The following is a 57671-nucleotide window of genomic DNA, read 5'->3' on the forward strand; positions in this document are numbered from 1 at the left end:
CTGACCCCATGCCGAACTCAGCAGTGAAACACCGTAGCGCCGATGGTAGTGTGGGGCCTCCCCATGTGAGAGTAGGACACTGCCAGACAGTCAATCAGACAGAAAAGCCATCCGGTCACGGGTGGCTTTTTTGCATTGGGGATTTTTTGGAAATTGAATACTGAGATTAAGACAGGAATTAAAAATAGTATGAATTAATGCGCTTTTCCTTGTTCGATTCCGATCCCCGTCTGTGAACGAATAAACTGGCTGCGAAACATTACCCTCTCCTGTGCTCCTTGTTCCGAAGTATCCGTAATCGAAAATAACCAAGCACCAACAAATGCTATAAACATAGAAAACAGAGCTGGATATTCATAAGGATAAATTGGTTTATCATGACCAAGAATGCTAACCCAAATCGTAGGACCCAAAATCATTAACACAACTGCTGTCAGTAACCCTAACCATCCGCCAACCAACGCTCCACGTGTAGTCAGCTTGCTCCAGTACATTGACAATAAAATAATAGGGAAATTACAGCTTGCAGCAATGGAGAATGCCAAACCGACCATAAAAGCAATATTTTGCTTTTCGAACAATATCCCTAGGCCAATAGCAACTAACCCCAGAATAACGACGGTAATCTTGGAGACTTTTAGTTCATCTCGCTCATTAGCATGTCCCCTTTTGATTACATTAGCATAGAGGTCATGGGATACTGCTGAAGCGCCTGCCAATGTTAATCCTGCTACTACAGCTAAAATAGTGGCAAAAGCAACTGCCGAGATGAAGCCAAGGAAAAAATCACCGCCAACGGCGCTTGCTAGATGGATGGCTGCCATATTTGTACCACCAACTAATGCCCCAGTTGCATCTTTGAACGATGGGTTAGCACTGACCAATAAAATTGCACCGAATCCGATAATAAAAGTTAGGATATAAAAATAGCCGATAAACCCAGTTGCATAGAAAACACTTTTACGGGCTTCCTTAGCATCGCTGACGGTAAAAAACCGCATGATGATATGTGGCAATCCCGCAGTACCGAACATTAATGCTAATCCTAAAGAGAGTGCAGAAATAGGATCAGATACCAATCCTCCAGGACTCATGATGGCTGGCCCAAGAGAGTGCACCGCAATAGCCTCTTTAAATAAGGTATGAAAGTCAAAATTAACAGCTTTCATGACCATCAGAGCCATGAATGTTGCCCCTGCCAGCAACAGAATTGCTTTAATAATCTGAACCCATGTTGTTGCCAGCATTCCGCCAAACAATACATAAAGCACCATTAAAATACCGACCAAGACAACAGCGACGTAATAATTCAATCCGAATAGCAACTCGATGAGTTTTCCAGCCCCAACCATCTGAGCTATTAGGTATAACGCAACAACAACTAATGAACCGATTGCGGATAAAGTACGGATAGGACGTTGTTTCAGTCGATAAGAAGCGACATCGGCAAAGGTGTAACGCCCTAAGTTTCTTAATCTCTCGGCAATGAGAAATAGAATAATTGGCCATCCGACTAGAAAGCCAATGGAATAAATCAGCCCATCATAGCCAGAAGTATAAACTAGTGCTGAAATTCCTAAAAAAGAGGCTGCGGACATATAGTCACCAGCTATCGCCATACCATTCTGGAATCCAGTGATACGCCCACCTGCGGTATAATAATCTGAGCGTGAAATAGTCCTCTTTGAAGCCCAATAAGTAATGCCAAGAGTTAACCCGACGAATAACAGGAACATGACAATAGCCTGAATATTCAAGGGTTGTTTTTCTACATTACCTGAAATGGCATCTGCTTGAGCTATGATAGAAAAGAGGGAGGAAAATAGAGGTATTGATAACAATACGATTTTTTTCATTTTCTCACCTCATTGAGAATAGTTGAGGTCAGACGATCAAATTCACCATTTGCCCTCACTACATAAATTCCTGTCAATATGAAAGAAATAAAGATGATGCCGATCCCTACGGGGATCCCCCGCGTCATACTGGTGCTTTCATGGAGTTGTGTTCCAAGCCATTCAGGAGCAAAAGCAATAAGAAAAATAAAACCAACATAAAGCACTAACATAATGATGGATAATAGCCAAGCAAAACGTCCCCGCTTCTTAACTAATTCCTTAAAGCGAGGATTATTCTCAATCTCTTGATAAATGTCGTCACTCATTAGAGTATCTCCTTGTTGATTTGAAACGGTACACCTTAAGTACTGCACAAGATGCCAGATACCGGATAGCCGTATCCAAGGGAATTCATGACCATTCGCCACGTCCCTGCATAGCTTTGCGCTTTTGGTGACACGTTATTCAAGCCGCTTTGCAGCGGCCTATATGTTTTACGACATGGTTTACGACATAGTTTTACGAAAATAGTTTTACGACATATTGATAGATTGTTTTTCTTCCAGCAGTTTTTCAACGACTCCCGGATCGGCCAGAGTGGAGGTATCTCCTAAATTACTGGTATCACCAGAAGCTATTTTGCGCAAAATACGCCGCATGATTTTCCCGGAACGTGTTTTGGGCAGAGAGTCTGTCCAGTGAAGGATATCGGGTGTTGCAATCGGCCCGATTTCTTTACGAACCCAATTTCTGACTTCGGTATACAGTTCAGGAGAAGGCTCTTCACCATGAATTAGCGTGATATAAGCGTAAATAGCTTGCCCTTTGATATGATGCGGGATACCCACAACGGCAGCTTCAGCTATTTTAGGGAATGAAACCAGAGCTGATTCAATTTCTGCGGTTCCCAAACGATGGCCTGAAATATTCAGAACATCATCAACACGGCCTGTTATCCAGTAATAGCCATCTTCATCACGTCGAGCGCCATCACCACTGAAATACATTCCCTTGAAGGTAGAAAAATAGGTTTGTTCAAAACGTTCATGATCGCCATATAGAGTTCGTGCCTGCGCAGGCCAAGAGTCCGTCATGACAAGATTGCCTTCACACTCTCCCTCTAAAATTTCTCCTGAATTATCAACCAATGCCGGACTGATGCCAAAAAATGGCAGAGTAGCAGAGCCTGCTTTGAGATCAGTAGCACCCGGTAGTGGCGTAATCATAAATCCGCCAGTTTCGGTTTGCCACCATGTATCTACGATAGGACATTTACTATTACCTATTTTTTGGTAATACCACTCCCATGCTTCTGGATTAATTGGTTCACCAACAGAACCCATAATGCGCAATGATGTGCGTTTTGTGCCTTCTATTGCTTTATCACCTTCGGCCATTAATGCTCTGATAGCGGTTGGTGCAGTATAAAGGATATTAACTTTATGTTTGTCGACTACCTGACAGAGACGGTTAACATCAGGATAGTTGGGAACACCTTCAAACATTAAGGTTGTGGCACCGCAGGATAATGGCCCATACAGTAGATAACTATGTCCTGTTACCCATCCTATATCGGCTGTGCACCAATAAATTTCTCCAGAACGATAATCAAATGTGTATTTGAAAGTTAAAGACGCATAGACTAAATAGCCACCCGTCGTATGTAGAACACCTTTAGGTTTGCCGGTAGAGCCTGAGGTATAAAGGATGAATAGTGGATCTTCGGCATTCATCTCTTCAACGGGGCACTCAGTACTAACACTCTTTATCAGCTCCTGCCACCATAAGTCCCTGTCATTATTCCAGTTTTTGATATTTCCGGTACGTTTGAAAACAACCACATTTGTCACGCTAGTGACGTCTGGATTACTCAGGGCCTCATCGACATTTTTTTTCAATGGGATGGTTCGACCCGCCCGCAAGCCTTCATCTGCGGTAATAACGAGCTTGGCATTGGAATCGATAACTCTGCCAGAGATGGCATCAGGGGAGAAGCCACCAAAGATTACAGAATGGATCGCCCCAATACGGGCACAGGCCAACATTGCAACGGCAGCTTCTGGCACCATTGGCATATAGATGGCAACGACATCGCCTTTTTTTATCCCTATTTTTTTCAACACATTAGCGAATTGGCAGACGTCATGATGTAATTCCCGATACGTAACATGTCGGGATTCTGCGGGATTATCTCCCTCCCATATAATGGCAGTTTGATCGCCACGCTCTTGCAAATGGCGATCAAGACAATTGGCACTTAAGTTCAGAGTGCCATCTTCAAACCAGCGGATGCTGATATGCCCAGGATCGAAAGAAGTGTTTTTGATCTTGGTGTAGTGTCTAATCCAATCAACTATGTTACCTTTTTCCCCCCAGAATCCTTCAGGATCTTGTAATGACCATTGGTAGTCTTGTAGGTACTGTTGTTTGTTTATCAATGCCGTATCTGCAATATCAGCAGGAATAAGATGCTTGATTATTTGAGTCATATTTTTATCTCCTTGCAATTGTTAATACTATGTCAAAACAAGGTTAACTAAAGTGTAAGAAGAATTTTTGTTTCTTTTTTGCGCGGAAGATCACGCAATAAAGAGAATGAATTTCATGGCATTATCATTTAGTACAATGTATTTGGTTGAAATTAAATAAGGTTATTGGTTTTTATAACGGATAAATATTTCATCAAATCGATATTGATTGGATTTTAAGTTTAATGGGACAGTGAAACGTGGGCTCACAAAGGAAACCATAGTGAATTCATAGAATTGATAATCATTTTCATTATCGTGCAATTCACTATAATAGCAATTCACTATTAATAATAGTGTTGTTCAGGTATGAGCTTTATATATTCTAAACAACTGGAGATATGATATGAGCTATTCACTGCCTTCTTTACCTTACTCCTATAATGCGTTAGAGCCTCATTTCGACAAACAGACGATGGAAATTCATTATACTAAGCACCATCAGACGTATGTCACTAACGCGAATACCGCTCTGGAAGCGTTCCCAGAACTAAGTAAACTGGGTGTTGATGACCTAATCCAGCAACTTGATAAAATTCCAGCTGATAAACGCACTTTTATTCGCAACAATGCGGGTGGGCACTCAAACCATAGCCTGTTTTGGAAAGGATTAAAGTTGGGCACAGTATTGGATGGTGCTTTGAAAGCGGCTATTGAGCGTGATTTTGGAAGTATTGACAATTTCAAGGAAAAATTTGAACAAGCGGCAGCAACTCGTTTTGGCTCTGGCTGGGCGTGGTTGGTGCTGAAAGATGATGGCAAACTTGCTGTTGTTTCAACAGCTAATCAGGATAGCCCACTAATGGGCGAAGAGATAGCCGGTGCTTCCGGTTACCCTATAGTGGGTTTGGATGTGTGGGAACATGCTTATTACCTGAAATATCAGAATCGTCGTCCTGACTACATCAAAGCGTTTTGGTACGTCGTAAACTGGGACGAAGCGACAAGACGCTACGAAGAAAAAATTAAGTAATTCATTCTATTATTTTTCACAATAATGCTGGTCATGATCGTGATCGGCATTTTTATTGTGCATAATCTTGGCTATTATGCCTGAGTCTGAGTAATGCTTGTTCATTTTTACTAGCTCATTGAGAGGAAATAAAAATGTATTATCCACAAGTATATAGAGGCAAAATATTATCATCAGAAACATTGGGTTACAGTGCAATTAATAAACTAGTGGTAAATGGTAGTCTACAGCTAACCTCTCTTGGACTGGAAGGTGATGAACAAGCGGAAGTTCGTTTTCATGGTGGCTCTGATCGTGCTCTTTGTCATTATCCAAGAGAGCATTACCTATTTTGGAAAAGGCAATTTCCTGAATTGATGGAATTATTTGTATCCCCTTTGTTTGGTGAAAACATATCCACAGAAGGAATGACGGAAGATAATGTCTATATTGGCGATATTCTCCAGTGGGGTGAAACTCTGATTCAGGTTACTCAGCCACGTTCTCCATGTTTTAAACTCAATCTTATTACAAATATTAGAGATTTTGCTGCGATAATGCAAAATAATGGGCATTGTGGCTGGTTATACCGTGTTATCTCTTCCGGTTTGGTAAGTGCGGGCGAACCGATAAAACTGTTAAGCCGTAATAGTGATGTTTCTGTTAAGGAAGCCATCTCCATTGCTTTTCATTATCCATTTGATGAAGAACAATATCGTCGTTTAATGGGGGCTGCTGGATTATCTGCCAGTTGGAATCTGATGATGCAAAAACGCATATTGCATGGAAAAATTGAGGATTTTAATCGTCGTTTATTGGGTAATTAATGCAATCTATTCATGATGTAATCATATTCTTAACGTGATGTTAATCACAACATCATGAGTCAAAAAGATTAAAATAAATATCTCAAATAATATAATTTCTTGCATATTCTAAATATTAAAAATACTTTTATGATAAAGAAAATAAAACATTAAATTTGATAATAAATATTAATTCCAACCTGCTATCCATAATTAAATTTTTCCATGTGACTCTTGAAGTAACATTATTAATATAACCTGTCGTTTTTTTTAAAGATGAGGTAATGTGAAAATACCAAATAAAATACATTATTTTTGAACTTGGAATAATATATCAAAAATCTTTATAGGAAATATCATTATAATGAAAGCGGAAACTACTGGCTTTGAAATTAATTTATAGGTAAGTAGTAAGCTGTTGATTATAAATAAATTTATAACCATGACAAAAATTGTGGTGAGGTATTTGGGTGTGAATTTGATAAAATCAGAAGAAAAAAATCCACAGAAAATGAAGAAAATATAGGAGTAATAAAGCACAATGCTTTTTTATCAGGGAGATAGATGAAGCCTTTAAATCATTAACCAGAAATTTTCTTGTTTTAGAATCGATTTTTTATCGCAATATTAATGGATATTATCATAACTATACGCTGGCTAGTGATATAGCACGTCTTGTTATTTTATATGCAGAGGGGGATATTTATTTAGATTCTGATGTGAAATTAAAAAAAGCAATAACGCAGTGTTAAAAAAAGCTAAATTTGAAGATATTGATATAACATTAGGAATTGCTTTTGGTAATGTAAAAGGTGACGCATGGAAAAGTGTAATAATAATGCCAAAGGATGAATGAATACCCTTTGGCATTTATACCCTATTAATGGATAAGCTTATGGATGAGCTAGTAAGCCTACCGCTTCATAGACTTTATCCAAGGTTGCCTGAGCACGAGCTTGTGCTTTAGCGGCTCCTTCTGCCATGATTTGGTTAAGTAATGCTTCATCATTACGGAAATGATGGTAACGTTCTTGTAAGCCTGTCAGCATTTCACATACAGCATCTGCAACAGCCCCTTTCAAATGACCGTACATTTTGCCTTCAAATTCTGCTTCTAATTCAGCGATTGTTTTGCCTGTTACGCCAGCAAGAATATCCAGCAAATTGGAAACACCTGGTTTATTTTCCAAATCATAACGTACACGAGGTGGTTCTTCAGAATCGGTAACCGCGCGTTTTATTTTCTTGGCAGCAGACTTAGGATCTTCCAGCAGAGCAATCACGTTATTGCGGTTATCATCGGACTTTGACATCTTCTTGTCCGGATCTTGCAATGACATCACGCGAGCGCCGCCTTTGGGAATAAATGGCTCTGGAACAGTGAAAATATCGCCGTATAAAGCATTAAAACGCAGTGCCAAATCACGGCTCAATTCAAGGTGCTGCTTCTGATCACTGCCCACAGGGATCTGATTGGCTTGGTAAAGCAAAATATCAGCGGCCATTAGAACAGGATAATCAAACAGTCCGGCATTGATATTTTCTGAGTGACGGGCTGACTTATCCTTGAATTGAGTCATTCGGCTTAGTTCACCGAAATAGGAGTAGCAGTTCAATACCCAGCTTAGCTGAGAATGTTGTGGAACATGTGACTGAACGAAGATAGTGCTTTTCTTTGGATCAATACCACAGGCAAGGTAAAGAGCCAGCGTATCCAACGTGCGTTTTTTCAGTTCATTGGGATCTTGGCGCACGGTAATGGCATGCTGGTTAACGATGCAGTAGATGCAATCATAATCATCTTGCATTTTAGCCCACTGACGCAACGCCCCCATATAGTTACCGATGGTCAATTCACCGGAGGGTTGTGCGCCGCTGAATACAATAGGTTTTTGGGAGTTTGGTTTCATTACAGTGGGTTCATTCATTTTATTAAGCTTCCTGTCTTTTCAGTGTGGATAATAATTTCAAAGTGGATAGTCCAATAATTGGGAGTAAATCCGGAAAATGGTCCAATACATAATTTGGATGGCTTAATGCTATCGATTCTCCATAGTTATACCCATAGGTTAAGCCAACACAAGGGCAACCAGCGGCTTGTGCTGCCAAAATATCATTACGGGAATCGCCGACAAAAAGCAATTCTTCTTTATGTAAGCCAAACATCCCCATTGTTAAATATAGAGGTGAGGGATGAGGCTTTTTCTCCTTAACATCATCACCGCCCAGTACTAATGAAAAGTATTCACTGATACCCAATGATTCCAGCAATGGGGCGATAAAAGGGGTTGGTTTATTCGTGACAATCGCCATAGGCAAATTGTGTTTTGCAAATTCTGCCAAAGTCTCTTTTACATAAGGAAACAGTTGGCTGCCTGTGGTTACGCTAGCTTCATAAAATTTATCAAACAATTTGCGCATTTCGCTATGCAATGCGGGAGAAGGATCTGCACCTGCCCACTTCAATGCACGTTCAACCATGACATCAGCACCATTACCAATCCAGATAGCGACTCGTTCTTTACCTGCTGCGGGTAATCCTTTGGTAATCAAGGCTTGATCCAATGCATCAGCCAGACCGCTGGCACTGTCCACCAGGGTGCCATCCAAATCAAATGCAATGGCACGAATTCCTTTCACGACGTCATTTTTCATTATGCTACCTTCGATAATTCGCGGCGCATCTCATCAACAACCGCTTTATAATCTGGCTGACTGAAAATAGCAGAGCCAGCAACGAACATATCAGCGCCCGCCTGAGCTGCTTCGGCAATATTATTGGGCTTGATACCGCCATCAACTTCGAGACGGATATCATATCCGCTGTCATCAATGATTTTGCGCACCTGACGCAGTTTTTTCAGTGTTTCTGGGATGAAAGACTGACCACCAAAACCTGGATTGACGGACATCAACAGAATTACATCCAGTTTATCCAATACATAATCAAGATAGCTAAGGGGAGTCGCTGGATTGAAGACTAAACCCGCTTTACAGCCATGTTCTTTGATGAGTTGCAGTGTGCGATCGATATGCTCACTTGCTTCAGGATGGAAAGTGATATAGGTTGCACCAGCCTTGGCAAAATCAGGGATAATGCGATCAACAGGTTTTACCATTAGGTGAACATCAATCGGTGCTGTAATGCCATAATCGCGCAGAGCTTGACAGACCATTGGGCCAATAGTCAGATTTGGCACATAATGGTTATCCATGACATCAAAGTGTACAACATCAGTACCTGCTTCCAAAACCTTAGCGGTATCTTCACCTAATCGGGCAAAATCTGCGGATAGAATGGATGGGGCAATCAGAAAGTCTTTCTTCATTATCATCTTCTCCAATTCATTGTTTTATCCCCGAAATTTCAGGGGCTGGAAACCTCAATTACTTCTGGCAGTATAACGCCAAAAGTTCATCAACTTTACTTCGGGCAAGAATATTTCTACTTATTGTCCGGCGGGCTTTAACAATGTAGAGGAAAGCCTGGTGATACCATTCCCGTGTCATCGGCGTGTCATGATTAGATATGAGTACCGGAATGCCTTTTCTAGACGAGAGATGATAGGCGATCTTCGCCAAATTTTCCTGATCAAGGAGATTAAAACTATTTGTATGGTAGGCTGTAAAATTAGCCGTAGCTGAAAGTGGGGCATACGGAGGATCACAGTAAACCACTGAGCCTTTTGGGGTATTGTTCAATGCAATTTCGTAATGTTGGCTGATGAAAGTTGCCTTTTGGGACTTTTCTGCAAACCAGTAAAGCTCACCTTCAGGAAAATAGGGCTTTTTATAGCGCCCGAAAGGAACGTTAAATTCACCTCGAGAATTGTAGCGACAAAGACCGTTATAGCAGTGGCGGTTCAGGTAAAGAAACAACATACTGCGGCGAAAGGGATCTTTGCTTTTGTTGAACTCTTCTCTCAGGCGATAGAAGTTTTCGGAAGTGTTGAACTCCGATGAAAATAATGGACGGGCATGATTAATAAACTCATCCGCACGAGATTTTACGGTGTCGTACAGGTTGATCAGATCACTATTGATATCTGACAAAATGTAAGAATCATAATCGGTATTCAGAAATACCGAGCCTGCGCCAACAAATGGCTCAATCAAGCAATCGCCCTCTGGCAGATGACGTTTAATATCATCTACCAAGGGGTATTTTCCACCGGCCCATTTTAAGAAAGCGCGTTTTTTTTTCATGCCGTCAAATTAGCTATTCAATAATTTCAGAGCCGCAGATTGTACTCTGTTTAGGACAGCATATCAGCGCCTAATCAAAATAGTTTTATTTTTTCAGATCTTGCTGAACCTGTTGTAGTTTTCTGACCCAAGGTTTTTTGACCTGAATTTCCGCAGGGAGTGAGGAAATAGCTCTTTTAGCATCAGAAACAGAACTGTAATTACCGTGGATCAAGATAAACCATGTCTTGCCGTCGCGTTTAGTTTCATAAACTTTATAATTAATAAGGTTATTCTTTTTCGCGAAAGCGGTTAAGGTATCAGAACGGCTGGCACTACTCAATTGGACTGTGAATCGGTTTGCAGGTGCTTTCAGCAGATCCCTGCCATTGGTCTGATGGTTCGTTGTCACATGTTTATCGGTTGTTTTGGCGTGATGACCTTCTCTGACCTTATGTTCTTTTTTAGTTTTTTCCAGATCATGTGATGCAACCTTCTCCGATTTTTTCTGTTCAACAGGTGGGGTTACCGTTGGTTTGACCTGTGGTTGTGTCAGGTTGTTTTGAACTGAATTGTTAATGTTACTTTGTTGTTGGTTCAAAGCATCGGAAATATCGCCGGGTAACTCTATGCGTTGGTTATAACCACCCGTTGCAGTGCTATTACCCGAAGTACTATTATCCGAAGTACTATTAATAGGCGTACTATTAATTGGTGGCGGGCTGATTTCATGTACACCATTATTTACTGGCTCTGATAGTTTTTTCTGCTCGCTGCCATAAGAATTAGAAGAAAGTGAAGAAGAACCAGGCAGATTCATACTCTTTTCTGCTGCATTTGAAGATGGCTGTTTTTCAGACTCAGTAGGGGATTTTAATGCAGAACTGATGGCAATAATCAGAATCAAAAGTACCAGAATGCCAATACCTATCATCATTTGTTGACGGGATACTGCTAATTTTGGTTGATTGAATTGCTTTTTGGATCGCTGAGGGCTTCGATCAGAAGTGTCTGGCTTTAATTCATTTTCTGTTTTTTGTTTATTTTCTGATTTTAATTCGTCCATATGCCCCTCCTGACAGAGATAATACTGCCAATTGTTATTTAAGAGGTTTGGCAGCCTGATCTAACTAAAACCGATGGTGTTTTATTTGATAATGTAGCTATTTTGTAGCATAACAGCTAGAGAATAATTCATCATGCAGCTTTTATTCTCAGCGCAAATTCTGCCATATTCAGACATTATCTTCATCTTCTAACTCGCCGCTTTAGCAGTGAATCTCATTTAATGCCAAAGCAGTAAGTTGGAATTGTTTGGGAATCATCGTGCATCTAGCGGGGAGATGACTGACATAGACTAATAGCGCCCAATATAACATCCTTCCCAATATCAGAATGGAGTTTTGCTTCCCCGATGGCTGTTGGCAGTACCAGATGCAATTTCCCAGCAGAAACTTTTTTGTCACGCATCATATGAGGTAAATAAGCATCAGGAGACATTGCCTCAGGGCCATTGACAGGCAGTTTTGCTCGCTCCAACAAGTGGATGATACGTTGGGTATTTTGTTTTGAGAATGTGCCGACAAGTTCAGATGCCCTTGCGGCCATCACCATACCCGCAGCAACTGCTTGACCATGTAGCCAGACGCCATAACCCATTTCAGCCTCAATCGCATGCCCAAAGGTATGACCGAGATTTAACAATGCACGCATTCCACTGCGTTCTTGCTCATCAGCCGCCACAACCAACGCTTTGAGTTCGCAGCAACGACGGATGCAATAGGCCATTGCTTGGCTGTCGAGGGCCAGTAATTTCTCGATATTCTCTTCAAGCCAGCTAAAGAACTCACCATCCAGAATGATGCCGTATTTAATAACTTCGGCCAGACCTGAATATAACTCTTGAGCAGGCAATGTTTTCAGGCAATTGAGATCGACAATAACAGAAGCTGGTTGGTAGAAAGCGCCTATCATGTTTTTGCCAAAGGGATGGTTGACTCCTGTTTTTCCACCAACGGAAGAGTCAACCTGAGAGAGTAGCGTGGTGGGTACTTGGATGAAACGAACGCCGCGTTGATAACTAGCTGCGGCAAACCCCGTCATATCACCGATTACACCACCACCAAGAGCGATAAGGGTTGTGTCACGACCATGATTATTTTCCAATAAGGCGGAAAAAATGTCATTGAGCACAAAAAGTGATTTGTGCTGTTCACCATCAGGCAAGATAACTTCATTTACCCGAAGCTCCATTCTTTGCAATGTGGATTTCACCTGTTCAAGATACAGAGGTGCAAGCGTTTCATTGGTCACTATCATGACCTGTTGACCAGCTTGCAGGGGCTTGAATGCCTCATTGTCAGAAAATAGCTCTTCGGCTATGGTAATTGAGTAGCTTCTTTCACCTAACGTAACAGTCACTTGTTCCATATCAGCTTTTGCCTTAACGTTTGCCGCTATGCGGACTCGCTATAATCAGTTTTTTTCCAGTAATTCAATGATTTGGTTAGCAACGACTTTGGCGCTTTGCTCATCTGTGCGAATAGTCACGTCAGCAATTTCCTCATAAAGAGGATTACGCTCATCAGCCAAATTTTCTAAAACTTCTCGTGCTGGTGCATCAACTTGAAGTAAAGGGCGTTTTTTATCGCGCTGGGTACGAGCTAACTGTTTTTCGATGGTTGTTTCTAAATAGACGACCACACCACGGGCAGACAGGCGATTGCGGGTTTCTTTTGATTTAACTGAACCCCCCCCAGTAGCCAATACGATGCCTTGTTTTTCAGTCAGTTCGTTAATTATTTTTTCTTCGCGGTCGCGGAAGCCTTCTTCGCCTTCCACATCAAATACCCAGCCCACGTCAGCTCCGGTACGTCGCTCAATTTCTTGATCAGAGTCGTAAAACTCCATATTGAGTTGCTGAGCTAACTGACGACCAATAGTGCTTTTGCCGGCACCCATAGGCCCAACCAGAAAGATATTGCGTTTCTCTGCCATGTTTTTGGTATTACTAAGACTGTTTGTTAATGATAACCCGCCCCGCCAATCAGATATTAGCCGCGGGACCTAAACTGAAACCTCATGAGTGAGAATGTGAGATCAGATAGGAAAATTATCTCAGCACATCAGCCTGTATTGCAACTATATAAATCTGGCACAAACCTAAGCCATCTGGTTCATGCTTTCTGCTGGCTGATTGAGTGCCTACTGTATCTACCTTCCATCTTTCAAATTACTGCTTCGTTGGTTGCGTTAATTTACCTCTATTACGTAGTTATAAACAGTTACAAACGATATCAGTTATAAACGATATCAGCTATAAACTACATAGCCATAAACATAGAGTTATCTATGTTTATGGGGGTGTGCTCCCTGCTGCTGCGCTGCAATTCGAAATCTATTGGGTATAGACTCCTGCTTGTGATATTAGATCTGCTCACTCAATTAGTTAATCCTTGTATGCTAAATTACTCTCAGCGTCAAATCCATAAACAGGCCGGACCAAGAAAAATGGCGGGCTATTTGGCAGAAAAAACATAATAATATTTATTAATAGATTGATTTTTATGCTATATTTTTTTCTTTGGTTAAATATCGGTCAATTGAGGTGTAATAAAAATTACGAGTTCCCTTCGGCTATGTTGTTCTCCTTTTTGGTTAAATAATGCTCCCAATAGAGGAAGATCTGACAGATAAGGAACTTTTTGCAAACTTGTGGTTTTTTTCTGTTGAAAGATCCCTCCGAGAATCAGGGTTTCTCCATTTCGAATCGTAACTTGAGTTATGATCTCTTGTTTATCAATGGCCAGATTTTCATTTCCTCCCTGACTAATGGGGAAACCGGGAGCATTCTGACTGATTTTCAGCGCGAGCCGGATTTTTCCCTGCCTCAAAATATGGGGTGTTACTTCCATGCCCAATACCGCTTCTTTAAACTGAACGGTTGTTTTGTCCTTATCCTGAACGACATAAGGGATATCAGAACCTTGCTTGATACTGGCTGGTTGCTGATGTGAGGCTGTTAGCCGTGGGCTGGCAATAATCTCAAGTTGGCTTTCCTGTTCCAGTGCGCTGAGTTCCAGCTCTAGCAAGTTTGCATGAATGCGGGCGGTATTCAGTACCAGCCTATGACGCTGGTTACCCGCAGGCTGGTGTAGATTCAGGCGGTTCAGACCCACTGATTGGTTCTGTGGATCTGCGTTCATTCCCCAGTGAATACCCAATTCATGCAGGGCCTCTCTGCTGCTGGTTACAATATGGGCAGTAATTTGTACTTGTTGTTGTGGGGTATCGACTTCTTTCAGCCAATTTTTAATACGGGTAATCGCATCAAATTTATCTTCCAGAATCAGGCTGTTGGTTAAGGGATCGTGTTCAATTTTCCCCCATTTTGTCAGTAGTGCAGGCTGATTTCTCTGTAGTTGCCCTGCTATTTGTTCAGCATCGGCATATTGCAGGGCAATTACCTGATATTCGATCTCTTGTTCTTGCTCATTTTGTCCTGTTAAGGAAAAGTCAGTTTCGTTCTCTGTAGAGTATATAGGGGGTTGGAATGGATCTCTTACTGACATTTCGAAATCTGGTTCTTCTCCGGTATGGTTTTCTGCTATGAAGCTTTCTGTGGCTGCGGCAAAACCGAATATGGGTAGTAAGAGGCAGGTCAGGAGGATCAAAGAACCGTTATTCATGATTTCTCCTCATAAGTAGGATCAGGGAGTGCATCATTGGGTAGGATCACATCTGATACAGCCATATCTGGCAATGCAAGATCTGAAAACACCATGCGAACTGTCAGGCTGCCATCGGCTGGAGTAATCGTGAGGTGCTTAATCAGTAACGGTGGCTGCAATTTTTGAATTTCATTTAAGAAATGGAGAAATTGGTCATAATCTAGTGACAGCATGATATGCCAGAAAATTTTCTCGTTTTCTTTGTGGCTTTTCCACTCCATTAGCTGGCTGCCAGAGCGGATTAGCGGTATATGCAACCGTTTGAGTATGGTCGTATTTTGGGGGGAAATATTTTTGGGGGATATATGCCTTAGTGAAGGATAACTGTTTTGATCAAGGTTTGCCGCCATTCGCAGAATCTGCTGCTGGGTTTCAGGCAGAGATGGCAGTTCAGCAAGCCTTCGTTGAGATAGTACCGCATTGTGTTGCTGCTCCTTGATATTGCTTTGAAGAGCGTGAATTTCGAGCCGATTTTTCTGCCAGACCAAAAAATAGAACCCCAACAGCAGTGAAATGATAAGTAATTGCTGCAAGGCAAACTGCTGCCAGAAAGGTCGATAAAACCATTGCTTATAAGACCATTGTTTATAAAACCATGGCTGAGAAAACCCTTCAACGTAATTATTTCTCATCGGATTCTCCCATCGACCAATTTGCATCAATAGTGAAGTCTTTGAAATGATCTTCCGTTGTGGTCATTTTTTTTAGCTGTACATTGATAAGCGAAGTGTCGTCAGTCAGGTTATCCAATAAATCGGAGATATCTGTATAGTTTTGGCTGTGGGCAGTAAAAATTAATTGCCCACTGTCATCACTAAATGCAGTTAGCCAACTGTTTTCTGGTAACAAACGGGGAAGTTGACGAAATAGCTGTAAATAGCGTTGATTCTGTTCCATGAATATTCGTTTTTTCCGTAATAGCTGTGACAATTGATGATGATGATGCACTGCTTGGTCTGTTGTTTTGATTGATCGTTGTAATTCAGCCAATTGGTGGGTAATTTCCGTTAAATGTCCGCGATATTGTCGCATTTTGTTTATTTGCAGCGTAGAAATGAACATCAATACGGTTGCCCACAACGCAAGTTGTAAGCAAAGTAGTGCCCCCCATACTTGACATTGCCGTTTCAGTTTTTTCTGCCGCCAAGGTAAAAAATTGACTTGATACATTACTGATCACTCGGCCTGAGCGCCAAACCTGCGGCAATAATGAACGCATTCATTTTTTCTGGTAATGGAGGATGATAATGACGGAATGCCATCAAGAGTTGCCAAATATTGACTGACTTTATTGATGTTGTTGTCGGTGTTGATATTGTTGACGCCGCTTTTACTGATGTCGCTTGCTCTTCATCACTATAATAAATTGCATAACTTTCAGTCTCTTGAGTCATGGGAAGCTGATTGATGATCTGAATCAGATGGGAATTGGATGGGGAAGCCACTAATCCATAACTGAAAGGTTGGTTGGCAGGGGCAACCCATAGCCAGTCCATAATGTGTTTGTGAATCAACCAACTGTCATCAGGCACTCCTGCAAGTTTGGCTATATAGCGCAATGTGCAGGGTGCAATATCAATGGCATCAAGGGATAAATTGAGCTCTGCGAACAGATTCAGCCAGAGATTGAGATCTTTTTGACGGGTTGCGCTGATACAAATCTGCTGACCATGAACACGATAATCCAACGCCAGGTCACTGACAGGAAATTGTTTTTCGGCATTGGCATGTACAAACCAGCCGAGTTCCGGCTCCTGCAAGGCAGTATGGTTAGGCAAGGTTATCTGTCGCTGCAAAGTTTGCTGAACAGGGAGTGCTAATCTTAAGCTAGGATTTTTAGGTAATATTTTTCGCCATTGCATTAAAATATGACGTAATTTTTCAGGGTCTTGTAGCCGCCCACCTGAAATAATTTCGCTGGATAGGTGATATTGCCAGCAATGCCGAAGTTGCCAGCCGTCACGGCGTTTAATGGCGGCAAGGGCGCGGATGTAATGATCTTGGATATCCAGTCCGATATACCATTTAGGTGGATACATGTAGAGATCTCCTTATCTACTATTTACTAACTATTATTTACTAACTACTACTATCTACGAACCTAAGGCTAACAAAAACCTAATGAAAAGCCGCTATTTATGAAAGTGGTATTGATGAAAGGTCATATTCATAGCGTTGTATAGCCTTTATACTAATCTCTTTACACTAATTCCTTTACACTAAGCCTTTTATACTACGTACTGATCGTTTATAAACTGCCCGATTAACATGGCGTGAGAAATCTCAGGTGAAGTTCATAAAGTATTTTTTGATCCTTATAGTTGTTTGCATTTTTTTGGGAACCGCTTCGATTTTTGGTTTGTACAAATATATCGAGCCACAGCTTCCAGATGTTGCGACTTTAAAGGATGTCCGACTACAAACACCGATGCAGGTGTTCAGTGCTGATGGCGAATTAATAGCCCAATATGGTGAAAAACGTCGTTTGCCCCTTACCTTGTCAGAAATTCCTCCCTTAATGGTGAAAGCTTTTATTGCCACAGAAGATAGCCGTTTTTATGAACACCACGGTATTGATCCCATCGGGGTTATTCGTGCTGTTTCGGTGGTGATGACTTCTGGTCATGCTTCTCAGGGGGCGAGTACCATTACTCAGCAGCTTGCGAGAAACTTTTTTCTCAGTCGAGAGAAGACATTGATACGTAAAGGGAAAGAAGCATTTCTGGCGATTAAGATCGAACAATTGCTAACTAAGGATGAAATCCTTGAGTTATACCTCAACAAGATCTACCTCGGTTATCGGGCTTACGGCGTTGGTGCTGCGGCCCATGTCTATTTTGGCAAGAGTGTTAATCAGCTGACACTGAGTGAAATGGCGATGATTGCCGGGTTACCGAAAGCGCCTTCAACGTTTAACCCGCTTTATTCCTATGATCGAGCGGTCAGTCGCCGCAACATAGTTTTGGGGCGGATGCTGGAAGAGGGATATATCACTCGGCGTCAATATGATGAAGTCAGAGAAGAGAAATTGGTTGCCCGTTATCATGCTCCACAGATTGTTTTCTCTGCGCCTTATTTAACCGAAATGGCTCGTCAGGAAATGATTAACCGTTATGGTGAAAATGCTTATACCGATGGTTATAAGGTTTATACCACCATCACGCGCAAATCTCAGTTGGCGGCTGTTGATGCTGTTCGTACCAATGTAATTGACTATGATGTTCGTCATGGTTACCGCGGCCCTCAGGAAGTGTTATGGAAAGCCAATCAGCCGGAATGGAACCAAACCCAGATTATCGATAAGCTGAAAACCTTGCCCAAATATGGTCCCCTGTTGCCTGCCGTTGTGATGAAAACCAATGCCAGTCAGGCGCAGGCTATGCTGGTGGATGGCAGTAAAGTTGATTTGACGATGGCGGGTGTTCGCTGGGCGCGTTCATTCAAAACTGACAGTCTGCAAGGGGCTGTGCCACGTAGTGTCAATGAAGTCATTCGGGTCGGTGAACAAATTTGGGTCAGAAAAGTCAATGACGTTTGGTGGTTGGCTCAACTCCCAGAAGTTAACGCGGCTCTGGTTTCCATCAACCCGATGAATGGTGCGATAGAAGCGTTGGTGGGTGGATTTGATTTTGAACTGAGTAAATTTAACCGTGTGACACAATCGCTGCGTCAGGTAGGTTCCAATATCAAGCCATTCCTGTATACCGCGGCAATGGACAAAGGGCTGACGTTGGCCTCATTGTTGAATGATGCGCCTATCAGCCGTTGGGATGCCGGAGCCGGGACGGATTGGCGTCCGAAAAACTCACCACCGACTTACGATGGGCCAATTCGTTTGCGTCAGGGGTTGGGACAATCTAAAAACGTGGTGATGGTTCGTGCCATGCGTGCTATGGGAGTTGATTACGCTGCGGATTATTTGAAGCGTTTTGGTTTTCCGGGGGAAAATGTTGTACGTACAGAATCTTTGGCTCTGGGGTCTCCTTCCTTTACACCAATGCAGTTGGTACGTGGCTATGGAGTGATGGCGAACGGGGGGTATTTGGTTGATCCTTATTTCATCAGCAAAATTGAAAATGATGAAGGGAAAGTGCTGTTTGAAGCGAAACCTAAAATTGCTTGCCCACAATGTGAAAACATTCCGGTAATTTATGGTGAAACAGTACGTTCCATCGAATTGTCTGAAGATTCCATTGAGAACGTGGCTCACTCTGATATTTCGCAAAATTCAGTCTTGCCGCCTCAACCAGAATTAGAGAGCGTACTGGGAATTATTAATGCGGATGACCAACAGTATGCTCCACACGTTATCAGTACACCGTTGGCGTTTCTTATCCATGATGCCTTGAATACCAATGTTTTTGGTGAGCCGGGTTGGATGGGGACGGGCTGGCGTGCTGCCCGTGATTTAAAACGCCGTGACGTTGGTGGCAAAACAGGGACAACCAACAGTTCTAAAGATGCGTGGTTTTCTGGTTATGGTCCAGGTATGGTGGCGACGGCCTGGATTGGTTTCGATGAACATAGTCGAAGCCTAGGGCGGACTCCGGCCTTCAAAGGCGAAGGAGGCGCGAAGACGGCTCAACCTATTTGGGATGATTTTATGAAAGCCGCGCTGGAAGGTGTTCCAGAACAGAAGATCGAACCGCCTACTGGCATTGTTTCTGTCACGATTGATCGCACCACAGGTAAGTTATCTGACGGTAGCGGTAATACCCGCAAAGAGTATTTTATTGATGGCACGCAGCCGACGGAATATGCCGTACCAGATGTGGGAACAACAGTGACTGAGAATGGTGAAAGCCATGAGTTGTTCTGATTGATTTTCAGCTGATAATGCGGTTAATCAGATAAGATTACCTAATAAATCAAATAAAAAAGCCCCATCTAAAATTGACGGGGCTTTTTTGTTATCTTAAATTTCAATCGATTATTAACGATTGCTCTCTATTGAGTGGACATTTTGGCGCTATTTCTTCTTGATTTTATCTTTTACGGCCTTAGCAAATTGTTTGCCTCCATCGACCGCCGTATAGTGAATGTGAATCTTGATATCTTTTAACCGCCATATCGGGATAAATGCCGGGTAATAGAAGATGTTATCGATCACATGCTGATCAGGGAATTCCAGCGTCCAAGTTGAAATGGCTCCTGTTCCTTCGAAAGGTAAGTAACGGTTATCATCAAACATCAAGGTACATAACCAATTCTCTTTAGCCACACCACCATCATCATTTTCATCTAAGGAAGAGAGTGCGATTTGTTGTTGAGCACGCAAATTATTCACAACATTTTTGCTATTACCTGCTTTTCTTGTTGGATCATAGAGCCAGTTTACGCCGTCCATATCGGCATTGGTTAGCGTCGAGCTGCTGGTTTGCGTCAAGATAGCACTAATTTCCGATGACAAGACTGAATCGAGATTCAGTGAATCCAGTGATATCGAAACAGAAATCTGTTTAACCTGGCGCAGGTAGTGTCCAGGATAATTATTGTCAAACAGTTTGGAATCCAGATTAAAGCTAACTGCTTTTTTATTAACAATCTGATTCTTAAGTTCATTCCCTGACAGTAAATCACTGAGTGAGATCGTTTTCTTGATATTCAAATGGCGTTCATTGCGTTGCAGCCATGCACTTTCCATTTGTAGGAGATCTAACTGCAATGATTCCCCTGCCAACAGGCCTCGGTAAGAATCATTCCATGCTGTGGTTTTGATAAAACCCTGCCGTTGATAATCACCGACTTCATAACGCCAGCTTCTTTCCGCCGTCAGACACATGGAAAGTACGGCATCATAAGCCGGAGCATACAGGGCTGCGAGACGGCCCATCAGCCATTGGTAAGTTGGAACAATCAGGAACCCTGTTGTCATAAACTCATAAAGTTCACGAGCCGTGGCTTGCTGTGCCTGAGCTTCCCTCAATGCAGTTTGGGCACTTTTGATCAGCAATTCCTGCTCTTTCAATTGCATCTCAATAATATTGATCTCGCTTTGTGCCTGTTTGTATTCAATTTCCCACTCTTGGCGGCGGCGTTGGTAGTCTGCTCCATCCTGTAATCTTTCGGCAGCAATATCTAAGCTTTCAGCTGTGAGTTGAGCAATAATTGCGGCAGTGGTAACTGGAGAAGAGTATTTGGCTCCCCCCATGGCCATACCAAAAATATTGGGAATAACTTCCAGTGCCGCTCCTGTGACGTAGAATGGTGCGGCAGCCAATTTGGCAACTTCTGACGCAGTTTTCAGGCTGATGGAGGAGATCTCTAGAGAAGAAAGGTTTTCTTCATAGAGGTGATGATAATGCTCATATCTTTCTTGAGCCATCTCCTTGCTTTCCTCCAGAGTTGCTTTACCCATCTGGGCCATCTGAACCGCTTCTTGTTGCAACTCAATGGCAAACTCAGACAATCTAAGTACCTGTGATTGCTCCAATACTTCCTGTTCTGCATTGACCTCGCTTTCGATGGCTTGAAGTAATCGGTGCCCCATTTCTATTAACTGTTTCACCGCAGCATTGGCGCGTTTTAACATTATTGGGAAGCGATAAGGAGGAACTTGTTGCTGCATATTGCCTAGTATGCTGGTGACATAGCCGGCATTTCTTTGCATCAAACTGTCTGGATCTGTCGCACTAGCATAAAGTGGCAGGGGAAGTACTTTTCCATCCAAAGTCAATCCGTGACGCAAGTTATAGAGTCTATTTTCCAGCGTTTTTTGGAGCTCGATTAATTGGGTATTAAAGGGTGACATAAATAGGCTATCAACAGCTCGGGAATTGGCCTGAAAGTTGGTTTTGATCTTGTCGAGAGTCACGGGATGCCAGCGGGTTGCATCCAAACCTTCCGGTAATGTTCCGAGCAGTTGCAGTGCTTGTTGATAGCATAAACCCGCTTCGTTGAGGCTGTCTCTGGTCAGTTGTCGATAAAGATTATCTCCCTCCTGTATCCAAAGTTTGATCAGGAAATGGAACAGCGATTTCTGATAATAAATTGGCTGGCTGTAGGCGACGGTATCTGGATCAGCGTTTATGATTGATGGAGGCAAATTACTGCCACTTTCGATTATGGGGCGGGAATTCCACATCCGTATGCTCCCATAGGGATCAAACAGATAGTTTATAAACCAGCGACGGGAATCATAGAAGCGCTGCTCTTCACGGAGTCGAGCAGAAACCAAGAAAGGCAGATGGAAGAAGAGTTCCCAGAAATATTGCCCATTGGCACCGTTAAAATCGACTTTGGTCGGTGATGTTTTGTCATCTAATGCAGGTTCGGGCAGGGATTGGGTATCCCATGCCAGCACACGCTCAATGGATTGCGTTGCCCGTGAAACCAGTTGTTTGCCAAATAGCGTGTTCAATCTAATCGCAGTGGAGTTGAAATCAAGCGTTTTGATATCCAGATATTGCGCTTGTTGTTCATTTCTTTGCAGTGTAATGGATGAGATTTTATCGCCGTCTTCGAGATTAATTTCGTATATATTCTCAATAAACATCACAATAGAATCTTTTGGATTATCGGGATCCAGCATCAAAAAAGTAGCCAAATTAAAAAAGTACTTATTGATATTTGGCTTAAGAGGAAATTCGATTTCTCCCGTTGATGCTTGACCGTTTAACGATAATTCTTTGGTGAATAGCGCTTTTTCCTCTGGATATGTAGCAAGGATCAAGTGAGATTTAGCATATTTGACTTCACCCTGGGTTGCGTATTTTGCACTATCTATAGACGTATTATTTCCTTCGATTGATATGGACAGCTTTTTGTCATCCCCTATATCCCATTGAGTACTAAGCTGGAATGCATCTCCATTGACCCATGAGAGATCACAGCTTTTAGTGATTTTGTAATCTTTCCACTCATTGGGTAATAGCTGGAAGAGTTTTGTTTCATCATAGCTTATGGTGAATACATCTGTTGGAACGTCTCTCCCTTTCCATTCAAAATTAAACGTTTTCAGACCCGTATCACTGGCGGGTATTTGGGCTTCAATATGAATCTCATTGGTATTAATTGTCCACAGGAGGTCTTTGGTAGGGAGTTTGTTGGGATTAATCGGTTTTGTTCCGTTATTCACGATATTACGTTTGACCAACGTATTCTTGCCCGTTAACAGAAGCTTGGTTTTCGTTTCGTCCAGCCTGACGTCTAAAGTTAAGATAGGGGATTTAAATGGCGAAAGACTGAAAAATTTATGTCCGGTTTTTTTATCGGTTACTTTGGTGGTTACAAACTTATCTGTACCGGCATAATGATGTTGTAAGGTATCGGGATTGCTAAAGAGTTTATGCCACGTTGTAACGAGTTTTTTCTCATCTTCTTGATTAAGCGATTTTTTATCTACCAATAATAAATCACGCAATTCAAGATAATAATCTTTGTTTTTTACCCATGCGCTGCTGTCTTTTTTCTCGGTGTCATACAACAAGACACCCATCCAGGGATCACCTTTGCGTTGCACATCCACCATTGCGATCAGAGCGGGTTTATATTTTTCATCCTTCAAATAAGGGTTATCTTTATCGGGAACGCGTTTACCTTCTGTAGTTGGGTATTCACCGTTGGCATCCGTACCATCCAGACGGAATAACTCGTTAGGAGCGCTCCATTCACCATTGCTTTGTTTAAAGGTAAATTTCACGTTGATGGCACGATAATCGGTAGGTTTCTGATCCACCCCCATTAGCGGCGTTGCTTCACGCTCGACCCAGATTGCATATTGGCGACCAGAAATAACGATTGGCCGTATTGCCAGCAATGTTCCTGAGAGAGATAGCGTAATTTTTTCCCATTCACTCCATGCCAGTGGACTGATCACGTTATTGCTATCGCGTATATTAATATCGAGTGAACGCCAGTAATATTCCACCGGTTCGGCATTATTTTTACCAACAAAGTGGTAGTGATCATTTTTGGGATCAGTACCATCAATATAGCCGCTGATGATTTGCAGATTACTTATCCGCTCAAACTCGGTCAAATAACGCAGAATAGCCGTTTGGATCATATCGTTATTCAAACGGGATTGACCTAGATCGTTTTCCAGATCAGCAAAGGCGCGGGTTTTACGCAGATGGTGTGCTGGATCGATAAAGTTTTCCGGGAAGTTTCTTTGCATCTGCCAAACTTGCCAGTGGCTGTATTGGCTCAGATAGCGATTCCAGTATTCTATCCGTTCATCTGTGATGGGTTGGGCATCATAGCCTATTTCCAGATGAGAAAAGAGTCGGAAAAGATAGCGCTGTAAACTGGCAATACAGAAAGCCACCCGACTGGTATCAACTTCTGCGGCAACCTGTACATCGGTCAGAAAATAGTTTGAGAGATCTTCAATCGTTGTAATATCCGACAAAGAGTTATCAGAAGGTGCCCAACAGCGCAATAAATATTCTATCAGCGCATCACGCCAGATTTCATTGAGTGAACCTTCCAATTTGGCTTGTATTTTGGAGGATGTGACCGCAAATAAGGCGCTGCTGACTTGATTCCAATGATTATAGCTGGATTGTGTCGTCAGCTTGGCAACATCCAATAATGGTTGGGCAGAGATTTCACTTTTTTCTGCCAATGCCTTAAGGCGCATGATGGTACTGACACCAACGGCATTTTGTGCCACCTTCAGGTCAAAATAACTGGCTGCCCGTAGCACTTCCTTTTCTGTCCAGCCAATTAGTCCTGCCAAATTAGAGGCCGCTTGCTCGGCTGTCCAAGCGTTTGGAACGGGAGGATTTTGTCCAACCTGGTTGGCTTGATGCAGATAATAGATAACGTCATCTTCGGTTTTATTTTCTGGTAGTAAATTCAGCCAGTCACCGTAACGGCTTAGACGATGGAGGAAGGTCAAATCAAGGGCGCGAAGTTTTCCGTCTTTCTGATTCAACTTAAACCAGTCAGGATGGTCAATTACCGTCTGTATGCTTTTTTCTGTCAGTTTGAATAAATCGCAAATAGTGGCATAACGATTGAGGTCGTACCATGCGGTAATAGCAGCCGCCTTCTGCTGCTGATCATTAGAACGACGTGCCAGCGCAATGGTATTGCGTAGGAAATCAGCTTGACTGTTACCGGTCCATTTCAATAGTGGTACAGAAAGGGAACTATCAATATTAAAAGCATGACTGACAGCATTAATAATCAGGTCTTGTTGGGCAATAAATGCATTAATAAGCAAAGTCGTTAAGGTTTGTGTCCAAGTGTCGCCTTGTTGCTCCCAGGCTGCATCTTGAGCCAGTTCTTTGAGAATTTTACTTACTTCTTTTTCTGTTCCGCTATCGGTTGCAATCACATTGTTGAGAACAATGCCGAGTTTTTCGTCCACTAATTTAGCGAGCGCGGTCATCCAGATGATCGGCGTTTTTTTCGCCTGAAAACCTTGCATGGCGGAGGCTATTTTATCTTCGCTCAGTAGGGCACTACTGGCATCAGGTATCACTGATCTGATTTTTCTGATCCAATCGATATTTTCAATATCCGCTGCGATATTGCCGTTAGATTGATAAGGCGTCAGTAACAAGTTAAGCGATAAGGGTGAGAATTTATGGCGTTTGACCCACTGTGTGGCATTCATGACTGCAATCAGCACATCAAGGATATCAACGGCATTGGCATCTTTAGCCAATACAGGGATACCTGCCAGTTGTTGCAGGTAATTTTTATTATCACGGTTTAGCAATAAGAACAGCCCTAAGCCTTCTTTAACTGACAAGTGCAACAAACGTGGCAATGCAACCAAGCGATACAGTGCTGACACAACATTCAGTGAACGTTTGGGCTTTTGTAGCCCCTGAGCCTGTACGACAAAAGAAAGTAATATCTGGCAGGTTGCATCATCAATATTCAGCCCATTGCATAATTGGTTAAGGGTTAATGCATCAGGCCCTTCTGTAGCGTTGGGATCAAATTCCTGATTGTCCAGCACAAGCACGGAAGAAGACGCAGCTTGTTGTGACAATCCTGATGTATTAAACAATCGATCAAAGAAAGAGCGTTGTTCTTCAAGAGAATAGGGCGTGACATGACCGATAAACGCAGCAAACTGCTCTGCGGTGGTGTTGTATTCTTGCTGGAAATGCAGAAATACCCCTAAAACGCGCAGTGTTGCTTTCGTGATTAAAAATTCAGTCTGTTTTTCTGCCTGACACGCCGTTGTTAATAATAGATCGAGGTGTTCATAGCTGAGTTTCAGGGCTTTCTGAATATGCAGGAAACGCTGGATACGATCAAACCTATCATTGTTGACTCCCTTAATTTGAATGACATCTTTAGCGGTGTCTTTATCTTTGGTTTTTTCCTGATAAAGAGCCGGAGCCTTACCAGCATTGATATAGGAAGCGGCATAATTGGCGCCGGAAGGGAAATCTTTATCGGTATTTTCTGGTTTAGCAACATTGCTGGAATAAACGACAGTGCTGTGTGTCACCGTATTTTCTGAAATACCATTAACAGCAAATAGGCGTTCCACTTCTTTAGCATTCAGTCCCGTTTGTTGGGTGAATACTGTCAGGCGCGACAGGGAAACTGCTGCTTCACTTGCGTCACCTTTGAGACCGTAATATTTATCGAAGAAATCTTTTTGGTTGCTTTGTGATTCTGCTAATAGCAAGGCTTGCAGTTTTGGCGCCAGAGTGCTGCTGATCATCATGGCCGTTTGCAGTGAATCAACGCTCAGATTACCATCAATAAAATTGGGATATTGACTATCGGCTTGCTGTATTAGATCCAACAATGAAATTTCTTTTTCTGCCAATACTGCCGTAGTTTGCTTCAACGGAAAATGAAATGGCAGTGAAAGCGGATAGTGAATCTCAGCCAATGAGGAAGGCAAGGGCTGTTTTTTATTGATATGCGCTTGTACTTTTTCGGCGAGAGCCTCAATGACTATTGGAAGTAACTTGCTGGTTTTATTTAGATTAGTGCTATCAAGCAGCAATTTTTCAATATCTGGTCGCCGTTGGTTGAGAAATCGGGCGCTGTCTTTATCTGCGCTCTTCTCAAATATCCTTATTTGTTGATATAAATCGACTAAGTAGGCCAAAGGCCCATCATTGGCTTCGGGTAACCCCGGAAAGCAGTAGAGATCCTGATTATCGTTAAAGAGAGTTTTGTAACTAATCCGTGATTCTATCTTATTTGCCATAAATGATTACCTTTTGAATAGAAAAAATGGTCAGAGAAAAAAATATTCCTATTCCAAATCCATAACTATGGATTATGTTCAGTTTGCTTATAAGCATGGGTACACTATGGCCTGTCAGTGATGTTTATCTAGCCTAAAATATATTTAGGCTCTGATCGTTTTTAAAAAATGATTTTATTTCAATATGATTAACAGAAATATATTGCTGCTTAATAAGAGAGATATTTTAATAGAAGATATATGATTATGATGAAAATTAATATTAAAGATATAGTTAAGGTGTTTATTTATTATTTTTAATAAACAAAATTATTTTATCATGAGTGTCATTAAGATTACTTACATTCATCAAATTAGACATTACGTTAATTCAAATATTTATTTTTTATTTCTATGTTTTTGTCTAAAACGGGTACCAAATTGGTATTGGGATATCAATTTTACCTACCCGTTTTTAGAAATTTAATGGGTTAATATTTACCATTATTTTCTGCTTTCAAGTATCGCTGGGCAAAAAATAGAGCGCTGACATTTCTGGCTTCGTTGAAATCGGGATGTTCCAGCAATGACATCATGTCAGAGATTGGCCATCGAATCTGCACCAGTGGTTCAGGCTCATCTCCTTTCAGACATTCTGGATAAAGATCATGAGCAATCACGATATTCATTTTACTGGAGAAATAGGATGGTGCCATAGTCAATTTTGTTAACAGCTCCAATTTTTCCGCCCCGAAACCAATTTCTTCCTTCAATTCACGATTGGCAGCGTCAAAAATGCTCTCTCCAGCATCAATGGCACCCTTTGGGAAACCTAATTCGTATTGTTCAATGCCAACAGCATATTCATGAATAAGAATTAATTCATCGCCAATAACCGGAATAATTAGCACTGCTTCACGATTTGTTGGTTTCATTCGTTCATAAACTCGTTTTACACCATTGCTGAATTCAAGATCAACAGATTGAATATTGAATAAGTGTGAGTGGGCAATGTTATTTATATTCAGTATCTTAGGTTTTTTCAAATCAATCATGCTTGCCCCTGATGGTTGGTTATATACTGGATAATTGAAAATAATAATGTGCCCAATAACTTAAATATTAATGTTTGATTTAAGTGTTGTGATGAAATGGGACACGCATTCAAACTTTGCTTTAATATGGCTGATTATGTTAATAAATGATAGCGATTATCGCTTGAATGTATTTTTGTTGCTATTTTGCCCTTGCAAAAAGACCACATTTTATGAAAAGGTTTTAGAAAATTTATATAACCTTTTGTAACTAAAATTAAAATATAGAAGGCAAGAATAGGAATAGCCTGATTTTATGTGTCTTAAGAGATCATTATTCTTCTGATCTCTGTACTGCTGTTATCGGCATGGAGAAAAAATGAACTCATTGGTCATTATATTGGCTATTTTTATCATTAGTCTGATTATAATGGCTTCCTTTCTGACTTTCAGGTGGAGGCGCCTTGATAACGCGCGTTATTTACAGTTAATCGCTAAAACAACCAGTCGTAAGCTGAATACCGATGAATATCAAGCTATAGAATCTTATGCGCGAAGTGCCCGTCTCCGGATGAAGACGGGTAGCAGGGATAGGGCTGATTATCCGGTGCTGCCCATTAAATATAATAATGTTTATACCATCACTCATCCTGTTACCCGGTTTTCTGCTGCAACGGATGGAGTGCACCATTGGCGCTATTATATTGATGAAATGGAAATACATTTGCCTGTATGGCTTGAATCATTCATCAAGCAACAAAATACGATTGAGATTGTACAAACGACATCAATACCGCTTGTCATCGCTATTAATGATCACTCTCTGAAAGATTATCAGAAAGATATATCCATCACGCGGGCAGCGGCAAAAACCGAGCATGCTTCCATTCAAAAAAATGGCAATTCGAATGCTAATTTACTGTATGCCCGTAAAGAGACATTGGAAGAACATCGTTTGCGAAAACCAACAGGCACTCAAGAAAGCACTCTGGTGTGTGTTGGTTTGTCACTATGGTTTGTGGCTCTTTTCGTGCCTATCCCAATGCTTCCGTGGTTAATGTTGGCGGCGTTCCTGTTCATTCTGGGGGGCTTCTGGTCATATTTTCGATCACCCTCTGGCCGAAAACTGGCAGATGTTCATTGCTTCAGTGGCATTCCGAAGCGATGGGGGGTATTCAGCGAATTTGAGCAGAAGCAAAGAAAAAATATCTCTTTGGGCGGTATTGATCTGATATACCCCGAACATTGGGAGCCTTATATTTCCCATGATCTTGATCAGAATACAGATATCGACATGTATACCAACTGCCATGTTGTGCGGCAGGGGCATTATCTCTCTTTGCATGAAGAAGAGAAGCACCATCCTTATCAGCGTTACAGTAAGAACTTTATTCTGGTGTCTTTTTCTATCATTGCCATGCTTGTGCTTTACTTTTTCCAGCCAGTGAGTTTATCCATGCGGTTTAGTTTGGCTTGGTTATATGGCAGCAATACTAAGGTTATTAGCAATTTCAATGAGCTACAAAATATGCCGTTGAAGAAAGGGGATGTGTTGAAGGTCAAAGGAGTTGGGATGTGTTATTCTCCGCCCAGGGTTCTGCACCAGTTCGATATGACAATATTCGCGCCATTTGATTGTTCTGGTATTTATTTGAATAGTGAAATTCCACTACCGATAGTGGAATCCGAAGTTATTGAATATATCTCAGAACTGATAAAAGTGGTCGATGAGCAGTTGCATCCAAATGAACGTAACCGGAAAATTAACCCTGAACTGAGTCAATCCATTACTAAATCGGGCATGATCCTGCTCGACAATTTTTCACAAATCATCTCGAATACGCATAAAATGTGCGACTACTTTTCTCACGATCCTGATTGTGAGCGTTTGAAAAATGCGCTGACCAATTTGGGCAATGCCAAAAATTGGGATGAATTGTTGAAAGATGCTGAAACAGGAAAGTTGGATGGAACCAACGTATTGTTGCGTTCTATCAGTGCTGATGCGTTGGAAAAGCTGGTTAATGACACTACTAATTCATTTATCCTTCAGGAGATTAATAAGGTGGTTGCTCTTATAAACAGTCCATCTCCGGGAGGCGTTTTGCTGCGTAGTGATGAAAATAAATTATTCGTTGAATACCCGTCGCGGACAAATTATATATTCGACTTCTCAGCTTTAGATCAGTGGTACGAATTGAGTGATATCTTAGAGATGTTGATGAGAACACCATTTCAAACTGAGGGGATTGTGACAGGATTGTCAGTCGATCCTAATGGGACTCGTCATATCATGTTGCACGGTGAACCGGATTCTTCGTCTTTCATTCGTTATCTGGGAAGTTGTCTACTGCTGGTGACATTGTTTTCAATGTTGGTCATTAATACCATATTGATTATCAAGAAAAAGAAGAAGAACCAACGACGTATTCAGCATATCACTCAATACTATGATAACTGTTTCAACTTACCTCCGACGCCGATGGATTGGCGATGACACGGTGGGCTGTGTTACCCTCAGTTTGTTTTTTGCCAGCGCCGATTAAGCATGTGGATTAGATCATTGGGAGAAATATCCATGCAGAATTCAGATACCGATCAGGCTGTTCGCCTTGATAAATGGCTGTGGGCTGCCCGTTTTTATAAAACCCGTTCTATCGCGCGTGAAATGATTGAAGGGGGAAAAATTCATTATAATGGGCAGAGAAGTAAGCCGAGTAAACTGGTTGAGTTGAATGCAAAGATCAAATTGCGTCAGGGAAATGATGAAAAAACGGTGATCGTCTTGGCACTGAGCAGTCGCAGGCGTAGTGCCACCGAAGCCCAGCAACTTTATCAGGAAACGGTAGAAAGTATTACCAATCGGGAAAAAATGGCATTGGCTCGTAAAATGAACGTGCTCACGATGCCGCATCCTGATCGCCGTCCAGATAAAAAAGAACGGCGTACACTAATAAAATTCAAGAACACAAAATTAAATGGGTCGGAAGATACTCAATAAAGAGAAAGAGTATCACCGCCTCAGTGGAATGAGAGAGATTTATGACCAAGCATGACCAATTACACCGTTTCTTATTTGAAAGCCATTCTGTCAGGGGTGAACTCGTTTCCGTTAGTGAAACTTACCAACGGATGCTGGAGAATCATCATTTTCCTCAACCCGTACAGCAGCTATTGGGTGAATTGTTGGTCGCAACCAGTTTGTTGACAGCCACACTGAAATTTAATGGGGACATCACAGTACAAATTCAGGGTGATGGGCCGGTTAAACTGGCAGTGATTAATGGCAACAACCTGCAACAGATGCGTGGCACAGCTCGCATTGATGGTGAAGTTAATGCGGCAAGTAGCCTGCGCGATATGCTTGGCAATGGCTATATGGTCATCACTGTGACACCAACCGAAGGTGAGCGTTATCAGGGAGTTGTGGCACTGGAAGGTGATACGTTGGCGAAGTGTCTGGATACGTATTTCAAACAGTCAGAGCAGTTGCCAACCCGCCTGTTTATCCGTACTGGGATGCAGGATGGAAAAATGGCAGCGGGCGGTATGTTATTGCAGAGCCTGCCGGGGGAGCAAGAAAACAGTGAAGACATGCTTGACCACTTGGTGCAACTGACTGCAACCATTAAGGGAGAAGAGCTGTTTACGCTGGATGCGAAAGAGGTTTTGTATCGTCTTTATCATGAAGAAGATGTCATGCTATATGAACCTCAGCAGGTAGAATTCCGTTGCACCTGCTCCCGGCAACGTTGTGCTGATTCTTTGGTAACGTTACCAGAAGCCCATCTCCAGGAAATTTTGCATAAAGATGGCAAAATCGACATGGAATGTGAATTCTGTGGTACGCACTATATTTTCGAAGAGAACGATATTTTCGGAGAGAAAGATATCAGTGAAATAAAGGCTGCGAAGAGAGAGTAATTATATTGTGGTATTGGCACTGATTATATAATTAATGGATTTCTATGGGGCGTTAAGTACGCCCTTTTTATGTAAATTATTCTCCCAATTTCGTGTTCTGTGTCTCATATAAATTCAAAAAAAGTAATGTGATTTCAATTTTTTGATAACAATCGCGGTTAATTAGTCATAATTATTTATTATCCCCACAGAGATAAAGTATAACTGACCAGGAGCAACAAATGAGCGTTACAGGCATTACTGAGCAGGAACTTGCGGTTTATGGTATTTGTGGTGTTAGTGAAATTGTTTATAACCCAAGTTATGAGCTGTTATTCTCTGAAGAAACTCAATCCTCACTACAAGGGTATGAGCGTGGCACATTGACTAATCTCGGTGCTATCGCGGTGGATACAGGTATTTTCACTGGGCGTTCCCCGAAAGATAAATACATTGTCCGCGATGATATTACCCGTGATACCGTCTGGTGGGCTGATCAAGGTAAAGGAAAGAACGATAATAAGCCGCTCAGTCAGGAAACCTGGTCTCATCTTAAGGATTTGGTTACTCAGCAACTTTCAGGCAAACGTTTGTTTATTGTCGATGCTTTCTGCGGAGCCAATGCGGATACGCGTCTGAAAGTACGTTTTATCACTGAAGTGGCGTGGCAGGCACATTTTGTAAAAAATATGTTTATCCGTCCCTCAGACGAAAAGTTAGTTGGCTTCACACCTGATTTTATTGTGATGAATGGAGCGAAATGCACGAATCCACAGTGGAAAGAGCAGGGGCTGAACTCTGAAAATTTTGTTGCTTTTAACCTGACAGAACGTATGCAGTTGATCGGTGGTACTTGGTACGGTGGTGAAATGAAAAAAGGGATGTTCTCAATGATGAACTACCTGTTGCCACTGAAAGGTATTGCTTCCATGCACTGTTCTGCCAACGTGGGCGAGAAAGGTGATGTTGCTATTTTCTTCGGTCTTTCCGGGACGGGGAAAACCACTCTTTCCACTGATCCGAAACGTAAGTTGATCGGTGATGATGAACATGGCTGGGATGATGACGGCGTGTTTAACTTTGAAGGTGGCTGCTACGCAAAAACCATCAATCTGTCCAAAGAGGCTGAGCCGGACATCTATCACGCTATTTGCCGTGATGCCTTGCTGGAAAACGTCACTGTACTGGCAGATGGTACGGTTGATTTCAATGATGGTTCCAAAACAGAAAATACCCGTGTTTCTTATCCGATTTACCACATTGAAAACATCGTTAAACCTGTATCAAAAGCAGGGCACGCGACTAAAGTCATTTTCCTGACCGCAGATGCATTCGGAGTACTGCCTCCGGTTTCCCGCTTGACCCCAGAACAGACCCAATATCATTTCCTGTCTGGCTTTACGGCGAAATTGGCGGGAACTGAACGCGGAGTAACGGAACCCACACCAACTTTCTCAGCTTGTTTCGGTGCGGCATTCCTGTCACTGCATCCGACACAATATGCGGAAGTTCTGGTTAAGCGTATGCAGTCATCAGGTGCGAAAGCCTATCTGGTCAATACGGGTTGGAATGGCACGGGCAAACGAATTTCCATCAAAGATACCCGTGCGATTATTGATGCGATTCTCACTGGCGACATTGAAGATGCGGATACCATTCAACTGCCGATTTTTGATCTGGCCGTACCGATCACATTGCCGGATGTAGATACGGGCATTTTGGACCCACGCAATACCTATGCTGATAAATCCGAATGGGATGTGAAGGCAAAAGATCTGGCACAGCGCTTTATCGATAACTTTGATAAATATACCGATACTACTGCGGGTGCTGCATTGGTAAAAGCAGGCCCTAAACTGTAGTGCCTATTTAAAGTGCCTATCTGATTAAATTTAAGCCTTCCATAAAAGAACTCTACTCAGTGAGATAGAGTTCTTTTTTAATCTATATTTCGCAATACAGTGAAATCCAGTGAAATAAAACCCAGCATTAGTTGGATGGTAAGTCGAACAGTAGGATCTCACTTTCTTGGTTAGCAGTTAATTGAAGATGAGACTCATCCCAGATAGCAACACCATCGCTGGTGGTAGCCCGTATTCCATTGATCATGACTTCACCATAAACGACCTGAATCCAGATGATTCGTGTTTTTTCCATCTTATATTCATCATTTTCGCCATTTTTTAATGTCCAACGCCATAATGTCATATCCTGAAAAACTTTCAGGGAGCCAGTACGGGCATCAGGAGAGAGAACTAATTGGCGGCCTTCGGTGGTATCAAAGCGGTGTTGCTCATAGCGGGGAGTAAGTCCCATTTTTTCCGGCATGATCCAAATCTGGTAAAGGTGTAGTGGGCTATCATGCTGTGGGTTATATTCTGAGTGACGGATACCCGTTCCCGCACTCATAATCTGGAATTCTCCCGCAGACACTTGCCCTTTGTTCCCCATACTGTCCTGATGCTCTACTGTTCCAGACAGCACATAAGTCAATATTTCCATATCCTTATGAGGGTGCATACCGAATCCCTGACCAGCATCAATCACATCTTCATTAATGACCCTGAGAGCAGAAAATCCCATGAAGTTTGCATCATAGTAGTTGGCAAATGAAAAAGTATGCCAACTGTCCAGCCAGCCGTGATTGGCATGACCTCGTTCTGAAGATTGACGTAAATAGATCATTTTCAAAATCCCTCAATGTTTTTTCGTAGTCTAGTTGAAGGATTGAAATATAAAAGATTGTAAATTTAATCTTAAAATTCAAAATTTTTGAATGAAAAGGAGATGATATTAGGCAAAAAAAAGCCAACATGAAGTTGGCCTATAAAGTAAACACTGGAAGCAATGTGAGCAATGTCGTACTTTCACATGGACCCTGAAGGTGGTGCACTGAAAGTGTCAGGAATGATAATCGTTCTCAATATCATTTGTAAAGTGTTTTTTTAATCAAATTTGAAAGTACGGTTTAAAAGTGTGATTTAGTCACGTTAGCTGTATTGTTCACTATTCCCCAACTCCATTTGATAGAGATGTTGAGTACCCGTGTCGTGAAATTGATATGGCGTCAATTGGTAGCCTCGTAACCACAATAAAAACCATCCATCATGCGTGTCTGGGCAAAGCCCCGCAAATCGGAAACCACCTTTTTTGAGCAATGAACACAATCCCAGAGATTCTTCACACGCAGGCAGTTTCAAATAAATCAACTGTCCGGAGGGAAAATCGATGACCTCCGATAAAAAGTCAGAATGAATATCGTATAGAGTGATCTCCAAACGTCGCCCGGATTTTTTAATGGTAAAAGGCTCAGAAATCATGGAGTGCTGATACGCTGATTGTGCATTTAGTGATGATTCGCCAACATATTGACTGATCTGGGATACCCAGTTCTGCCAAGGCGGTGGCCAGTTCAGCTTAGGTAATGGCAATGATTTAAGCGGCAAAATGCCCTGAATGATACTTTCAGGTTCTGGCAAACCAAATGGCGAATCGACATAATCCAGCATCAGAGCCGTCGAATAGAAACCCAAATTTCGGGCGATGTACTGGCTTTTAGGGTGTGAACATACCTGCTTTATTGTCAATAAATTATAACCTTGCTCTTTCGCATAGCCGCATAAATAACTGCCCAGAGACTTCGCCACACCATAACCTTGAAAATCGGGATACACAGCAATGAGTGCCAGCTCTGCCTGATTTTGTTGCATGGTATCCTTAACCAGAGAAGCATGACCAATGAGCCGCCCTTGATGGAATGCTAAGGCCGAGTGCCATTGCCCTGTGGTTTGGTTGTCATTGATGAGTCTTGGCAGATAGATGTCAGGATAGACATACGAATCGCCGTAAACTTCACGGAATAATTGGCTGATTTTTTTATCATCGCCTGACTGATAGCTGCGAATCTGAATAGCGGAATGGAAGATAGTCATCGATTTCAACCTTTAGTTATAACTACGCAGATCCACAACTCGTTGCAATTTACCTGAACGTGGGTGTGTATACATACCATCAATATTGGTTTGCACGATCTCCAGCATATTTTGATGTGTGCAAATTTCGTCCAGATTTGGAAAGGCAGTCATTACCCTATGGCGTATTGTGTCAATATCTACCGCTTGCAGGCTTGCCACCAACAATCGGATTTGATCTTGCCCCGCCTTCTGGCTTAGCTCCAATTGCCAGGCCAAAAGCTCTGTTTGTTGTGATAGCTCTGCCGCTAAATCGTCAGGGAATAATGACAGCGTGCCAAATCGTATGCGGTAGCCCTGATTTGCCCGTCCTTGCAAGGCGAATTTACGGCCTGCCTGCTCTGACTCGCACCAGCAAGCCATATCACCAGTAGGATAGCGGATTACAGGCATGAGTCGTCGTTGCAGGTTAGTGACAACTAATAGGCCACGTTTACCCGGTTCAGTAATCGGTTGATGATTTATTTCATCTACGATTTCAATAATGGTGTCGTTACCAAATACTCGGTGTTCCCCCTGTTTGCATTCTGGATCAGCATAGCCGATTAAGCCGGCATCGACACTGGCACAACCGATTGAACCTAAACGAGCTTGAGGGAAAACTTGCCGTATGATTGCGATCTGTGAATCAAACAAACTTTCCCCACCGTAAAGGATGGTCTCCACCATCGGCAGTGTTTGGCCAGTATCTTTCAGGTAGTGAGCCAGATGGATTAGCTGAACCGGTACACCTGCCAGTACGTTAATGTTGTGAAGGTGGATATTGTTAACCAGCAATTCATCCTCGACCTTACAGGTGAAAGGAAATTCCAATATGGGGAGTGGTGCATTTGATAATGCACCATGGATAAATATAAAGCTGGTATAAAGGTCACCAGCAAAAAACAGATTAGCCACCCGATCCCCAGTTTTTAATTGGCGGGCAATGCCTTGACCAAAGGAGTCAATAAACGCTGTCCATTCTTGTTGACTGAAAACTGACAAGCGTCCATCGCTGGTTGATCCCCCCGTTTTAAACACATGGCCGCCTTCCAGCGGCGCAGTCAATACAGGCCATTTTTGTAAGTCGTTTGAATGTGCCCAGTAATCACTGGGCTGTACGAGTGGCAAATCTTCCAGAGTCCAATTTTCGGGAACAGACTTATATAGCTCTCGGTAATAAGCCGAATGCTCGCGCGCATGGTGGAGCAAATCAATCAATATCGTTCTGGTCATCATCTTAATTTTACTCAATTAATATTTACGCAAGTCGATGAACAATGGTGTTTTCCCACTATGTTCATTGCGGTGAAATTCAGCAATTGAAGTGGAAATAACGTCTAAACTCAGAAGTTTTCCGTCAACAACTTCGGTAATTTGGGGATCTTCCAATAAGCTCTGGAGCACTTTGGCAGGCTCGGCATGATCAACCAATAGCTGAATGCCATCAGTACCATCACTGTTATGATCGATTATCCATTGCACTGGCAATGCCAGTTGTTCAGATAAATCAGCAAGATTGAAAAAAATACTTCCTACCCGCAGCAGGGAGCCACTGCGCCCTTTAAGCCGGAATCGTGGGGAAGTCAGTCCACAAGAACAAGGTTGATTAATCCAGCAGCCGAGATCGCCTAAATCGTAGCGTTGGATGGGCTGCGCCTCTCGGTGGAGGGAAGTAAATACCAGACGTCCGGTTTCACCATCTGCCACAGGTTGATCATTCTCTATATTGAGAATTTCCAGCCACTGGGTATCAGCCATTAAATGGAATACTCCATACTCGCTGGCTGCGCACGCATGACCCACTGGGCCGGCATCGACTGAACCGTAAATTGTTGAGCATATCAGGGTAACGCCAAAACTGGTCAGGAAGTTCCGTTGGCTCATATTGAGGTGTTCACCGCCCAAAAAGAGCTTACGAATGCCGCCATACTGACGCAATTTGGTGGCTTCATTCAGAAATAACCGATGCAATGTGCTTGGCATTCCTACTAGAGTATTAATACGCTGACTCACGATAAAATCAGCGATTTCACTAAAGTCATTATCAGCAGGGCCGCCCATTGGATATTGCGCCACATCCAATTTATCCAGAATGGTGAAAAAGCTCATCATGCCGCCGTACAATTTCCCGCCATACAACAGGTTCATGACGCGATCGGTTGCGGGTTCAAGCCCTGAGGCGAATACGCCATCGGCGGCTGCCTGCATTTGCCTGTGGTAATCATGGTAGCTGTAAGCGGCGAGTTTAGGTGCACCACTGCTGCCACCACTGCGGAAAAACAGGCGGGCTTTATCATTGGGAACCAACGCTTGAAAATCGGCCTTATTCATGACGGGAAGATTTTCTAACCCGCGTGGACGAGGCGGAGGAACATCAAGATGAGCGCAACCCACCATTAACTCAGGTGCAATGCTGACAGATACTCGTTTGGTAAGGCGTGATAGTGCGTAGACACCATCATGTGGTTCCCCGCTATAGCCGCCATGCATCTGACCTGCCGGAGTAATGCGACTGATGCCCGCAGCAAACAAAGTATGGCTCATTTCGGTGATATGTTCTTGACGGGTAATCAAAGCACAGCTTTGCAGATGGTTACGCCAAGGCTGCAAAATAGAACACAGACGCTGACGCGGAGCTGGACGTATTTGCAACGTACGGAACAGAGGAGAAGCCGCCAATTCCTCTTCATGTCGCCATATCACCCGCCATCCGTCGGTGCGCCAGATTTCACCATGTACTGGTGTAAACGCGAAATCAAGTTGTTGGAAAGCCGTTTGAGTCGTAATTTCAGCGGATTCCTGGATATCCTGTTTCATGGCTGGATGCAATCCAGCACGACGTTGTAGAGCGGCAGCCATGCGCTGTCCGATATGTTTTAAAACTTCAGGTTCATCACTATCGACCAGCAAACATTGCGGGCTGGAACAAGCTTGTTGGTCATAACAACAGACATCATCAGCCAAGGCATCCAATTGAGCATCATCGACGGCTTCAGGACTCAACCAAGCAATACTGATGCGATGTCCCCAATCTATCCAGCGGCAACCAGCGGGCAGTTGAGCACGAATGGATGCCAGAGATGAGTCACTGCCCCAAGCAGAAACAGCATCGGCCTGATTGAACAGTTCTGCCAGTTGTGTCACTGGCAACGGCAATACTGCTACCCGATTAGCTAAATCACCTGAAATATCGTGGGCTAAAAATTCTGCCAGAAGTTGTGCACTAAACCCGTTGTCGCTGCTGCTTGGGCGTAACCAGTTAATATTACCCACCAGCAAACTCTCTATCACAGCCATAAAGGGCAGAAGTTCAGCATTGGAAGGCGTAATATGGACGACCAATCCCAATGGCTTCCAAGCCTCATATCGATTCTGGTTATAATCGAATCGACGCAGCGAAAAAGCATTTTGTCCGAGTTCTCGCGCCAGTTTGGCTTCCAGCGCCTCGCGTTGGCAAAAAGCGATAAGCGCTTCCCGAGTCTGGGCATCAAACAGGGGATGTTCACTCAGATTGGAAAGATATTCAGCAAAGCGTTGTGCGCAATCAAGTACCTGCTCAGAAGTATGGGGGCGTGCCAGCAGCTCAGGTAAATGCTCACGTAATTTCGAGATTTTTTGTCCGACCAACTGTTCTTGTTCTGCTAAAGACTTTGAAGAAACCGGGTTATTCATTATTTTTGTAGAAACGGTATTTGTAGAAACGATATTTACGGAAGACATATCAAGATCTCTCAATCAATTCTGAAGCGGCAATGGCACAACTACGGCTTTTGCTGGTACCTGCTCGGCCAAGCAGTTCAAACCAATCTGTTTCAAGTTCACATCCACAACTTTTACCGGAATGCAGCACAGCCAGGTCACTGGTGACAATGCTGTGGGCAGGGCAGGAAGTGATATAAGGAGATGTAAAATGCAGAAAGCCCGGTTCTCCATAAGGTTGGCACGTCAAATTAGCGGTATGGCGTATATAGGCGCGGGCATAGACTGGGACATGAAAATTATGGTGAGAGCATTCAACATAAGGTACTGGATGTTCAACTGAACCATAACCATCACGACAGCGAATATCAGGAATACCTAGTTGTTCGGTCAACCGTTGATACAATTCTTTTTTAGGAATGGATTTATCGGCATGTGTTTTCCAGCCTCCGCCGAGGAAAACCAGCGATTCCGGATGTAATTTCAGTGCAGGCAGTCCCATTTGCTCCATTCTTTGCAGGGTAAACCACAAAAAGGCCGGGAAACCAAAGATACGCACAGGCAATCCTTCCTGAGCAAACTGCTGGAGTGCGGTAATTGTACCGAAGGGATCGAATTCATTACCTTGCCCATTATGGCGCAGAGCATAGTAGGCTCGATTTACGGGAGCATATTTGCATAGGAACTGATCAGTGTAGGCCGTGCCCAGAGTGATGGCACCCGCGGGTTCGTAGCTAAGCAATAGATAGTTACATGGTTGATCAGGGGTATTCCAGCCATAATAGTCAAAAATACAGTCCACCATATGCTGGGCGGCCGCAATACTTTCAGAATCATAGCGCATGCGGCTTTTCTGTCCGGTGGTGCCGGAAGAGGTCAGTTCCAGCGCATCTCGTGCACTATCACTGAGTATCAGATTACGCTTGAAATAATTGGCAAATAGCAAGGGCAGAGTTGACCAGTCATCCCGCGTCATTATCGCTTGTTTATCCAGACCATGTTCTGCCAGCCACTGCTCATAACCAGAGGTATGTTCACAGTGGTATAGCGTCAATTCACGCATAGCGTTAGTAAATAATGCGTCATATTCGGCACAAGCACGGTAAGGATGTGTGATAGCACACAGTGCTTTGACGTGAGGTAAGTTTTGCATATTAACACTCATTCTTCAGTAATCGCTACAAAGGATTATCAATTAAAAATATTAATTAAATTATTTATTCTTCTATTGAATGCAATAATTTTTGATAGGCTTTAATTATTATTTAATCTAATTAATAATAGTGCCTATTTTAATTAAATATTTAGGCTTTGTTGGAGAGTGATGCGTTAGTTTCTGACAGTAATTAAGTCTATTTTATGGAAAAATAGCGATATTATGGATAATAATAGGTGTTTTTTGCCATTTTTATAGTTAATGTCAGCCCTGCGTTTGCGGGGCGCATTATTCCAAACCAAATGGCAATAATCAAATTATTTCTCTAATGTTTTAGGTTGTTTTTGTATTTAACGAAATTATTATTTAATACACTTAATCAGTTATTTATTCTTATATTATGATTGGTTTGAATTTCTTTTGGCACGCAAATGACATTTTATACGCACTGAAAATATGGTTATAACAGGATGCGGTGTCTAAATTTGAACTAGAGTAAGGTATAGATCAGTAGGTTATTAAAGCTGGAAGACTTCGGGTAACCTTCCAGCTTTTTTCGGCGGTATAGAGTTGACACCTAGATAACCGTTAATGGTCAGATTATCCGGTTACCTCAATATCACTAAAACGATTGGTATTGAGTATCCAATTTATCTCACTATGGACAAACATTATTGCCGTTGCACAGCCACCAACGCTTGTGCACAAGCCCACGCCGAGCTCCACGCCCATTGGAAGTTATACCCGCCAAGCCAGCCGGTCACATCAACTACTTCTCCAATAAAGTACAACCCCTTCACTTTATGAGATTCCATCGTTTTTGATGACAACTCATTAGTATCCACTCCGCCAAGAGTGACTTCCGCCGTGCGATAGCCTTCCGTACCATTCGGTTGTACCTGCCAGCATTGCAGGGTGGTGATCAGCGCTTTTTTCTGTGCAGGATTAAGTTGTTTTAGAGAAAGCTCCGGCAATTGCCCGAGAGACTGCAAACATTCGACCAAACGTTTAGGCAGTAATTTAGACAGGGTATTTTTCAAACTCTGATTGGGATGAGACTCCCGCTCTTTATCCAGAAAATTTTCTAAATCCGTGCCAGGAAGTAAGTTAACACTCACATACTCACCAGGCTGCCAATAGCTGGAAATTTGCAAAATAGCGGGGCCGGAAAGACCACGATGGGTGAACAAAATATTTTCCCTGAATACTGTGCCATCTTTTGCAGTTACAACGGAAGGAACTGCGACACCGGAGAGAGTTTGAAGTTGATCCAGTAGTGGTTTATGTAGGGTAAAGGGAACTAATGCTGCACACGTAGGTAGGATTTTGAGTTCAAATTGCTCCGCGATGCGGTAACCCAGAGGAGAGGCTCCCAATCCGGGCATGGACAATCCCCCGGATGCCACAACAAGTGAGTGTGCGCTTACTTCTTTTCCTGCCGCTGTAATAACAAAGCTCTGCTCTTTCTTCTCGATATAAGTGACTTCACTGCGCAATTGAATAGTGACTTGCCCTGTTTCACATTCTTTTAACAATAGGTCTATAATTTGTTGAGCTGAATCATCACAGAAAAGCTGCCCCAATGTTTTTTCGTGATAAGGGATACCATGACGTTGTACCAGATCAATAAAATCCCATTGGGTATAGCGAGCAAGTGCTGACTTACAAAAATGGGGATTGGCAGAAAGGTATGCCGCCGGCTCGGTATACATGTTGGTAAAATTGCAGCGTCCCCCACCGGACATCAAAATCTTGCGGCCTGCTTTTTTGCCGTTATCCAGTACCAGAACGTTTAATCCAGCTTGTCCTGCCTGCGCAGCACAGAATAAGCCAGCAGCGCCAGCACCAATAACAACTACATCAAATTTTTCCATTCGTCTGTCTCTTTTGGCCGAGTTATTTGTAGGAAATTACTGCATTGTGGGGGCTATTTTCACGAACCATAGAGAAAAATATGCATTTGGTTTAACTTTTTACGGTAAAAAATCATTTTTCATCAAAAAAATATTAAAATATTAAAATTAAGTAACTGTTTGATATATTTGATAAATACAAAGGTTTCTATGCCGATTGAGCGTTATTAAATCAAAAAAAGGTCATATTTCTCTTTTCCCGCTAACGTTTGTCACTGATAATGCGCGCGTTCATGTCCTACTAACTGGCTTAACGTTTATGCTACATCTGTTTACTGGCTTGGAATTTTATACCGGCCTTATGTTAGTGCTTGCTCTGTTGTTTGTGCTTTTCTATGAAGCCATCAATGGGTTTCATGATACCGCAAACGCAGTAGCAACTGTTATTTATACCCGTGCGATGCGTTCGCAGCTTGCCGTTGTTATGGCTGGGGTTTTTAACTTTTTGGGTGTTCTCCTTGGTGGATTAAGTGTCGCTTATGCGATTGTGCATCTGCTGCCTACGGATCTTCTGTTAAATGTCAGTTCAGCTCACGGTTTGGCTATGGTTTTTTCCATGCTGCTGGCGGCGATTATCTGGAATTTGGGTACGTGGTATTTCGGTATTCCAGCATCTAGCTCTCATACGTTGATTGGCTCTATCATCGGCATTGGTTTGACCAATGCGATAGTGACCAGTTCGTCGGTGATGGATGCGTTGAATATTCCGAAGATGATACAGATTTTCATGTCCTTGATCTTGTCACCTTTGATTGGTTTGGTGATTGCCGGAGCAATAGTGTTTTTGTTGCGTCGCTATTGGAGTGGTACGAAAAAACGTCGCCGTATCCACATGACGCCTGCCGAACGTGAAAAACAGGATGGTAAACGTAAACCTCCATTCTGGACACGTACCGCCTTGATTCTTTCTGCTGTTGGTGTGAGTTTTTCCCACGGTGCGAACGATGGTCAGAAAGGTATTGGTTTGATCATGCTGGTTCTGATTGGCGTTGCGCCTGCGGGTTTTGTCCTCAATATGAATTCACCCACCTATGACATCACTCGTACTCGTGATGCTATCGGCAACTTGCGGACGTATTATAAGCAGAATGCTCCAGCGTTTGCGCATGCAATTGAGCCGACCTCAGTCGCTTCTTCTGTTGGAGATCAGCAGGATATGACATTCCATTGCGATAATTCACGTGCATTGGAGGTACTTGACACCGCTGAAAAAATGCTGGTGAATGTCCAGAGTTTCAGCGAATTGGCGCCAGAGCAGCGTAGCAAAATGCGCCGTATGTTGATGTGCATTGCTGATACAGCAAGCGATGTGGCCAAGCAGCCAGAAACCGAACCTAAAGGCGCAGGTCTCCTGAACGGCTATCGCAAAGATATACTGAAGACTGTGGAATATGCGCCGATGTGGATCATTGTTGCAGTAGCTCTTGCCTTGTCTTTGGGCACAATGGTTGGTTGGAAACGTGTTGCTGTGACTATCGGTGAGAAGATTGGCAAAAAAGGCATGACTTATGCCCAAGGTGTTTCTGCTCAGGTTACTGCTGCGGTTTCTATTGGTGTTGCCAGTTATACTGGTATGCCAGTATCCACAACGCAAGTGCTCTCTTCTGCGGTGGCGGGGACGATGTTGGTTGATGGTGGTGGTGTGCAAAGCAAAACTATCAAAAACATCATGTTGGCGTGGGTTTTAACGCTGCCGATTTCGATTGGATTGTCAGGATCACTGTATTGGATCGCCCTGAAACTGATCTAATCATATCTTAGAAAAAAGGGTTGGCTGTTCGTTATTGCAAGCCGACCCTTTTTTATTATCTCTTGTTTTTTGTTCACATTCATATCTCAAATTTACGTTAAAGCATAATTGCTATAAGACATAGCAGAACAACGCCACACAGGATTCCCGTCAATATAAATTGCTTCCTCATCCTTTCGCACAATAAGACGATGTCAGAGTTGTGATGGTTGATATAACCTTGTGAATTGATATAACGCACTAGCCGAAACTGTTTGTTGAACTGACCACTAGTTTTAAAAAAACCATTTCCATCAACGGATTGATACAGCATTGGGTCTGATTCGCGCAAAATTGACAGAAGTACACGGAGCGAAGAAAAATAGCGAATTATGTTAATAATGCAGATAAGGCAAACTGCCCAAAATAGCGCGGTGGTACTGAACATATTTCCCCTCCTGATCGCGGCAACAAAAGTTGCCAGTAAAGAAAAAACCAATAGGAAAAGTTTTAATCTGAATAATAACTATGTTAAATATTATACCCAATGGATTTCAAGTTGCTGCTTTGTTGGCTACACAGCAACTGAAAATCTATTGGATCTATACTCAGCTATTATGGGTAATTTGCCAGTAATGTTGTTTTTTCTGGGACGGATTCTATGTTTTCAGTTAGTAAAGAAGGTAAAAACAACAAGTTGTGATCAAAACAACACTCAAAAGACACATTGAACAGTTATAGTATAAATATCGAATTGTGGCGCTTAACACTGCCAATCCGTTTAATCAACGTTATGGAAGGAGTTCTTATGGCTTACAAACATATTCTTGTTGCGGTTGATTTATCTCCAGAAAGTCAGATTTTGGTGGAGAAAGCCGTATCAATGGCGAAACCGTACAATGCCAAAGTTTCCCTGATCCATGTTGATGTTAACTACTCCGATCTTTATACCGGCCTGATTGACGTAAACCTTGGCGATATGCAGGAGCGTATCGCGGATGAAACTCGTAATTCTCTGAAAGAATTATCTACCAGTGCAGGCTACCCCGTTCATGAAACATTGAGTGGTAGTGGTGATTTAGGGCAAGTTCTTGTTGATGCTATCAAACAATACGATATGGATCTGGTTGTATGTGGTCACCATCAGGATTTTTGGAGCAAGTTGATGTCTTCAGCTCGCCAGCTTATTAACACTGTTCATGTTGATATGTTAATTGTACCTTTGCGTGACGAAGAATAATCTTCGGTTGATATTTTATTCTGTAAAATCGCCTGCTTATGCAGGCGATTTTTTTGTCGCCAAAAAAGATGATGAAACTGATTTAGAAATTGTCAAAGATATTTTTAGGAAGACTTACAAAAAATAGTTGTTGAAATTTAAGCATAAAACAGTGCTATATTCAGAAAGCAAACCGTACTTACCTCGCATTTTCGACAAAAAAATAATATGGAAAATGGCTGGGAGTCATCACTTCTGCATGACAATATCTGCATGGTAATAAAGGAAGCTCTACATGAATGTTTCATCATCTTTAGTCTCATTTCTTGATTCGATTCAGTACCACAATCCACATCAACCAGAATATTTACAGGCAGTACGAGAAGTGTTGACCTCTCTCTGGCCTTTTCTTGAACAAAACCCGAAGTATCGTGAGCAAGGATTATTGGAGCGTCTGGTAGAGCCGGAAAGAGTCATTCAATTCCGCGTTTGCTGGGTGGATGATCAGGGCAAAGTGCAGGTAAATCGTGCGTGGCGAGTACAGTTCAATTCTGCCATTGGGCCATTCAAAGGTGGGATGCGTTTTCATCCTTCGGTTGACCTTTCTATTCTGAAATTTCTGGGCTTTGAACAGACATTGAAGAATGCATTGACGACGCTGCCAATGGGAGGCGGAAAAGGGGGCTCTGATTTCGATCCCAAAGAGAAAAGTCACGGTGAAATCATGCGATTTTGTCAGGCATTGATGACTGAACTTTACCGCCATTTAGGGCCTGATACCGATGTGCCTGCCGGAGATATTGGTGTGGGTAGCCGTGAAGTTGGTTTTATGGCGGGTATGATGAAAAAACTGTCCAACAATACGGCGTGCGTTTTTACGGGCAAAGGGCTTTCTTTTGGTGGCAGCCTGATCCGCCCTGAAGCTACCGGCTATGGGCTGGCTTATTTCACCGATGAAATGCTTAAACGTCATGGCATGGGGATTGAAGGCATGCGGGTGTCTGTGTCTGGAGCGGGGAATGTCGCCCAATATTCCATTGAAAAATGTATGGAATTAGGGGCGAAAGTCGTTACTGCATCGGATTCCGGCGGTACGGTCTTGGATGAAGAAGGTTTTACGCCGGAAAAACTCGCCCATCTTGAAGAAATTAAAAATCAGCGTTACGGTCGTGTGGAAGAGTATGCCAAAGAGCGCGGGCTGACTTTCTTTAAGGGGCAAGATCCGTGGTCCATTCCTGTGGATATAGCCCTGCCTTGTGCGACTCAGAACGAACTGGATTTGGAAGCGGCGAAGACGTTGATTAAAAATGGCGTGAAAGCGGTTGCGGAAGGCGCCAACATGCCAGCAACGATTGCGGCTACTGATGCTTTCCGTGAAGCAGGTGTTTTGTTTGCACCGGGTAAGGCTGCCAATGCAGGCGGAGTGGCAACTTCGGGGCTGGAGATGGCACAGAACGCAGCGCGCTTGAGTTGGAAGGCAGAGAAAGTAGATATTCGCTTACATCACATCATGCTCGATATTCATCACGCTTGCGTCGAATATGGCGGAGAAGGGAAACAGATTAACTATGTACAGGGCGCTAATATCGCTGGCTTTGTCAAAGTGGCAGATGCGATGTTGGCACAGGGCATTGTGTAGATTGGTTACGTAAAGGTAATTTCCTCGACAATAGAATACTATGATGAAAAATTAAGTTAAACGGCCTGAGCCCGGTACAATATCGGGTTCAGACCATATAACTGCCATATAACGTGTCCAATATAAGGAATTCACTTCACAAGGCGGGCTTTCCTGAAATGTGATCAGCAAGGATAAATATCGAAACGGTGGTTTTTGGTGGTAATTGCAGCGGATGCTTTAACCCTTGCCAACGGCTCTGCATAATCAGGCCGTTTCACTACAACCCGACGTTTCGCCAACGCTAGAGCGGGTTCAAGCAAATTGTCCGCATCCTCATCAGCCCCAACCAACGATTGGAAAACCCGCATCTCTTTTTTGACCAGCGCGCTTTTTTGCTTGTGTGGATACATTGGATCGAGATAAACCACATCCGGTGGCGGTGTGATATCTGTCAATGCCGTAATGCTTGAGGCGTGGATCAGCGTCATACGATCTTTCAGCCAGCCACCAATCTCTTCATCCTGATAGCCACGTTGTAGGCCATCATCCAACAATGCAGCTACCACAGGATGGCGTTCCAACATCCTGACGTGACAACCGATAGAAGCCAGTACAAAAGCATCACGCCCCAATCCTGCGGTGGCATCCACGACATTGGGTAAATAATCTTTTTTAATACCGATGGCTTTAGCGACGGCTTCGCCACGGCCTCCACCAAAGCGGCGACGGTGTGCCATTGTCCCGCCAACAAAATCGACATAAATCCCGCCCAGCTTTGGTTCATCGCGCTTGCGCAATTCCAGCCGTTCGGGAGTTAATACCAGCGCCATGACTGATTCTTCATCATAGATCAGGTTCCAGCGTTCAGCCAACAGCGATAAGGCGCTGCGATCAGCGCCTTCTTCACAAATCAAACAAATCTTCACAGGTTATTATCCGCCGATGCCATAGCTTTTCAGCATTGCATCCAGTTTTGGTTCACGACCACGGAAACGGACAAACAGTGTCATTGGATCTTCTGAACCGCCGCGGGACAAAATATTGTCAAGGAATGACTGACCCGTGGTGCGATTGAAAATTCCCTCTTCCGAGAAGCGAGAATAGGCATCTGCTGCCAGAACATCCGCCCACAGGTAACTGTAATAACCCGCAGCATAGCCACCATTGAAGATATGGCTAAAAGAGTTCGGGAAGCGTCCCCAATCTGGTGATGGCACAACAGAAACCTGTTTTTTCACTGATTGCAGAGTTTCTAGGATTTGTGCCCCTTTGGCTGGATCATATTCCGCATGCAGACGGAAATCGAACAAACCAAATTCAAGCTGGCGCAGAATTCTCATCGCGGCCTGATAATTTTTGGCTGCCAGCATATTATCCAGCATCTCTTGCGGCAGTGGTTCATTCGTTTGGTAGTGACCGGAGATAAACGCCAGAGCTTCAGGCTCCCAGCACCAGTTTTCCAGAAACTGGCTTGGGCACTCTACCGCATCCCAAGGCACACCTTCAATGCCGGCGACATCCAAGGCTTCAATCTGAGTCAGCATATGGTGCAGACCATGCCCAAACTCATGGAACAGCGTTGTGACTTCACTGTGCGTGAACAGGGCTGGCTGATCACCGACTGGCTTGTTGAAGTTACAAGTCAGATAAGCGACAGGATTTTGCAATTCGCCTGACGAGCGACGCATTCTGCCGACATAACTGTTCATCCATGCTCCACCACGTTTATGCTCACGTGCGTAGAGATCCAAATAGAAACTGCCGCGCAATACTTGTTTGTCATCATACAGATCAAAGAAACGTACATCAGGATGCCATGTATCCACATCATATCGCTCTTTGGCGGTGATACCATAAATGCGGTGAACCACTTCAAACAAGCCTTCCAGTGCGCGTTGTTCAGGGAAGTAAGGACGAAGCTGCTCATCATCAATGGAAAAGTCATGCTGTTTTTGCTTCTCGCTATAATAGGCCAGATCCCATGCTTCCAGCTCATCAACACAGTAGTGAGATTCGGCGAAATCGGCGAGAGCTTCCAACTCCTCCTTACCTTGTTGGCGGGCGCGTTTGGCTAAGTCGTTCAGAAAATTAAGAACTTGCTGAGGAGTCTTCGCCATTTTGGTTGCGAGGGAATTTTCAGCATAGTTCTTGAACCCCAGCAATTGGGCAAGTTCATGACGCAACGCGAGTATTTCTGCCATGACTTCACTGTTATCCCATTTTCCGGCATCAGGTCCTTGCTCCGAAGCCCGGGTGAGATAGGCGTAATACATCTCCTCGCGCAGTTCGCTATTATCGGCATAGGTCATGACGGGCAGATAACTTGGCATATTCAGCGTCAGCAACCATCCTTCCTGACCTTTGGCTTCGGCAGCGGCCTTAGCTGCGGCTTTGGCACTTTCAGGCATACCATCCAGATCGCACTCATCGGTAATCAGCTTGATCCATCCCATTGTGGCATCCAGCAAATTATTGCCGAACTTCGCACCCAGCTCAGATAAACGGGCAGTAATTTCACCGTAACGTTTCTGTTTCTCTTCTGGCAAGCTAATGCCGGTCAATTCAAAATCACGCAAAGTATCTTCAACAACCTTGCGCTGTGGCTGGGAAAGCGCTTTGAAAGCATCACTTTCTTTCAGAGACTTATATGCCTGATATAACCCTTTGTGTTGTCCCAACCAAGTAGAGAACTCGGAGAGCAAGGGCAGACTTTGCTCATAGGCTTCGCGAAGCTCTGGACTATTTTTGACAGCATTCAGGTGGTTAACAGGAGACCACACGCGGGAAAGTTTATCTTTCTCTTCTGAAATGGGTTGGCACAGATTATCCCAAGTAAAGGCGGAGTTTCCGGATAAAATTTTCTCAATTACTTGACGGTAGTTGGCTAACACCTCTCTCACAGCAGGCACGACATATTTTGGTTCAATTGCAGAGAACTTAGGCAATGCAGACGATGTCAGTAACGGATTAGTCATAATGAGCGCCTTATATGTGTAGTTGAGTATATAGGTCGAAATCTGCCCTATATCCCAATGGGTTGTTGACGATAGATGGGGATAAGATATCGTGAGTTCAATGCTAATGCCGCACTTTTCTGCGAGTAAATAGGCTCTATTTCTATCAGAGATCTGAGAAGTCATAGAGAAGTTTAGATATGACTAGAGACGCGCTATAATCCTCCGCTCATCAATTTATTTAATGGAAGATCATCGTCCCCGGTGGGGCGGCTGGACTTCAAATCCAGATGGGGCCGCCAGCGACCCTCGGCAGGTTCGACTCCTGTGATCTTCCGCCATAAGTTGTCCAGTGACATCTTTTTTCTTCAATAAAATCCTATTGTTTCAATTCATTGCTTAGGTTGTTAACCTTGTGTGGTCTAACTTAATCTATTGAAATCTTAGGGTGCATATGGGATGTAAAAAAGTCTATAAGCGACGAAAGGAGACGATAGAGCGCAGTTTTTCGAATGCGAAACAGCATGATGATTGGAAATTGCGAAAAACCCCGATGTCCCCACCGAGGTTATATGTATTGAACGTCAGTCCGCATTCAAACAAAAATGCTCCACCAGCTGTGAAAGCAGTTTCCTTGTGGGTTCAATAAACGCCATATCTAAAAATTCATCGGGTTGATGCGCCTGTTCAATCGCTCCCGGCCCCAAGACCAATGTTGGGCACAATTTCTGAATAAAAGGTGCTTCCGTACAGTAATTGACGGTATCCGCTTTCGTTCCCAACAGTTTTTCAATTACGCCAACCAGTTTGTGATCTGTTGGGCATTCATAACCCGGAATGGGGGGATGAAGTTCTGTCACATTCAGTCGCCCAGGCCAGCGTTGTTTTACGGGTTCCAGTGCGTCATTCAACAATCCATTCAAATCCTGTAAGGTCAATCCGGGAAGCGGGCGGATATCCATATGCAATTCGCAGCAGGCGCAAATGCGGTTTGCGGCATCGCCGCCGTGAATATGACCGAAATTCATGGTTGGGTAAGGAATGACGAAAGCCGGATTGTGATAGCGCTCTTGTAAGGTGTTGCGCAGTTCTATCAGCTGGATTATGGATTCGTGCATCAGATCAATGGCATTGACGCCTCGAGCTGGATCGCTGGAATGCCCAGATTTCCCTTCAATGCGGATCGCTTGAGCTATATGCCCTTTATGGGCGCGGATTGGCTGTAATGATGTGGGTTCGCCAATGATCGCAAAATCAGGCCGGATATTGGCATTGGCAGCAAAGTAACGTGCCCCTGCCATTGATGTTTCTTCGTCAGCGGTAGCCAGAATATAAAGGGGATGAGAGAGTTTACTGACATCAATATCCCGCAGCGCATCAACAATAAAGGCAAAAAAGCCTTTCATGTCAGCAGTCCCAAGCCCATATAACTTGCCATCGCGTTCAGTCAGTGTGAATGGATCTTGTGTCCAGCGCCTCGCATCAAAAGGAACGGTATCTGTATGACCGCATAGTAATAAACCGCCCGAACCACTGCCCAATGTTGCCAGCAGATTGAATTTACCTCGGGTTTCGGGGACGGGTTGAATTTCAATGGAAAATCCAATCTCTTTTAGCCATTCAGCCAGCAGATTGATGACAACTTCATTACTTTGATCTAACTCAGCATCGGTTGCGCTGATAGAAGGAGCGGCAATGAGCTGGTGATATAATTTAATAAAAGACGGTAATTTAATATTCACTGTTGACAGCCCTTACTCATAATAGTATCAATATTAATGCAAATTAATTGCATATAAATTCAATGAACTGGTTAAATTAATACGATTGGATTAATACTATAAGGTGAATAAATCCCATGTTGAATACGCTGATAGTTGGTGCCAGTGGTTATACCGGAGCTGAGTTAGCAGCATATCTGCAACGTCATCCCTATGTCCATCTCTCCGGCTTGATGGTTTCTTCTCAAAGTTTAGATACAGGGAAGTGTTTTTCAGAACTTCATCCACAATATAGGGATATTCTTGATTTGCCCTTACAGCCGCTGAACGATGTGGCTGAGGCAGCGAAGGGGATTGATGTGGTCTTCCTCGCCACTGCTCATGAAGTCAGCCATGACATTGCGCCAGTATTTCTGGAAGCAGGTTGTATTGTGCTTGATTTATCTGGTGCCTATCGCGTACAAAATACACAATTTTATGAAAAATACTATGGGATTAAACATAAAAATGCTGAGTGGCTGGAGCAAGCGGTGTATGGACTGGCAGAATGGCAAGCAGAGAAAATCAAGCAAGCACAATTGATTGCAGTGCCCGGCTGTTACCCTACCGTTTCCCAACTTTCTTTGAAACCGTTGCTTGAACAAAATTTATTAGATACAGAACATTGGCCGGTTATCAATGCTGTCAGTGGTGTCAGTGGTGCTGGACGGAAAGCATCGATCACAAATAGTTTTTGTGAAGTCAGTTTGCAGCCTTATGGGATTTTTAACCATCGTCATCAACCTGAAATCGCTACACATTTAGGGACTGAGGTGATTTTTACCCCTCATTTGGGCAATTTCTCACGCGGTATTCTTGCCACAATTACCTGTAAATTGAAATCAGGTGTGACAGAAGTACAAATTAGAGAGGCTTATCAGCAGGCATATCATGACAAGCCATTGGTACGTTTATACAGTGATGGGGTTCCTGCGCTGAAAGCGGTTGTTGGTTTGCCATTCTGCGATATTGGCTTTGCTGTTCAGGGGCAGCACCTGATCATTGTAGGTGCTGAGGATAATTTGTTGAAAGGTGCCGCGGCTCAAGCAGTACAGTGCATGAACATTCGTTTTGGCTATGAAGAAGTTCAGGCATTGCTTTAATTTCTGATGGCTGAATTTCTAATGACTAAATTCCGCAACATTAAGATTCCTACAGATTTTAATATCGATAGAGGATAAATCCGATGGAGCCATTAGTTATCAAATTGGGTGGTGTGTTGTTAGATAGTGAAGACGCGCTGGAACGGTTGTTTACCACATTACAGTTATACCGAAAAACACATAAACGTCCGCTGGTTATTGTGCACGGCGGTGGTTACTTGGTTGATGAATTAATGCAGCAATTGCAGATGCCGATTGTGAAGAAACAGGGTCTGCGGGTCACGCCTGAAAATCAAATCGGCATCATTACTGGGATGCTAGCTGGAACAGCCAATAAAAAATTGCTGGCATGGGCAACAAAGTATCGTTTGCCTGCTATCGGGTTATGTCTGGGGGATGGAGGGACAGTCAAGGTTTCTCAACTTGATAAAGAATTAGGGCACACAGGGAAGGCTCAATCAGGGAAGCCCGATCTCCTGAAAATCTTGCTGGATGTGGGTTATATGCCGATTATCAGTTCAATTGGTATTACTGAACAGGGGGAGTTGATGAACGTGAATGCAGATCAAGCTGCTACTGCTATTGCACAAGTGCTGAATGCGGATTTGATCTTGTTGTCCGATGTCAGCGGTATTCTGGATGGGAAAGGGCAAAAAATCCCAGAGGTCACGGCAGAGAAGATCGAGCAGCTTATCGATCAAGGCATTATCACCGATGGCATGATTGTTAAAGTGAAAGCAGCGCTGGAAGCGGCAAAAACACTTGGACAACCAGTGGATATCGCGTGTTGGCGGCATACGGATCAATTGATTGCGTTATTTAATGGCATACCCATTGGCACACGAATTTTGGGTTGATTGATTTTGAATTGATTGAGAGCACGGCCTCTTGTGAGATAAATAAAATTAAAAAGGTTATCCCTATGACTTCCATAACTACAAATACTTCTATAACTACAAACATTAAAAAAATCGTTCTGGCATATTCAGGTGGTTTGGATACATCCGCCATTATTCCGTGGTTGAAAGAACATTATGGTAACTGTGACGTGATTGCGTTTGTAGCTGATGTCGGCCAAAGTCGTGAAGATTTGGAGGGTGTGGAACAGAAGGCATTGAGTTCTGGTGCTTCCGAATGTCATGTCGTCGATCTGCGTGAAGAATTTATCAAAGAATATGTTTATCCCGTACTGAAAACTGGCGCTCTATATGAAGGAAGTTATCTGCTTGGTACGTCAATGGCTCGTCCAATCATTGCCAAGGCACAGGTTGAACTGGCACTGAAAGTAGGGGCGGATGCCGTCGCTCACGGCGCAACAGGTAAAGGTAATGATCAGGTTCGGTTCGAAAGTACTTATACCGCGTTGGCACCACATCTGAAGGTCGTTGCTCCATGGCGGGAATGGGATCTGCGCTCCCGTGAAGCGCTGCTGGATTATTTGAAAGTTCGTGATATTCCGACAACCGCAACGCTGGAAAAAATCTATAGCCGTGATGAAAACGCATGGCACATTTCAACCGAAGGTGGGGTTTTGGAAAGCACGTGGAATGCTGCCAATAAAGATTGTTGGGCATGGACTATTGATCCAGAAGAAGCACCTAATGAAGCGGAATTTATTACGGTGACGGTTGAAAGTGGTGAGGTGGTTGGCGTGAATGGTCAGACGCTTTCACCGTATCAATGCCTTAATGAGTTAAACGGTTTGGGAGCCAAGCATGGCATTGGTCGGATCGATATCGTGGAAAACCGTCTGGTAGGCATGAAATCCCGTGGTTGTTATGAAACTCCGGGGGGAACCATCATGATGGAAGCGTTGCGTGGCATTGAGCAATTGGTTTTGGATCGCGATAGCTTCAAGTGGCGCCAACAATTGGGGCTGGAAATGTCTTATGTTGTTTATGATGGCCGTTGGTTTACACCATTACGTCAATCAATTCAATCGGCTGCAGAAGTTTTAGCGGCAGGCGTCAGCGGGGAAGTTGTCCTGAAACTTTATAGAGGCCAAGTCACTGCGGTGCAGAAAAAATCGGCCAATAGCCTCTATTCTGAAGAGTTTGCCACTTTTGGCGAGGATGAAGTTTACGATCATAGCCATGCAGAAGGGTTTATTCGCCTCTATTCGCTTTCTTCACGCATTCGGGCACTGAACAGCAAAAAATAATTTTTTGGTAATCAATTTAATTTATTGGCAATAAATATATTGCCAATAAATAGATAAAGAACAGGAACGATATTATGGCACTTTGGGGCGGGCGTTTCAGTCAGGAAGCCGATCAGCGGTTCAAGCTATTTAATGATTCACTGCGTTTTGATTATCGCTTGGCGGAGCAGGATATTGTTGGCTCGGTTGCGTGGTCAAAAGCATTGGTTACAGTAGGAGTATTAACTTCCGAAGAGCAGCAAAAGCTGAAGCTGGCTTTAAATGAGCTACTGGATGAAGTGCGCGCCAACCCCAAAGCTATCCTGCAAAGCGATGCGGAAGATATTCACAGCTGGGTAGAAGCGCAACTTATCACGAAAGTGGGGGATTTGGGTAAGAAACTCCATACGGGACGCAGCCGAAACGATCAGGTTGCGACTGACCTGAAATTATGGTGCAAAGATCAGATCTCCGACATTCTGCAAGCATTGGTCGAGTTGCAACAAGCGTTAGTGTTCACTGCTGAAAATAATCAGGATGCGGTAATGCCGGGTTATACCCATTTGCAGCGGGCGCAACCTGTCACTTTTGCCCATTGGTGCTTGGCCTATGTGGAAATGCTTAGTCGTGATGAAAGCCGTTTGCAAGATGCGCTAAGACGGTTGGATGTCAGCCCGTTGGGATGTGGGGCGCTGGCAGGAGCGGCTTATGATATTGATCGTGAGCAGTTGGCTTCATGGCTAGGTTTTTCTTCCGCGACACGCAATAGTCTGGATAGTGTTTCTGATCGTGACCATGTTCTGGAGCTGCTGTCAGATGCAAGCATCAGTATGATCCATCTTTCGCGTTTTGCTGAAGATCTGATTTTCTTTAATAGCGGAGAGGCCGGATTTGTTGAGTTGTCGGATCGGGTAACGTCTGGCTCTTCCTTAATGCCACAAAAGAAAAACCCTGATGCATTGGAACTTATCCGCGGCAAATGTGGGCGAGTTCAGGGAGCATTAACAGGGATGATGATGATTTTGAAAGGGCTGCCTCTCGCTTACAATAAAGATATGCAGGAAGATAAGGAAGGCTTGTTTGATGCACTGGATACTTGGTTGGATTGTCTGCATATGGCGATATTGGTGCTGGATGGCATTGAAGTAAAACGTTCTCGTTGTGAGGAAGCGGCAAAACAAGGATATGCCAATGCGACTGAATTGGCTGATTATCTGGTGGCAAAAGGTGTTCCGTTCCGTGAGGCACATCACATTGTTGGTGAAGTCGTCGTTGTGGCAATCGACAAAGGCAAGGCGCTGGAAGAGCTTTCCCTATTTGAATTGCAAAAATTCAGTAACGTTATTTCTGTGGATGTTTATGATGTTTTATCGCTGCAATCCTGTCTGGACAAGCGTCTGGCAAAAGGTGGTGTAGCGCAAAAACAAGTGAAGCAAGCGATTGCTCAGGCAAAGCAGCGATTTAGGTAAAAACACCAATAATCCCAAGCAGTTGATAGTTTTTTCACCTCATGGATATAATGATTTATTGATCAATACTTTCATTGATATCAAATGCTGAGGTTGGGAATGAATATCCGCGATCTAGAATACCTTGTAGCACTTGCTGAATACCGGCATTTTCGCCGAGCCGCTGATGCTTGTCATGTCAGCCAACCGACACTGAGCGGACAAATCCGCAAGCTGGAAGATGAGCTTGGCGTTATGCTGCTGGAACGTACTAGCCGCAAGGTATTATTTACCCAACAGGGTATGTTGCTAGTGGAACAGGCCAAAACCGTGTTGAGAGAAGTAAAAGTTTTGCAGGAAATGGCCTCCCTTCAAGGTGAAAGTATGTCCGGGCCGTTGCATATCGGTCTTATCCCAACAGTCGGCCCCTATCTTCTACCTATTATCATCCCTGAGCTGCATAAATTATTTCCCAAATTGGAAATGTACCTGTATGAGGCACAAACTCAAAACTTGTTGGCACAGCTCGATAGTGGAAAGCTTGATTGCGTCATCTTGGCGTTGGTGAAAGAAACTGAAGCATTTATCGAAGTGCCGCTGTTTGAAGAACCCATGAAACTGGCGGTGTCTGAAGAGCATAAATGGGCAGGGCGAGATAAAGTTAAGATGAATGAGCTATCCGGTGAGAAATTATTGATGCTGGAAGATGGACACTGTTTGCGTGATCAGGCGATGGGGTTCTGCTTTCAAGCGGGAGCCAAAGAAGATACTCATTTTAGGGCGACTAGCCTGGAAACGCTGCGTAATATGGTGGCAGCGGGCAGCGGAATTACATTATTACCAGATTTGTCAGTTCCGAATGAGAGACGCCGTGATGGGGTTTGT

Annotated in this window: 42 protein-coding genes, 1 tRNA gene and 1 rRNA gene (1 of these 44 running past the window's edge); 18 read left to right on the top strand and 26 right to left on the bottom strand. The window is 43.3% G+C overall.

What is annotated here, in order from left to right; all coding sequences use genetic code 11:
- Positions 1 to 88, top strand: a 5S ribosomal RNA gene (gene rrf, locus BM135_RS17950); the annotation flags it as partial.
- Between the two features lie 106 nt (positions 89 to 194).
- Here rrf and actP read toward each other — a convergent pair.
- The 3 genes from actP to acs form a co-directional block, all read right to left on the bottom strand.
- Positions 195 to 1856 carry a cation/acetate symporter ActP gene (gene actP, locus BM135_RS08950; RefSeq protein ID WP_092519414.1) on the bottom strand — a complete coding sequence of 554 codons (1662 nt, stop codon included), beginning with the start codon at positions 1854 to 1856 and terminating at the stop codon, positions 195 to 197.
- On the bottom strand, positions 1853 to 2164 hold the full coding sequence (locus tag BM135_RS08955) for a DUF485 domain-containing protein (protein WP_092519415.1): 312 nt from the start codon (positions 2162 to 2164) through the stop codon (positions 1853 to 1855). The genes actP and BM135_RS08955 overlap by 4 nt, the downstream gene beginning before the upstream one ends.
- A gap of 207 nt (positions 2165 to 2371) precedes the next feature.
- On the bottom strand, positions 2372 to 4327 hold the full coding sequence (gene acs, locus BM135_RS08960; protein WP_092519416.1) for an acetate--CoA ligase: 1956 nt from the start codon (positions 4325 to 4327) through the stop codon (positions 2372 to 2374).
- Positions 4328 to 4712: 385 nt separating this feature from the next.
- Here acs and sodA point away from each other — a divergent pair, with 385 nt between their 5' ends.
- The 3 genes from sodA (at position 4713) to BM135_RS17955 (ending at position 6876) form a co-directional block, all read left to right on the top strand.
- Positions 4713 to 5339, top strand: a complete 627-nt coding sequence (gene sodA / locus BM135_RS08965; protein WP_092519417.1) for a superoxide dismutase [Mn] — start codon at positions 4713 to 4715, stop codon at positions 5337 to 5339.
- A 134-nt stretch (positions 5340 to 5473) separates the two neighbouring features.
- Entirely contained in the window at positions 5474 to 6145 is a 672-nt protein-coding gene (gene yiiM, locus BM135_RS08970) for a 6-hydroxyaminopurine reductase (RefSeq protein ID WP_092519418.1), read from the top strand.
- Positions 6146 to 6684: 539 nt separating this feature from the next.
- Positions 6685 to 6876, top strand: coding sequence for a glycosyltransferase (locus tag BM135_RS17955; protein ID WP_422646120.1), 192 nt, complete (start codon positions 6685 to 6687; stop codon positions 6874 to 6876).
- A gap of 141 nt (positions 6877 to 7017) precedes the next feature.
- Here BM135_RS17955 and trpS read toward each other — a convergent pair whose 3' ends face one another.
- From trpS to pilM, 11 genes are all read right to left on the bottom strand, one after another.
- A complete protein-coding gene (gene trpS / locus BM135_RS08980; RefSeq protein ID WP_092519419.1) occupies positions 7018 to 8052 on the bottom strand; it encodes a tryptophan--tRNA ligase in 1035 nt (344 codons plus the stop codon).
- Positions 8053 to 8056: 4 nt separating this feature from the next.
- Positions 8057 to 8779, bottom strand: a complete 723-nt coding sequence (locus BM135_RS08985; RefSeq protein ID WP_092519420.1) for a phosphoglycolate phosphatase — start codon at positions 8777 to 8779, stop codon at positions 8057 to 8059.
- Positions 8779 to 9453: a ribulose-phosphate 3-epimerase gene (rpe, locus tag BM135_RS08990; RefSeq protein ID WP_092519421.1), complete on the bottom strand. Its 675-nt coding sequence runs from the start codon at positions 9451 to 9453 to the stop codon at positions 8779 to 8781. Before rpe ends, BM135_RS08985 begins: the two co-directional genes overlap by 1 nt.
- A 58-nt stretch (positions 9454 to 9511) precedes the next feature.
- Positions 9512 to 10330, bottom strand: a complete 819-nt coding sequence (dam, locus tag BM135_RS08995) for an adenine-specific DNA-methyltransferase (protein ID WP_092519422.1) — start codon at positions 10328 to 10330, stop codon at positions 9512 to 9514.
- Between the two features lie 85 nt (positions 10331 to 10415).
- Positions 10416 to 11375 (bottom strand): SPOR domain-containing protein, encoded by a 960-nt coding sequence (locus BM135_RS09000; protein ID WP_092519423.1) that lies wholly within the window; start codon positions 11373 to 11375, stop codon positions 10416 to 10418.
- A gap of 266 nt (positions 11376 to 11641) precedes the next feature.
- Positions 11642 to 12739 carry a 3-dehydroquinate synthase gene (gene aroB, locus BM135_RS09005; protein WP_092519424.1) on the bottom strand — a complete coding sequence of 366 codons (1098 nt, stop codon included), beginning with the start codon at positions 12737 to 12739 and terminating at the stop codon, positions 11642 to 11644.
- 45 nt (positions 12740 to 12784) lie between these two features.
- Positions 12785 to 13306: a shikimate kinase AroK gene (aroK, locus tag BM135_RS09010; protein WP_038237472.1), complete on the bottom strand. Its 522-nt coding sequence runs from the start codon at positions 13304 to 13306 to the stop codon at positions 12785 to 12787.
- A 590-nt stretch (positions 13307 to 13896) separates the two neighbouring features.
- Complete coding sequence (gene pilQ / locus BM135_RS09020; protein WP_092519426.1) at positions 13897 to 14997, bottom strand: type IV pilus secretin PilQ; 1101 nt, start codon at positions 14995 to 14997, stop codon at positions 13897 to 13899.
- Positions 14994 to 15671 carry a hypothetical protein gene (locus tag BM135_RS09025; RefSeq protein ID WP_245737350.1) on the bottom strand — a complete coding sequence of 226 codons (678 nt, stop codon included), beginning with the start codon at positions 15669 to 15671 and terminating at the stop codon, positions 14994 to 14996. The genes pilQ and BM135_RS09025 overlap by 4 nt, the downstream gene beginning before the upstream one ends.
- Positions 15661 to 16209 carry a PilN domain-containing protein gene (locus tag BM135_RS09030; protein WP_092519427.1) on the bottom strand — a complete coding sequence of 183 codons (549 nt, stop codon included), beginning with the start codon at positions 16207 to 16209 and terminating at the stop codon, positions 15661 to 15663. Before BM135_RS09030 ends, BM135_RS09025 begins: the two co-directional genes overlap by 11 nt.
- Positions 16209 to 17078: a type IV pilus biogenesis protein PilM gene (pilM, locus tag BM135_RS09035; RefSeq protein WP_092519428.1), complete on the bottom strand. Its 870-nt coding sequence runs from the start codon at positions 17076 to 17078 to the stop codon at positions 16209 to 16211. The genes BM135_RS09030 and pilM overlap by 1 nt, the downstream gene beginning before the upstream one ends.
- Before the next feature lie 248 nt (positions 17079 to 17326).
- Between pilM and mrcA the strand changes: the two genes are divergently transcribed.
- Positions 17327 to 19858 carry a peptidoglycan glycosyltransferase/peptidoglycan DD-transpeptidase MrcA gene (gene mrcA / locus BM135_RS09040; protein ID WP_092519429.1) on the top strand — a complete coding sequence of 844 codons (2532 nt, stop codon included), beginning with the start codon at positions 17327 to 17329 and terminating at the stop codon, positions 19856 to 19858.
- 150 nt (positions 19859 to 20008) lie between these two features.
- Here the strand turns inward: mrcA and BM135_RS09045 are convergent, their stop codons facing one another.
- Together BM135_RS09045 and nudE are read right to left on the bottom strand one after the other, a co-directional pair.
- Positions 20009 to 27175: a Tc toxin subunit A-related protein gene (locus BM135_RS09045; protein WP_092519430.1), complete on the bottom strand. Its 7167-nt coding sequence runs from the start codon at positions 27173 to 27175 to the stop codon at positions 20009 to 20011.
- Positions 27176 to 27645: 470 nt separating this feature from the next.
- A complete protein-coding gene (nudE, locus tag BM135_RS09050) occupies positions 27646 to 28209 on the bottom strand; it encodes an ADP compounds hydrolase NudE (RefSeq protein ID WP_092519431.1) in 564 nt (187 codons plus the stop codon).
- 358 nt (positions 28210 to 28567) lie between these two features.
- Between nudE and BM135_RS09055 the strand changes: the two genes are divergently transcribed.
- The 4 genes from BM135_RS09055 (at position 28568) to pckA (ending at position 33953) form a co-directional block, all read left to right on the top strand.
- A complete protein-coding gene (locus BM135_RS09055) occupies positions 28568 to 30685 on the top strand; it encodes an IgaA/UmoB family intracellular growth attenuator (RefSeq protein WP_092519432.1) in 2118 nt (705 codons plus the stop codon).
- Between the two features lie 81 nt (positions 30686 to 30766).
- Entirely contained in the window at positions 30767 to 31189 is a 423-nt protein-coding gene (hslR, locus tag BM135_RS09060) for a ribosome-associated heat shock protein Hsp15 (RefSeq protein WP_092519433.1), read from the top strand.
- Between the two features lie 41 nt (positions 31190 to 31230).
- The gene (gene hslO / locus BM135_RS09065) at positions 31231 to 32112 is read left to right on the top strand and encodes an Hsp33 family molecular chaperone HslO (protein ID WP_092519434.1); all 882 of its coding nucleotides are present in this window, start codon (positions 31231 to 31233) and stop codon (positions 32110 to 32112) included.
- Between the two features lie 221 nt (positions 32113 to 32333).
- Positions 32334 to 33953, top strand: coding sequence for a phosphoenolpyruvate carboxykinase (ATP) (gene pckA / locus BM135_RS09070; protein WP_092519435.1), 1620 nt, complete (start codon positions 32334 to 32336; stop codon positions 33951 to 33953).
- A 127-nt stretch (positions 33954 to 34080) separates the two neighbouring features.
- Here pckA and BM135_RS09075 read toward each other — a convergent pair whose 3' ends face one another.
- The 6 genes from BM135_RS09075 to BM135_RS09100 form a co-directional block, all read right to left on the bottom strand.
- Entirely contained in the window at positions 34081 to 34776 is a 696-nt protein-coding gene (locus tag BM135_RS09075) for a pirin family protein (protein ID WP_092519436.1), read from the bottom strand.
- A 305-nt stretch (positions 34777 to 35081) separates the two neighbouring features.
- Entirely contained in the window at positions 35082 to 36023 is a 942-nt protein-coding gene (locus BM135_RS09080) for a GNAT family N-acetyltransferase (RefSeq protein ID WP_092519437.1), read from the bottom strand.
- Positions 36024 to 36035: 12 nt separating this feature from the next.
- Positions 36036 to 37280, bottom strand: coding sequence for a phenylacetate--CoA ligase family protein (locus BM135_RS09085; RefSeq protein ID WP_092519438.1), 1245 nt, complete (start codon positions 37278 to 37280; stop codon positions 36036 to 36038).
- A 15-nt stretch (positions 37281 to 37295) separates the two neighbouring features.
- Positions 37296 to 39764: an acyl-CoA reductase gene (locus BM135_RS09090; RefSeq protein ID WP_092519439.1), complete on the bottom strand. Its 2469-nt coding sequence runs from the start codon at positions 39762 to 39764 to the stop codon at positions 37296 to 37298.
- Position 39765: 1 nt separating this feature from the next.
- Entirely contained in the window at positions 39766 to 40896 is a 1131-nt protein-coding gene (locus BM135_RS09095; protein WP_092519440.1) for a LuxE/PaaK family acyltransferase, read from the bottom strand.
- Positions 40897 to 41570: 674 nt separating this feature from the next.
- The gene (locus BM135_RS09100; protein WP_092519441.1) at positions 41571 to 42773 is read right to left on the bottom strand and encodes a BaiN/RdsA family NAD(P)/FAD-dependent oxidoreductase; all 1203 of its coding nucleotides are present in this window, start codon (positions 42771 to 42773) and stop codon (positions 41571 to 41573) included.
- A gap of 298 nt (positions 42774 to 43071) precedes the next feature.
- On the opposite strand from BM135_RS09100, the gene pitA reads away from it, so the two are divergent.
- A complete protein-coding gene (gene pitA / locus BM135_RS09105) occupies positions 43072 to 44562 on the top strand; it encodes an inorganic phosphate transporter PitA (protein WP_092519442.1) in 1491 nt (496 codons plus the stop codon).
- Between the two features lie 97 nt (positions 44563 to 44659).
- Here pitA and uspB read toward each other — a convergent pair whose 3' ends face one another.
- Positions 44660 to 44989: a universal stress protein UspB gene (uspB, locus tag BM135_RS09110; protein ID WP_092519443.1), complete on the bottom strand. Its 330-nt coding sequence runs from the start codon at positions 44987 to 44989 to the stop codon at positions 44660 to 44662.
- 360 nt (positions 44990 to 45349) lie between these two features.
- Between uspB and uspA the strand changes: the two genes are divergently transcribed.
- Both uspA and gdhA read left to right on the top strand, forming a co-directional pair.
- Positions 45350 to 45781: a universal stress protein UspA gene (gene uspA / locus BM135_RS09115; protein WP_092519444.1), complete on the top strand. Its 432-nt coding sequence runs from the start codon at positions 45350 to 45352 to the stop codon at positions 45779 to 45781.
- A 274-nt stretch (positions 45782 to 46055) separates the two neighbouring features.
- Entirely contained in the window at positions 46056 to 47399 is a 1344-nt protein-coding gene (gene gdhA / locus BM135_RS09120) for an NADP-specific glutamate dehydrogenase (RefSeq protein WP_092519445.1), read from the top strand.
- Positions 47400 to 47563: 164 nt separating this feature from the next.
- Here gdhA and rsmJ read toward each other — a convergent pair whose 3' ends face one another.
- Both rsmJ and prlC read right to left on the bottom strand, forming a co-directional pair.
- On the bottom strand, positions 47564 to 48307 hold the full coding sequence (rsmJ, locus tag BM135_RS09125) for a 16S rRNA (guanine(1516)-N(2))-methyltransferase RsmJ (protein WP_092519446.1): 744 nt from the start codon (positions 48305 to 48307) through the stop codon (positions 47564 to 47566).
- 6 nt (positions 48308 to 48313) lie between these two features.
- Positions 48314 to 50356 (bottom strand): oligopeptidase A, encoded by a 2043-nt coding sequence (prlC, locus tag BM135_RS09130; protein ID WP_092519447.1) that lies wholly within the window; start codon positions 50354 to 50356, stop codon positions 48314 to 48316.
- A gap of 225 nt (positions 50357 to 50581) precedes the next feature.
- Between prlC and BM135_RS16960 the strand changes: the two genes are divergently transcribed.
- Positions 50582 to 50676, top strand: a tRNA-Sec gene (locus BM135_RS16960).
- Positions 50677 to 50919: 243 nt separating this feature from the next.
- Here BM135_RS16960 and argE read toward each other — a convergent pair.
- The gene (gene argE / locus BM135_RS09135; protein WP_092519448.1) at positions 50920 to 52077 is read right to left on the bottom strand and encodes an acetylornithine deacetylase; all 1158 of its coding nucleotides are present in this window, start codon (positions 52075 to 52077) and stop codon (positions 50920 to 50922) included.
- A 116-nt stretch (positions 52078 to 52193) separates the two neighbouring features.
- Here argE and argC point away from each other — a divergent pair, with 116 nt between their 5' ends.
- From argC to oxyR, 5 genes are all read left to right on the top strand, one after another.
- Positions 52194 to 53198 (top strand): N-acetyl-gamma-glutamyl-phosphate reductase, encoded by a 1005-nt coding sequence (gene argC / locus BM135_RS09140; RefSeq protein ID WP_092519449.1) that lies wholly within the window; start codon positions 52194 to 52196, stop codon positions 53196 to 53198.
- 83 nt (positions 53199 to 53281) lie between these two features.
- Positions 53282 to 54055, top strand: a complete 774-nt coding sequence (argB, locus tag BM135_RS09145) for an acetylglutamate kinase (RefSeq protein ID WP_092519450.1) — start codon at positions 53282 to 53284, stop codon at positions 54053 to 54055.
- A gap of 65 nt (positions 54056 to 54120) precedes the next feature.
- Entirely contained in the window at positions 54121 to 55359 is a 1239-nt protein-coding gene (locus BM135_RS09150; RefSeq protein WP_175486046.1) for an argininosuccinate synthase, read from the top strand.
- A gap of 74 nt (positions 55360 to 55433) precedes the next feature.
- Positions 55434 to 56807: an argininosuccinate lyase gene (gene argH / locus BM135_RS09155; RefSeq protein ID WP_092519451.1), complete on the top strand. Its 1374-nt coding sequence runs from the start codon at positions 55434 to 55436 to the stop codon at positions 56805 to 56807.
- A 99-nt stretch (positions 56808 to 56906) separates the two neighbouring features.
- A protein-coding gene (gene oxyR / locus BM135_RS09160; RefSeq protein WP_092519452.1) for a DNA-binding transcriptional regulator OxyR crosses the window boundary here: on the top strand, positions 56907 to 57671 show its 5' portion. 153 nt of this gene lie beyond the right edge of the window; only the first 765 of its 918 coding nucleotides appear in the window; it begins with the start codon at positions 56907 to 56909; its stop codon lies off the right edge, out of view.

The sequence above is a fragment of the Xenorhabdus japonica genome (assembly GCF_900115195.1).
In the GTDB taxonomy this organism is placed as follows: Bacteria; Pseudomonadota; Gammaproteobacteria; order Enterobacterales; family Enterobacteriaceae; genus Xenorhabdus; species Xenorhabdus japonica.

What these genes read in the sequence shown, in the direction of transcription:
- aroB (WP_092519424.1), bottom strand. Translation starts at nt 12,739, where the DNA reads ATGGAACAAGTGACTGTTACGTTAGGTGAAAGAAGCTACTCAATTACC.
- rpe (WP_092519421.1), bottom strand. Translation starts at nt 9,453, where the DNA reads ATGAAGAAAGACTTTCTGATTGCCCCATCCATTCTATCCGCAGATTTT.
- pilQ (WP_092519426.1), bottom strand. Translation starts at nt 14,997, where the DNA reads ATGAATAACGGTTCTTTGATCCTCCTGACCTGCCTCTTACTACCCATA.
- BM135_RS09150 (WP_175486046.1), top strand. Translation starts at nt 54,121, where the DNA reads ATGACTTCCATAACTACAAATACTTCTATAACTACAAACATTAAAAAA.
- pitA (WP_092519442.1), top strand. Translation starts at nt 43,072, where the DNA reads ATGCTACATCTGTTTACTGGCTTGGAATTTTATACCGGCCTTATGTTA.
- argC (WP_092519449.1), top strand. Translation starts at nt 52,194, where the DNA reads ATGTTGAATACGCTGATAGTTGGTGCCAGTGGTTATACCGGAGCTGAG.
- BM135_RS09085 (WP_092519438.1), bottom strand. Translation starts at nt 37,280, where the DNA reads ATGATGACCAGAACGATATTGATTGATTTGCTCCACCATGCGCGCGAG.
- BM135_RS09100 (WP_092519441.1), bottom strand. Translation starts at nt 42,773, where the DNA reads ATGGAAAAATTTGATGTAGTTGTTATTGGTGCTGGCGCTGCTGGCTTA.
- argH (WP_092519451.1), top strand. Translation starts at nt 55,434, where the DNA reads ATGGCACTTTGGGGCGGGCGTTTCAGTCAGGAAGCCGATCAGCGGTTC.
- yiiM (WP_092519418.1), top strand. Translation starts at nt 5,474, where the DNA reads ATGTATTATCCACAAGTATATAGAGGCAAAATATTATCATCAGAAACA.
- pilM (WP_092519428.1), bottom strand. Translation starts at nt 17,078, where the DNA reads ATGTATCCACCTAAATGGTATATCGGACTGGATATCCAAGATCATTAC.
- aroK (WP_038237472.1), bottom strand. Translation starts at nt 13,306, where the DNA reads ATGGCAGAGAAACGCAATATCTTTCTGGTTGGGCCTATGGGTGCCGGC.
- BM135_RS08985 (WP_092519420.1), bottom strand. Translation starts at nt 8,779, where the DNA reads ATGAAAAATGACGTCGTGAAAGGAATTCGTGCCATTGCATTTGATTTG.
- pckA (WP_092519435.1), top strand. Translation starts at nt 32,334, where the DNA reads ATGAGCGTTACAGGCATTACTGAGCAGGAACTTGCGGTTTATGGTATT.
- hslR (WP_092519433.1), top strand. Translation starts at nt 30,767, where the DNA reads ATGCAGAATTCAGATACCGATCAGGCTGTTCGCCTTGATAAATGGCTG.
- nudE (WP_092519431.1), bottom strand. Translation starts at nt 28,209, where the DNA reads ATGATTGATTTGAAAAAACCTAAGATACTGAATATAAATAACATTGCC.
- uspB (WP_092519443.1), bottom strand. Translation starts at nt 44,989, where the DNA reads ATGTTCAGTACCACCGCGCTATTTTGGGCAGTTTGCCTTATCTGCATT.
- sodA (WP_092519417.1), top strand. Translation starts at nt 4,713, where the DNA reads ATGAGCTATTCACTGCCTTCTTTACCTTACTCCTATAATGCGTTAGAG.
- uspA (WP_092519444.1), top strand. Translation starts at nt 45,350, where the DNA reads ATGGCTTACAAACATATTCTTGTTGCGGTTGATTTATCTCCAGAAAGT.
- acs (WP_092519416.1), bottom strand. Translation starts at nt 4,327, where the DNA reads ATGACTCAAATAATCAAGCATCTTATTCCTGCTGATATTGCAGATACG.
- BM135_RS09080 (WP_092519437.1), bottom strand. Translation starts at nt 36,023, where the DNA reads ATGACTATCTTCCATTCCGCTATTCAGATTCGCAGCTATCAGTCAGGC.
- hslO (WP_092519434.1), top strand. Translation starts at nt 31,231, where the DNA reads ATGACCAAGCATGACCAATTACACCGTTTCTTATTTGAAAGCCATTCT.
- BM135_RS09055 (WP_092519432.1), top strand. Translation starts at nt 28,568, where the DNA reads ATGAACTCATTGGTCATTATATTGGCTATTTTTATCATTAGTCTGATT.
- BM135_RS09045 (WP_092519430.1), bottom strand. Translation starts at nt 27,175, where the DNA reads ATGGCAAATAAGATAGAATCACGGATTAGTTACAAAACTCTCTTTAAC.
- actP (WP_092519414.1), bottom strand. Translation starts at nt 1,856, where the DNA reads ATGAAAAAAATCGTATTGTTATCAATACCTCTATTTTCCTCCCTCTTT.
- BM135_RS09030 (WP_092519427.1), bottom strand. Translation starts at nt 16,209, where the DNA reads ATGTATCAAGTCAATTTTTTACCTTGGCGGCAGAAAAAACTGAAACGG.
- BM135_RS08955 (WP_092519415.1), bottom strand. Translation starts at nt 2,164, where the DNA reads ATGAGTGACGACATTTATCAAGAGATTGAGAATAATCCTCGCTTTAAG.
- BM135_RS09075 (WP_092519436.1), bottom strand. Translation starts at nt 34,776, where the DNA reads ATGATCTATTTACGTCAATCTTCAGAACGAGGTCATGCCAATCACGGC.
- BM135_RS09095 (WP_092519440.1), bottom strand. Translation starts at nt 40,896, where the DNA reads ATGCAAAACTTACCTCACGTCAAAGCACTGTGTGCTATCACACATCCT.
- argB (WP_092519450.1), top strand. Translation starts at nt 53,282, where the DNA reads ATGGAGCCATTAGTTATCAAATTGGGTGGTGTGTTGTTAGATAGTGAA.
- BM135_RS09025 (WP_245737350.1), bottom strand. Translation starts at nt 15,671, where the DNA reads ATGAGAAATAATTACGTTGAAGGGTTTTCTCAGCCATGGTTTTATAAA.
- prlC (WP_092519447.1), bottom strand. Translation starts at nt 50,356, where the DNA reads ATGACTAATCCGTTACTGACATCGTCTGCATTGCCTAAGTTCTCTGCA.
- BM135_RS09090 (WP_092519439.1), bottom strand. Translation starts at nt 39,764, where the DNA reads ATGTCTTCCGTAAATATCGTTTCTACAAATACCGTTTCTACAAAAATA.
- dam (WP_092519422.1), bottom strand. Translation starts at nt 10,330, where the DNA reads ATGAAAAAAAAACGCGCTTTCTTAAAATGGGCCGGTGGAAAATACCCC.
- BM135_RS09000 (WP_092519423.1), bottom strand. Translation starts at nt 11,375, where the DNA reads ATGGACGAATTAAAATCAGAAAATAAACAAAAAACAGAAAATGAATTA.
- gdhA (WP_092519445.1), top strand. Translation starts at nt 46,056, where the DNA reads ATGAATGTTTCATCATCTTTAGTCTCATTTCTTGATTCGATTCAGTAC.
- trpS (WP_092519419.1), bottom strand. Translation starts at nt 8,052, where the DNA reads ATGAATGAACCCACTGTAATGAAACCAAACTCCCAAAAACCTATTGTA.